This window comes from Sediminicola luteus (assembly GCF_002514735.1).
Taxonomy (GTDB): Bacteria; Bacteroidota; Bacteroidia; order Flavobacteriales; family Flavobacteriaceae; genus HQA918.
In genome coordinates, this window is sequence record NZ_NBWU01000004.1 from 461,372 (window position 1) to 519,042 (window position 57,671).

Here is a 57,671-nt window from a genome sequence, read left to right on the forward strand (position 1 = left end):
GAGCTTCTTTTCAACCGTTTCCAAATCTTTTAACTGTAGCTCCATATCAATGGTTTCCTTGTCACGGATTGGATCTACCGAACCATCTACATGTACTACATTATCATTATCAAAACAGCGAAGCACATGTAAAATAGCATCGGTCTCCCTGATATTTCCTAAAAACTGGTTCCCAAGACCCTCCCCTTTACTGGCCCCTTTTACCAATCCGGCGATATCGACGATTTCTACCGTGGCAGGCACTACACGCTCGGGGTCTACCAATTCTTCCAGTTTCTTTAAGCGGTTATCGGGTACGTTTACCACACCGATATTAGGCTCTATGGTACAAAACGGAAAATTGGCACTTTGGGCCTTGGCGTTGGACAAACAATTAAATAAGGTCGATTTACCAACATTGGGCAGTCCTACGATACCTGCTTTCATGAATTTACTTTTTTATATGACTGAGTCTGAACTAGAAATAACTACAAAAACCATTTCAATCATAACAAAGGGCCGTAACCCCATGCCTTAGTCCGTTTCCTAGCCACATTGCTTTACGGCGGCAAATATACACTTTAGCTACGACCTACACCATGCCCGTTTACGGCCAGGCCAAGCATCGTATTACCACCTATTTCCTACAAAATCGCTAGAGAAGATAAAATACGCATAGATTCCGTTAAAAAACCCTACCACTACCTACTACTTGAGCCCTCCCTTTTCATATATTTGAAAAGCCACAATCTTAGCGGGTTTCCGCATCAAGGAGAAGCACTATGAACGTAATCGATATCAAAGAAAATTCGGGTGTACCCAAGTACAAGCAAATCGTGGGTTCTATCGAAAAAAGCATTGAGAACGGTGCTGTAAAAAAGGGAGATCGTTTGCCCTCGATCAACAGCATACGTAATAAATTCGACCTTTCGCGCGATACCGTACTCCTAGCCTTTAACGAATTAAAAATCAAAGGCATCGTACAGTCGGTGGCCGGCAAAGGGTATTTTGTTAAAAACGATTCCGTAAGCGGACTCAAACGGGTTTTCTTACTTTTCGACGAGTTGAACAACTTTAAGGAAGACCTTTACAATGCTTTTTTAGCCCATTTAGGAAAAGACATACAAGTAGACATCTATTTCCATCATTTTAACCACGAACTTTTCGATAGATTGGTAGAAGCCAGTGTGGGCGAATACAGTGCCTATGTGATCATGCCCGCCAATTTGAGGAATATTGAACTCTCCCTTTCGAAGTTGCCGGCAGAACAGGTTTTTATTCTCGATCAAACCCATGCCGGATTGGCCAAATACCCTGCCATCTTCCAAAATTTCAAGAAAGATATATTTAATACGCTTTCATCTGCTTACGGGCAAATAAAGAAGTACGACAACATAAGCTTGGTATATGACCCTAACAAACAACCCCAAGGTATGGCCCTTGGTTTTGAAGCCTTTTGTAAGACACATAGGATGAAAAACGAAGTATTATTCACCATCCCAGAGCGAAAACTGGTCCCGGGGGAGTTGTTCTTAGTGCCGGGTGACCGCGATCTAATCGCCTTGATTAAAAAAATTCGGAACCAACATCTGCAAATCGGGAAGCATATCGGTATCATATCTTACAACGATACCCCACTAAAAGAAATCGTTGCCGAAGGCATTACCACCATTTCCACGGATTTTAAAGGTATGGGGATTAAATTAGCCCAGATGATTCTTGGCCAGGAAAAGAAACATATAGAAAACGATTGCTCCATAATTCTCCGTAACAGTCTATAAGCATGAACAAACTATTTTATTGGGCCTTGATTTCGGTGGTTTTAACGGCTTGCCAGTCACCCACCCCAAAACCTACATTTTCTTTAAGCACACCAAGTTTTCCGGCCAACATATTAGATTATACGGCCCAAGTAGACAGCACCCATTATCGCGATGCCCTGGTCTATTCCGATCAAGGGGCCTGGTTTGGTTATAGTTTCCATAAATCGCAAGGACAATTGGGGTTTAGCGGTCCTTTTCTAATGACCCAACAAAACGGGGTATGGCTCTCCAAAACCTTTGCCGAGTTCGAAGTTAGTATTAACGGTAACCCCATAGACCTATCCGACCTAAAACAGCACACCAAGGCCTATGCCAGCCATTTGCATCAAAGCTATTGCAACGAAAGTATTCAATTGGACGCCTATCTTTATTTTAGCTCACCCCATTCGGCCGTAATCCTGCTCAATGCCACCAATACGGATCAAGAGGCCTTTGATGTTTCGGTACAGGCCCAAGGAACACCCCTACCCGATTTTGCTGGACTTAAACCACAAGTAGCCCAAAACCGCTGGCAAGCCACTTTTGAAAAGAGTCCGGCCACGGCTTATGTAGGGCCTATAGGTAAGGAAAAAGCCACCCTAAGCACCCAAGGAAAAGGATATGCCATAAACTGGCCCACCCAAAAATTGGAGGCCGGGAGCAGCACTGATTTTACGTTATCCCAAAGTTTTATATTCCCGGAATACGATGCGGCTGCCGAATTGAAAAACAACCAAACCTTGGCCCCTTGGGAAGGTTTACAAGAACGCATCAACGAAAAAGAACAGACTTGGAAAAACCTTAAAAGACAACAAAACTTTCAAAATAGCAGCAAAAAGGAGGTAGTACTTGCCAAAAGCTTATTGACCCTACAGAACAACAGTCGTGTTGCGGCCGGGGAACTCAAACATGCCGGTATTTTCCCCAGCTATCATTACATCTGGTTCCACGGGTTTTGGGCGTGGGATAGCTGGAAACATGCCGTGGCCGTAACCCGTTACGACCCTGCCCTGGCCAAAGATCAGATCCGGGCCATGTACGACTATATGGATCCGAACGGTTTTATTGCCGACTGTGTGTATCGCGATACCACCATAGAGGCCCATAATTATCGGAATACAAAACCTCCACTTTCGGCTTGGGCCGTTTGGAAGGTCTTCGAATCGGATCGTGACAGCAGTTTTGTACGCGAAATGTACCCCAAGATAAAAACCCAACACCAATGGTGGTATACCTACAGGGACCACGATCAGGATGGGTTATGTGAATACGGTTCTACCGATGGTACCCTAAAAGCTGCCAAATGGGAAAGCGGTATGGACAATGCCGTTCGTTTTGACGACAGCCGTATTTTAACCAACCCCACTGGTGACTATTCCTTGGATCAGGAAAGTGTAGACCTGAACGCCTATCTCTATGCCGAGAAAGGTTATTTGGCCCAAATGGCAACAATTTCGGGAAAGCCGGAAGAAAAGGAAAAATGGCAACAAGAGCGGGAAACCTTATTACCAAAGTTCGATCAGTTTTACGATGCGGAATCGGGTTGGTATTACGATACCAATGTGCAAGGCAACACCTGGGTTAAAATCAAAGGCCCCGAAGGCTGGATTCCCCTTTGGGCCCATGCGACCGATGCCGATAAGGCGGCCCGGTTGATGGCGAATATGATGGATACCACCCTATTCAACACCCATGTACCTTTACCTACCTTGAATGCCGCCCATCCGAAGTTCAAACCCAACCGTGGCTATTGGCGTGGTCCCAACTGGGTAGATCAAGTCTATTTTGGCATTAAAGGCTTGCACAACTATGGTTTTGATAAGGAAGCTTCCCAACTCATCGAAAAACTCATACATAATGCCCAAGGCCTTACCGAAAAAGGCCCTAGCATACGCGAAAACTATCACCCATTAACGGGCCAAGGCATGGAGTCTGAAAGCTTTAGCTGGTCGGCCGCCCATCTCCTTTTACTCTTAACCGATGAATAACACCTATCAAAACCTTTACATTAGCGAATCCCAAGCGCAAAAAATAGCCCAGGATCTTTTTGGTATCACGGCAGAAGCCAAAAAAATGCCGGGGGAAATCGACTTCAATTTTAAGCTGGACTGCGATGATGCCGCGTACCTACTAAAAGTAAGCCGCCCCGAGGAAGACTTGGAATATCTCCATTTTCAACAGGCCCTCTTGGAACATGTTAATACACACGGAAACAACATTTTGGCCCCTAAGGTATTTATCGACACCCAGGGCGCCTCGGTAGCCGAATACACCGACGAATACGGGAAACTAAGATATGTCCGCCTACTAAGCTGGGTAGATGGCCGGGTGTGGTCTTCAGTAAACCCAATTACTAGCCCACTACTGGAAAGTTTAGGGGAAGAAGCAGGCAAACTTACCGCCACCCTAACGGATTTTGACCACCCCAAGGCACATAGGGACTTTGTTTGGGACATCTCGCAAATGGAATGGACCTTGGCCCAAATCGACCTATTTGAAGGGCCAAAACGGGAAATAATTGCCCATTTTCAACAAGAATTCCTAAAGAATAAGTCCGCCTTAAGCCAATTACGGCAAGCGGTTGTACATAACGATGCCAACGACAATAATGTAGTCGTATCCGATGACCTCGTAGCTCCGGTGGTTCGGGCCATAATCGATTATGGCGATGCCGTGTATACCGCCCAGATCAACGATTTGGCCGTAACCTTGGCCTATGCCCTAATGGACAAACCCGACCCTTTGGAGGCCGCCAGGGCGGTTATCAAAGGCTATCACAAAAGCTTCCCCTTAGAGCCTAAGGAACTAGAATTGTTACATGTATTGGTGGCTGCCCGCTTGGTAATCAGTGTTACCAAATCGGCATTGAACAAACAATTGGAGCCCGATAATAGCTACCACCAAATCAGTGAACGACCCGCTTGGGAGGTTTTGGAAAAATGGATCCAGATTCCTCAGGCCTTGGCCACGGCCCATTTTAGGGTCGCCTGTGGTTTGGAGGCACACCCCAACGCAGCCGCTTTCCGCAACTGGGCACAAGGCCAAAACTGGGATATTCACAGCCTTTTACCCGGTTTGAACAAGGTCGACATATACAACTTAGATCTTAGTGTCGGGAGTACTTGGTTGGGCGCCAAATCGAATTACGAAAGTAATGACAAGCTTACCCAAAAACTGAAGGAACTACAACATCAAAATCCGAAAAGCTTAATCTGTGGGGGCTATTCCGAAGCCCGTCCCTTTTACAGTACCGAAGCTTATAAAACGGAAAGTAATTCAGGCCCCAGCTATAGGACCATGCATTTGGGTATGGACTTTTGGGCGGCTGCCCAAAGCCCGGTACACAGTCCCATGACCGGAACGGTTTTTAGTCTACATAACAATGCCAACGACAAAGATTATGGCCCCACCCTGATCTTGGAACACCAAGCCGAAAACGGCCCCAAATTCTATACTTTGTACGGGCATTTAAGCCTGTCTTCCTTGACCTTAACCCGGGTCGGTCAGACCATAGACGCTGGTCAGCTGATAGGTTATATGGGCAACGAAACAGAGAACGGCAATTGGTCGCCCCACCTTCATTTTCAGTTGGTTTTGGACCTTTTGGGCAACCAAAACGATTTTCCAGGGGTAGCCCTCCCGCAAGAATTGGAGCTATGGAGTACCCTCTCACCGGACCCCAACCTACTCTTTAAGCAAGACGCCTTAAAAAATAAGGTGAGCGCAGATGTTTCTGAAATACTCTCGTATAGAAAGCAACATTTGGGCAAAAGTTTGAGTGTTTCATACAAAGAACCTTTGCATATCGTACGTGGTGACGGCCCCTACCTCATCGATGCCGCCGGACAAAAATATCTGGACACCGTAAATAATGTGGCCCATGTGGGGCATGAGCATCCGGCCGTGGTAAAGGCCGGTACCCAACAAATGGCCCTATTGAACACCAACACCCGCTATTTACATGGCCAAATAACCGAATTTGCCCAAGAATTATTGGCTACTTTTCCTCCGGAGCTATCCGTTGTCCACTTTGTGAATTCGGGCAGCGAAGCCAATGAACTGGCCCTACGAATGGCCTATACGGTTACCGGACAAAAAGATATCATCGCTTCCGAAATTGGCTATCATGGCAACACCAATGGCTGTATTGGTATCAGTTCCTATAAATTCGATGGTAAAGGAGGGGCCGGTGCCCCAGAACATACCCACATCGTACCCTTGGTAGATGCTTTCCGTGGAAAATATAGGGGTGATGATACCACCACAAAATACGCCCAACATGTACAGCATCAATTGAATCATATACAGGAACAGGGCCGAAATGTAGCCGCCTTTATTTACGAAAGCATTATTAGCTGTGGCGGACAAATAGAACTACCGGAAGGCTATTTGGAACAAGCTTACGCTATGGTCCGTAAGGCCGGTGGACTCTGTATTTCCGACGAGGTACAAGTGGGCTGTGGCCGTGTAGGTAAAGCCTTTTGGGGCTTTCAACTACATAACGTCATTCCAGATATCGTTACTATCGGTAAACCTTTGGGCAACGGACACCCGTTGGCCGCAGTGGTCTGTACCCAAAAAGTAGCCGAAGGTTTTGCCAATGGCATGGAGTATTTCAATACCTTTGGGGGTAACCCCGTCTCTTGCGCTATAGGAACGGCCGTTTTACGTACGGTTAAGGAAGAAGGATTGCAGCAACAGGCCCAAGCGGTGGGCGATTACCTAAAAGAAGGCCTAAAGACCTTACAAGCCGATTTTCCCATAATCGGCGATATTCGTGGGCAAGGACTTTTCTTAGGTTTTGAATTGAATGGGCCCGATTTGGCCCCCTTAGCGCCCCAAGCCAGCTATTTGGCCAACAGAATGAAAACGTTCGGCATTCTTATGAGCACCGACGGCCTGGACCATAACGTTCTGAAGATAAAACCGCCCCTGGTTTTTAACCAAGACCATGCGGATGAACTTTTACTACGGCTACGAACCGTATGCAGTGAAGATTTTATGCAACACCAACACTAATGCACAAATCAACCTACCTCTTAGCACTAATCCTGCTTGTCCTGGGCTGCCAACCCGATCGCGAACCCCATGAAGACCACACGGTATTCGAAATAAACAAACTACCCCCACGGGCCGATTTTTTCGCATTTGAATCGCCCGAAAAGGCATGGGATGGCACCAAAGAACGCTCGAATAACTTTATCGCACTTAATGGGGATTGGAAATTTCATTTTACCACCGACCCCAGCGAAAGAAGTAAAGACTTTTTTGAACCCAACCTAAACGATTCCGATTGGGGCAGCATACCCGTACCCGGGAATTGGGAGGTACACGGTTTTGACAAACCTATTTACCTAGACGAACGCTACCCCTTTACCACTTCGTGGCCCGATGTACCCGAAGATTACAACCCGGTTGGGTCGTATAGAACCACATTTGAGCTCTCTCAGTTTTGGAAAGACAAATCGGTTATCTTGCATTTTGCCGGGGCCAAATCGGCCATGTATATCTATGTAAACGGTCAGTTCGTGGGTTATTCCCAGGGCTCGAAAACCCCAGCTGAATTCGATATCAGCGAATATTTAATCGAGGGCGAAAACCTATTGGCCCTTCAAATGTACCGCTGGAGCGATGCCTCCTATCTCGAAAGCCAAGATATGCTGCGCATGAGCGGTATTGAGCGCGATGTATACCTCTATGCCCGACCTAAGGCTTTTGTATCTGACATCGGCTTGTCCACGGATTTAGATTTGGAAAACGGTAACGGAGTTTTCGATGCCGAGATTCAAATGGTCAACCAAGCCGATCAGGAAGTCACCCGTACGTTGGAGGTACTGGTTACCAAAGATAGTAAAACCCTGGCCCAGCAGCGGGAAACCGTGACCATAGGTGCCAAGGACACCCTGTTATGGCGCTTTGACAAAACCATAGCCGAGATTAAACCTTGGACGGCCGAAACCCCGGAATTATATCAGGCCAGCATCCGGTTTGAAGATGAAGCGAACAAAGAAAATGCCCAATTCATTAAAAAAGCCATTGGTTTCCGGAATGTAAAAATAGAAAACCAACAACTTTTGGTAAACGGTAAAGCCATCTATATCCGTGGTGTAGACCGACATGAAACCGATCCGCATACCGGGCATGTGGTAAGCCGTGAATCGATGGTAAAGGATATTAAATTGATGAAGCAAAACAACATCAATGCCGTCCGTAGCAGCCACTACCCCAACGACCCGCTTTGGTATGATCTCTGTGACGAATATGGCCTGTATGTGATTGACGAGGCCAATATTGAGAGCCATCCGTTGGCCATTTCGGCAGACACCCAGATCGGCGATACCGAAAGTTGGACCCCGGCCCATCTCGAACGTGTACAACGCATGTATTTTCGAGACCGTAACCATCCGTCGATCATCATTTGGTCTCTGGGTAACGAAGCCGGTACCGGTCGCGTATTCCAAACCTTGTACGATTGGTTAAAAAAGACCGATACCAGTAGGCCCGTGCAGTACGAACCGGCCGAAGATGAAGGCTATACCGATATTTTCTGCCCCATGTACCCTAAACCGGAAAAACTGGTGCACTATGCCGAAAACAACCCAAAAAAGCCCAGTATTATGATCGAATATGCCCATGCGATGGGGAATTCGGTCGGTAATTTGCAAGACTATTGGGATATTATCGAAAAATACCCCAGCCTTCAGGGTGGCTTTATCTGGGATTGGGTAGATCAAGCCTTGGAATATAAAGACGAGAACGGAAATCCCTATTTGGCCTATGGCCACGATTACCATCCCGACTTACCTACCGATGGCAACTTTTTGAACAATGGTTTGGTTGACCCTTACCGTAATCCGCATCCTCATTTGAACGAGGTAAAAAAAGTCTATCAGCCTGTAGGCTTCGCCTTTAACAGCACTCAAGATACCTTGGAACTGACCAATAAGAACTTTTTCAAGGCCCTGGATACCCATTATGTGGCCTGGCAATTTGTAAAGGATGGCCAAGTACAACAAACCGACAGCATCCATTTAAACCTGGGTCCACAGCATTGCTATACCCTACCCATTAAACAACCCGACACCAGTGAAGGCGAATGGCTTCTTCAGGCCAGCGTACGAGATATGGAAGGCAATATCGCCTATGCCCCGGAGCACGAAATCGCCTTTGCCGAATTCCCTTTGACCCCCTTCTCGAGTAAAGATATAACGATCTCTAAATCGGCCCCCATGCAGGTAACCAAAGAAGGGGAACATATTCGCATTACCGGCACAAACACCGATATGGTCATCCATGGAAAAACAGGGGAAATCTTAAACTGGGAAGCCTATGGCAAAACAGTGACCCTACACCCAATCCGCCCTAACTTTTGGCGTCCGCCCACCGATAATGATCTGGGTAACAGTATGCACGAATGGGCCGCTATTTGGAAAAAAGCCAGTGCGGGATACCAGGCCGAATTGGGCCATTTGCCCCAACCCGATTCCTTAAACCGTACCGCCTTTTCCATTAGCTATACCCTACCCCAAAACATAGCCGAGGCCCAAGCCCGCTTTGTACTGGATACCGATGGTACCTTGGAAGTAGCCTATCAATTTATACCGAAAAAAGACAGTTTACCCAACATACCGCGCCTAGGCATGAAAATGATGGTTCCCAATACCTTTAGCACAGCCCAATGGTATGGTAAAGGTTCGCATGAAACCTATGCCGATCGTAAGACAGGCGCCAAAACCGGCATTTGGAAAGGATCTATTGCGGAACAGTTCCATCGGTATTCCCGTCCGCAAGAGACCGGCAACAAGACCGATTTGCGTTGGTTCCGGCTTAACTCACCCGAGCTCAGCCTAACGGTCTCACCCACCGACGACCAATTTATGGAAGGCAGCATATGGCCCTTTTTGGAAAACGAACTCGATTTCGTTCCTGGAAAAGATGGCGGCCAGTCTGCTTCGGGGTTGGTACCCGTAACTGCCAAACACGGGGCCGATATCAAAATTGGGGACACCTTTCAATGGAATTTGGACCACAAACAAATGGGCGTTGGCGGCGACACCTCCTGGGGCCGCTTGGTACACCCGGAATATTGTATCCCGGCCAAGGCCTATTCCTATAGTTTTAAAATCATACCAAAGAAACTATAGCTAAATAACCAAAAAAGGCCGGAATCGAAATTCCGGCCTTTATATTTTTTTGGGTTCTAAAACCCTTAGTCAGGGTGCATAAAACGCTGTTTACCCAAAAGTTCCTCTTCGGTTTCCACCACGTCTTCATCAGGCACACAACAATCTACCGGGCAGACCGCGGCACATTGGGGTTCTTCATGAAAACCTTTACATTCGGTACATTTATCGGGAACGATATAATAAAATTCATCGCTGACAGGTTCTTGGGCCTCATCGGCATTTACCTGCTTGCCATCGGGCAATACCACGTCTCCCCCTAAAGAAGTACCATCGCTGTAACGCCAATCGTCGGCCCCTTCATAAATGGCCGTATTTGGGCATTCGGGCTCACAAGCCCCACAGTTGATACACTCATCCGTAATTATAATTGCCATAACAATCTTTTCTAATGCTTACTTTTGCGCAAAATTATGGCCTAAAGCCTTCTTGTACAAATATTATGTCGGAACTTATTGCCAAAATAAACAGCCTATCGGCCTTGGGGTCTCTTTTTAACGATTATGTAGCCCAGACCCCAAAAAATAACGAATCTGATGCCTGGTTGCCCCAATTAGCGGCTGCCGTTACCCTAAGCGAGCATCAAAACGGATGGTTTACCCCTGAAAATGTAAACTTTGCCTTGGCCAGTTGGGGCCAACTATTACAAAAAGAAAATTTGAGCCACTGGTTGGAAAAATATCCCGAACCTAAAGCTGAGGCCAAAACCGTGGCCATTATCATGGCCGGTAATATTCCATTAGTTGGTTTTCACGATCTGCTATGTGTTTTGCTGGCCGGACATAAAGCTCTGATAAAACGTTCGAGTTCCGATATGGCCTTATTGAACTTTTGTGTAGGTTTCCTAAAGGATAGCTCGGAGGCTTTTGCAGATAGCATCAACTTTGTTGACGGTAAACTGGAAGGCTACGATGCCGTTATCGCCACCGGAAGCGACAATACCTCGCGCTATTTTGAATATTATTTTGGTAAGAAACCCCATATTATCCGTAAAAACCGGAATTCGGTTGCGGTATTGACCGGAACGGAAACCCCCGAAGAACTGCAGGCCTTGGCCCACGATGTATTCCACTACTACGGACTAGGTTGCCGTTCGGTCTCTAAACTCTTTATTCCGGAAGGCTTTGATACCGACCGTCTGTTTCAAGCCTTTTTCGACTACCAACACGTGCTGAAACACGAAAAATACACCAACAACTACGATTATAACAAGGCGGTGTATTTGATGAGCGAATTCAAATTCCTGGAGAACGGATTTTTAATGCTGAAGGAAGACCCCGCCTATGCCTCCCCCATCGGCTCGTTGTTTTACGAAACCTATTCCGATTTAGATAGCCTAACTGAACGTTTGACCCTGGATGCCGAAAAACTACAATGCATCGTAGGCAAAGATTTGAAAATGGACACCGTGGCCTTTGGTCAAACCCAATGCCCCAGCCTTTCTGAATATGCCGACGGTGTGGATACTATGGCATTTTTGCACGAACTCTAAGGATTTTGTTTTAGAGAAAAGAGCATAGAAAATAGACTAAAGACCAAAAAAAACGAATTTTGGCCTGGTTTATTTACTCGTAGTAGAAACCGTTTCATTGACCTATTGGGTACCGTTTAGCTCACCATTTTCCAATCTCGAACTTTTTTCTTTGTTCCTTAATCCGATCAGGCCTAACTTTACCTGCTTAAATCTTTCGGTATGCAAAGACACAATTTTAGTGCAGGGCCCTGTATTCTGCCAAAATCGGTGATGGAACAAGCGGCAGCCGCCGTGCTAGATTTTAACGATTCTGGACTCTCCTTAATCGAAATTTCGCACCGTAGTCCCGATTTTGTCTCGGTTATTGAAGAAGCGCGAAGTTTGGCTTTGGAACTACTCGGCTTGGAAAATCAAGGCTATCAGGCCCTCTTTTTACAAGGCGGTGCCAGTACCGGCTTTTTGATGACGGCATTCAACCTTTTGCAGAATAAAGCGGGTTACCTCAACACCGGAACCTGGAGCAGTAAGGCCATAAAAGAAGCCAAATTGTTCGGGAAGGTCGAAGAATTGGCCTCATCAAAAAACGCGAACTTCAATTATATTCCAAAAGGCTATGCCGTTCCCAAAGGTTTGGATTTCGTTCACCTGACCTCCAATAATACCATTTTCGGCACCCAATTGTTTGAATTCCCGGAAACCGACTGTCCGTTGGTCTGCGATATGAGTTCCGATATCTTTTCCCGTGAATTGGATTTTTCCCAATTCGACCTCATCTATGCGGGTGCCCAAAAAAATATGGGGCCGGCCGGTACTACCTTGGTGGTGGTCAAAGAGGAGATTTTAGGTCAAGTAAGCCGCACCATTCCATCCATGATGGATTTTCAGGTACATATCGCCAAAGACAGTATGTTCAATACCCCATCGGTATTTGCGGTATATACCAGTATGCTCACCCTCCGCTGGTTAAAAGATCTGGGAGGGATAAAAGCCATAGCGCCCATCAACGATAAAAAAGCGGAGCTGTTGTATAACGAAATAGACAGAAACCCCCTATTCACCGGATTTGCCAAAACTGATGATCGTTCCAAAATGAATGCTACATTTAATTTGGTCGATGCTTCCGGAAAGGAGCGCTTCGATCAATTATGGCAAAAAGCCGGTATTAACGGATTGGCCGGTCATAGATCAGTAGGCGGCTATAGGGCCTCTATGTACAACGCCCTCCCTATAGACAGCGTCCAAGTATTGGTGGATGTTATACAAAGCTTCGAAAAAGACTACTAGAAAAATGAAAGTATTAGCCAACGACGGGCTTTCACAGCCAGCCATAGATAAATTGACCCAGGCAGGTTTTGAGGTACTTACTACCCGAGTGGCCCAAGAACAATTGTCCAATTTTATCATTACCAACCAAATCAAGGCCCTTTTGGTACGATCGGCCACCCAGGTCGATAAGAAGACCATAGACGCTGCACCTAGTCTTGAACTTATTGGTCGTGCCGGTGTAGGCATGGACAATATAGATGTCGCCTATGCCCGCCAAAAGGGTATTCAAGTCGTAAACACCCCGGCTGCCTCTTCTATTTCCGTGGCCGAGCTGGTTTTTGCCCATTTGTTGGGTGCCGCCCGCTTTTTACACGATGCGAACAGGAATATGCCCTTAGAAGGTGACCAACGTTTTAAACAGCTTAAAAAAGATTATGGTAAGGGATTGGAGCTAAAAGGAAAGACCTTGGGAATTATCGGCTTTGGGCGTATTGGTAAGGAAGTAGCAAAAATCGCCATGGGCATGGGCATGCAGGTGCTTTTTCATGACAAGGAAGTTGCTTCCGACACCCTTGATTTATCCTTTTTTGATGGTCAATCCGTTAGCTTCGAACTCGAAGGCAGCCCCCTGGAAGAGCTTTTGGGCAAATCCGATTTTATCAGTCTCAATGTTCCGGCCACCCAAAACTATGTATTGGGCCAGACCGAAATGGCCCAAATGAAAAAAGGCGTCGGTATCGTAAATTGTGCCCGGGGCGGGGTTTTAGATGAAGTCGCCCTGGTCGATGCCTTGGAAAACGGAATCGTAGCCTTCGCTGGTTTGGACGTTTTTGAATCGGAACCCCAGCCAGAGATCCGTATTCTAATGCATCCGAATATCTCTTTGAGTCCGCATATCGGCGGGGCTACCATCGAAGCCCAAGAACGTATCGGATTGGAGCTGGCCGAACGCCTAATCGATTTGTTGAAAACCCCTACCGTATAGGCGGCCGGAATTCGATTTATTATTCGTATTTTCCTGCGGATAATTAAAAACACTAACACATGTCAGGATTATTGGATTTATTGAACAGCCCTATGGGCAAACAACTAATAAGCGGTGTCGCCGGCCAAACCGGTCAGTCGGAAAGCGGAACCGCTAATGTATTGAGCATGGCCATGCCCTTGTTAATGGGCGCCATGAAAAAGAACGTAAGTCAGCCCGGAGGGGCCGAAAGCCTTATGAATGCTTTGAACTCCAAACATAGTGGGAGTATTTTAGACAATTTAGGCGGACTTTTCGAAGGCGGTGTAGACCAATCGGTCATGGACGATGGTGCCGGTATTTTGGGGCATCTTTTGGGCGGTAACCAATCTAACGTACAAAATGCCTTAAGTCAAAAATCAGGGATTGATGCGGGTGCTATTGGTAACATCCTTAAAATAGCCGCTCCTTTGATCATGGGCTATTTAGGCCGTCAGACCCAACAGAACAACGTTTCCGATGCCAGTGGCCTTAATGGGTTATTGGGCGGACTTTTAGGAGGACAGCCCCAACAAAACCAAAGCTTAATGACCAGCTTGTTAGATGCTGATGGCGACGGCAGTTTCTTGGACGACGTAGCCGGAATGATGCTCAACAGCGGCTCCAAAAAAGGAGGCTTAGGCGGCCTGCTAGGCGGACTTTTCGGAAAATAATATACGATTTACCTCCCTAAAGGGCGGGTTTAACAAAACCATCTGATTATTCGGGTGGTTTTTTTGTATTTTATGTACTCATTTAGACTTTTTGGATTTAAGCGAAAATTAGAAGTTTTTCGCTCTGATGAAGTTTTTTTTGAGTTGCATAGCAGGGCTACGGAAGGATAAAAAAACAAAGCAGGGACTAAAAACAGCAATTTTTTAGCAAATTGAAAAAGTCTAAATGAGTTCTATAAAAATAAAAGCTATGAAAACAAGAATATGGCCTCTATCTATATTAAGTCTGCTGTGTTTGGTCTTATACACCGCCTGCCATACCTCGAAACCCTCCTTAGATAACGACCCGGAAATTGCCAACGATATTTCGGCCGATGAAAAAAAACTCTTCGATGCCAAAGAAGGTGGTGAAGAAGTAAGAATTGCCAACGACAGCGTCGAGTACGAAATAATAATCATCGACCCCGGTTTTAACGTTTGGGTAAACAGTATCGCCAGACCCCGAGGCTACTATGATCAAACCTTTTTAGAAAACCGTAACCAATTATTCGTTACCGAGTATAACGCTAGGGTTATACAACCAAACCGCTTTAGTCCAGATCTATACGAATGGCAAATAAACTATGATCGTTTTACAGATTACGGTTATGAGGTAAACTATTTGCTTTACAATTACTTTATCTACTTTCAGCGTAAATACAACCAAAGGTTAAGCGGTTTTGTCCCCCGTATTTAAGCTAATTTGTGGGCACAAGGCTTTTGTTTATTTTTGCGGCTGAAAGTTTTCATCCATGGAGAAATTAATGCAACGTTGGGGACTAAACTCCAAATGGCAGGTAATTGTAGTTTTGATTGTGTTTTCTGTAACCGGTTACTCTTCTTTATTATTGGCCAAACCCCTAATGGACTTAATCGGCCTGCCCCAAGAAACTACCAATCCATGGATCTATAGACCTTTACGATTACTATTGGTTTTTCCCATCTACCAGGTACTGATTGTAGCCTACGGTTGGCTTTTCGGGCAGTTTGAGTTCTTTTGGAACTTTGAGAAAAAGATGCTGAAAAGACTGGGTTTAGGCTTTATTTTAAAGGACAAATAAGAAGTTTACACTTTTTTAACACTTTAGGTTTCCCCGAAATCCCTAGTTTTGCAGCTATGGGTTCCAATTTTAGGAAATGGGGATTGACACTGTTGTTCCTTACCTTGCTATCGTTCAAGGTAACGGCCCTGCATGCCTATACCCACGAACCCCAAGAGGAAGAGCATATAGAATGTACCCAATGTGTACTTTCGTTGGACCAACATCAATTCGGGTCCGATCTTGCCGAGCTTACCCAAGTAGAACCACCTCTTATCTTGGCTACATTCAAAAAGCCAATTGTATCGCCCACCCCACTTTATGTGGCCTCTCAAGACCATTATATCGGGTTTGGTCGCCCCCCTCCTGCTTTCTTTTCTTAAGCACTAACCTTTTGGGGAGGAACAGTTTCCTTTCCCACATCCTATTATCGTATTGAAATTCACTGAAATCGGCCTATTTGGGCATAACTCCTTTTGGTTTCTGATCGGAGAATCCTTAAAAGCTGGTTTTATTAGCCATTTAAGATGAAATTGCATCTAACATTATCCATATTGTTGGTTTTCAACCTTTGGGGTTGGTCGCAACAATGTACCCACGTATTAACCGGTGAGATTAATGATTTACACGACCACAGTCCTTTACAAGGGGCTCAAATTTGGGTAGTTGGCACCACTTTTAAGGCCACTTCAGACGCCCAAGGTAAGTTCTTGATCCAGGGTTTATGTACCACTACCTACGAATTGGAAGTATCGCATCCGGAATGTAGCACCCAGTTCAAAACCGTACGTATTTCAGGAGATCGCAGCGTACAGATAACCCTGGAACATCATATTGAAGAATTGGAAGAAGTACTGGTTACAGCAAAGGCCAGTAAAACCAATTCGGCCGCAGAATACAATCTGGGCCAAGAAAGTATTGAAAAACACGCAGGTGGAAGCCTAGGCGATGCCCTAAAGGAAATAAATGGGGTTTCATCTTTGAATACTGGTGGTACCATTGTAAAACCCATAATTAACGGACTAAGCGGTAGTCGAGTTTTGATCATGAACCAAGGGGTGCGCATGCAAGATATGGAATGGGGAGAGGAACATGCCCCGAATGTTGATTTGAACACGGCTGGTAATATCGCTTTGATCAAGGGAGCCGGTGCTTTGGAATACGGAGGCGATGCCATTGGTGGGGTAATCATTACCGAAGCAAAACGAGTAGTACCCAAAGATTCGCTTTTCGGTCATATCTTACTCAATGGGGCCACCAACGGCCGAGGGGGAAATACCTCCGGTGGGTTAACCAAATCGTTCTCCAATGGGATTTATGCCCATATTCAAGGATCTTATAAGTATATGGGAGATACCGAGGCACCCGATTATGTCTTATCAAATACTGGGGTCCGGGAAGGCGCCTTTTCTTTTCAATTGGGAAAACAAGGCTACAAACAAGGTTTTGAATTCTATTATTCGTATTTCAAGACTAAAATCGCCATCCTTAAATCGGCCCATATCGGCAATACCGACGACCTGATCGATGCCATAAACAATGCCGAACCGAATTATATAGCCCCATTTACGTACGATATTGGTAAACCTTATCAAGATGTAGCCCACCATTTAGTTAAAATAAACTACTATCGCAGGTTCGAAGGGCTGGGCAAATGGTTTATCCAATACGATTTTCAGCGTAACCATCGTCTGGAATTCGATACGCGTATAGGCGATAATAGAGATCGGCCTTCTATAGACCTTCAACTAGACACACATACTTGGCGTACCTATCTACAATGGAAGACTTCGGAAAATTTCGCCCTAAAAACCGGAGTAAACGCAGGATACCAGGACAATTTTGCCAATCCATCAACCGGGGTAAAACGATTGATCCCAGACTATAACAAATATGATTTTGGCTTCTTTGCGACCTCAGAGTATTACTGGAGGCCTAACACCACGGTAGATGCAGCTTTCCGATACGATTTTAACCGCATTGATGCTAAAAAGTTCTACAGCAAATCGCGCTGGGATGAACGTGGGTACCAAGAAGATTTTGGAGATGATATTATTGGGGAATTCGGCAACCGTTGGTTGGTAAACCCTGTACTCGATTTTCACAATTTTTCTTTTTCAACCGGGCTAAGCCATACTTGGGAAGATGGAAAATCGTTTCGTTTCAATTATACCTTGGCCCAAAGGGCGCCAAATCCGTCAGAATTATTTAGTGACGGACTGCACCACTCTGCCGCACGTATAGAATTGGGCGACTTGCGTATGCAACAAGAAACCTCCCATAAATTCGGACTCTCGTTCGCCAAAGAACAAGGCCCGTTTCAATATGAGCTATCGCCTTTTGTAAACCTTATCGATAATTTTATACTGTTAGAGCCTACAGGCACCCAACTAAGTTTGGCAGGGGCTTTTCCGGTTTGGACGTACCGACAAACCGCCGCCCGTCTTTTAGGTATAGACCTTAGTGCCAGTTACGATTGGACCGGGCAGTGGCAAAGCAAACATGCTTTTTCCTTGGTAAAAGGCACCGATACCGACAAAAATATTCCATTGATCAACATACCCCCTGTCCGCTTTAACAATGGCATCATCTACCAAATTCCGCAATGGCATGGTTTACAATTGGAATTAGACAGTGCTTTTGTTTTTGAACAGAATGAGACCCCTCCTAATATTTGGGTGTTTTCACCAGATCAGCAACAAGACGTAGAACTAAAGATAAACGATGCTCCTGGGGCCTACCATCTGTTAGGGTTTGGCGCCCGGGCTACTTTTCCCTTGGGGAAACGCAAGATAACCGCCCATTTACGGGTAGATAACCTTTTAAACAACTCGTATCGCGATTACCTTAACCGTTTGCGTTATTTCGCCGACGATATGGGTCGTAATACCAGTCTATTAATACGCTATAATTTTTAACACTCAAATTCAATATTTATGAAAACCTCGATTTTCAGAAAAGGGCTAACTATTGCAGCGGTTGCCCTATTGTTCCAAGCCTGTTCCAGTGACGATAATGCCCCTGGAGACGTACATGATGAGGAATTGATTACCACCATCACGGTTACCTTAACCAACGGCGGCAACACCATTACCTTGGTCTCTAGAGATCTAGACGGACCGGAAGGACCAAATGATCCAGAAATAGATATTTCAGGTCCTTTGGCTACCAACACCACATACAATGGTGCCATAACCTTACTCAATGAAGCAGAGAACCCAGCTGAAAACATTACCGAAGAGATTGAAGAGGAAGATGAAGCCCACCAATTCTTTTTCAGTACATCTGGCAGTGTAACCGGAACGGGCTATTCTGACCAAGACGGCAATGGTAACCCTGTTGGACTTAGTTTTACGTTAGAAACGGGAGCAGCTGGCAACGGTACCTTTGGTCTTGTACTAAGACACGAGCCAAAAAAACCAAACGATGGTACCCTGGCCGATGCCGGTGGGGCAACCGACATTGACCAAACCTTCAATGTAGCGGTTCAATAACAGCATACATTCAACTTATTAAAGGCCATTTCAATAGAGATGGCCTTTTTTTGTTAAAAAACTAAAAGAATTGTTAAATCGCTGATTTTCGCCTGTCTCAATAGGTATTTTTAACACAACTAATTACCAAGCACATGAGAACACTGAATTACCTTGGCCTACTATTGGCCATTTGCCTTTTTATACCTGTGGAAGGGATGGCACAACGCCGTAAAAAGAACACCACCACCCTTAATGCAAGTTTGGCCGACTCGGTCTTTTCCGGATTAAAACTTAGAAACATTGGTCCGGCCATAAAATCGGGACGAATTGCGGACATTGCCATTCACCCCGAAAATGACAACATCTGGTATGTCGCCGTTGGATCGGGTGGTGTTTGGAAGACCGAAAATTCCGGTACCACCTGGAAACCTATTTTTGATAAACAAAAAGTCTATTCGATTGGTTGTGTTACCATAGACCCGAACAACCCCAATACCATTTGGGTAGGTACCGGTGAAAATGTTGGGGGTAGACACGTTGCCTTTGGCGATGGGGTATACAAGAGTACCGATGGTGGTGCCAAATGGAGCCATATGGGGCTACCTACCTCTGAGCATATCTCCAAAATCCTCGTACACCCTGAAAATCCGGATATTGTGTGGGTGGCCTCCCAAGGTCCACTTTGGAAAAAAGGAGGCGAACGCGGGTTATACAAAACCGTTGATGGTGGAAAAAGCTGGAAACGTACCCTTGGCGATGATACTTGGGTTGGGGTTACCGAATTGGTTAGCGACCCAAGAAACCCAGATATACTTTATGCGGCTACTTGGCAACGACACCGAACCGTAGCCGCTTATATGGGTGGTGGACCCGGTAGCGGCTTACACAAATCTATTGACGGGGGCGAAACCTGGACCGCTTTAAAAAAAGGGCTACCCACCTCTTGGATGGGTAAGATTGGTTTGGCCATTTCTCCCCAAAATCCCGATGTACTTTATGCCGCCATTGAGTTGGACCGACGTAGTGGAGCGGTGTATCGTTCTACCGACCGCGGAGCCTCATGGGAAAAGCGCTCCAATGCCGTGTCGGGTGCAACTGGCCCACATTACTATCAAGAATTGTATGCCTCTCCCCATCAATTCGATAAAATCTATTTGGTAGATGTACGTATGCAGGTGTCCGAAGACGGAGGAAAGAGCTTTAGCCGTATGCGGGAAGAGTCGAAACATTCCGACAACCATGCTTTGGCCTTTAAAAAAGACGACCCCAACTACCTAATGATAGGTACCGATGGCGGTATCTATGAGACCTTTGACGATACCAAAAACTGGCGCTTTATCGAAAACCTGCCGGTTACCCAATTTTATAAGGTAGCCCTCGATGATAGCACCCCATTTTACAATATATATGGGGGCACACAAGACAACGGTACCCAAGGCGGACCATCACGTACCGCCAGTGTTAACGGTATTCAAAATTCCGATTGGAAAATCGTATTGAACTGGGACGGACACCAACCGGCAACGGAACCAGGGAACCCGAATATTATGTATGCCGAAAGACAGGAAGGTACCTTATCGCGTATCGATTTGGCTACAGGTGAGGTTATGGACATTCAACCCCAGCCGGGTAAAGATGAAACTTTTGAGCGCTTTAATTGGGATGCCCCGATTTTGGTCAGTCAAAATACGCCTTCAACCATCTATTTCGCCTCGCAACGCGTATGGAAATCAACCAATAGGGGTGATAGTTGGACGGCCCTGTCCGGCGACCTGACCCGCAATCAAAATCGTTTTGAGATGCCCATAATGGGCAAAAAACAATCTTGGGATGCCCCTTGGGATATGTTGGCCATGAGTAACTACAACAGTATTACCTCTTTGGCCGTTTCCCCATTAAACGAACAAATCATATATGCCGGTACCGACGATGGTCTAATCCAAGCCTCTACAGACGGTGGGGCCAATTGGCGAAGAATAGAAGTCGGTAGCATTAGCGGCATACCTGCCACGGCCTTTGTTAACGACATCAAAGCCGATTTATACGACGCCAACACCCTTTATGTAGCCCTAGACAACCATAAATATGGAGACTTTAAACCCTATTTGGTAAAAAGTAGCGATAATGGCCGTACCTGGACTAAAATCACCGGAAACCTCCCCAGAATAGGCATGGTTTGGCGTATGGTTCAAGATCATGTAAAAAAGGACCTCTTATTTACCGCCACCGAATTTGGCATGTATTTTAGTGTAAACGGCGGCCAACAATGGACTAAATTAGGAGGTGCCCCTACCATAGCCTTCCGCGACCTGGCCATACAGAAACGTGAAAACGATTTGGTTGGTGCTTCTTTCGGGCGAGGTTTCTTTGTTTTGGACGATTATTCGGCCTTACGTGATATCGATGCCCAGAGTTTGCAGCAAGAAGCTATGCTGTTCAAACCCAGGGATGCCTGGTGGTATATAGAAAAACCCAATCTAAGTTTTGAAGGTCTTAGGGGTGATATGGGCGCCAGCCATTACGTAGCACCAAATCCGACCTTTGGGGTGAATTTCACCTATTATTTAAAGGAAGGATTAAAAAGCAAGAAAGAAAACAGAAAAGCAGCCGAGAAAAAATTGGGTAATGGCAATATCGCATTTCCGGGCTGGGATGCTTTGGCAGAGGAAACTACTGCCAGCCCACCGCTCCTTTTATTAGCCATCAGTGATGCCCAAGGTAAAGTCGTACGTAAGATCAGTGCAAAACCAAAAGCCGGAATCAACAGAATCAATTGGGACTTGAGACACCCCTCTCCTGCCCTAATTCGACTTCAGGCTGCCCATGGGAATGACCATGATGGTCCTAGCGCTGGTTTCTTGGCAGCTCCCGGACAATATACCGCCCAATTGTATAGTGTTGTAGACGGTAAACCAACAAGCATTTCCGAGTCCGTTTCTTTTCAACTTAAACCCCTATTCGAAGGAAGTCTGCCCGGGGCGAATATTGAAGATGTAACAGCATTCTGGCGTAACTATGAGGCTACGGCCCAACGCAGCGAAAAACTGGAAAGCGCTATTAACAATCAATTGAACCGGGCCAAAGCCATGGAAAAATCGGCCCAGTCAGCACAGATAGGACCAGGTGAACTGGAAAACAAGTCGTACACCCTGGTACAGGCCGCAAAAAAACTACAAAGTGATTATAATGGTGACCCCAACAAAACCCAAGTAGGCGAAAAAACCAAGCCCACCGTAGGCGGGCGTTTGTTCAGTCTACTTATAGGATTGGAACGTTCTACTTATGGACCAACGGCCACCCATAAAAAGAGTATGGAAATCGTTCAATCGGAACTGGCTTCCTTTGAGGGCCGTTTACAACATCTAAAAAACCAAGCTAGTGCCTTGGAGTCGGAACTTCAAAATGCCGGTGCCCCGTTGATTGAAGAATAAATTAAAGATTGAATACATAAACTAAGGCCCTTTCGAGGGCCTTTTTTACAATTTTAATTATTAGATGCGCCATGGGGTGGATAGGTATTTACTTCTTATGCGACGCTGGCTTTTCTTTGCAGACTTGTGCCGCTTATTGCGGTAATCTAGGCTACGGAATATTTGACAAGGAAGCAAAATGACTTTTTGATATTCAAAGATTTACGCTTAGGATTTCTACGAATCACGCAATCAAATCAAAAAAGATAAATTTTTCCAATTCGGCTTAATTTGGGAACAACAAAACGAAATTGCCTGACATACAGCAGTCTTTTTTCTTTATTCTTTGCTCTTTTTGTCTGAAGCCTTCAAGTTTCGGATGGCTGTAAAGTTGGCATTATTATCGTACCAAGGCCATATGCCCTTTGTACTCCCCAAAGGTATTGTCCTCATCTAAATACACCAATCGAAACCAGTAATCGTCTGCTGGCAAGGGTCGGCCGTTAAAAGTACCGTCCCATTCCGGGTTACTCGAGTTCAACTGGGTCAATAATTTGCCATACCTATCAAAAATAAATATGGTGTAATTATTAAAGGTATCTGGGCCAATTAAACCCCAGCTATTGTTAGCCGTATCGTTGTTAGGGCTAAAAAACCTTGGAAAATCGACAACAGTATACCCTTGACTGTACACATGGCAACCCTGTACATCTTGAACATAAAATATATGTCGGCCCGGAGCTACGTTTTCAAATACATTGGACTCTTGAAAAGCCCCGTCGTCCATGGCATATTGATAGGTACTGTCCCCGGTTACATTGACTTCTATTTGGGCCTCTTGAGTAAAACGTTCCGAAGTTTGGCGAACATCAAAACTAGTCGGAGGTGATACCGCGATAACCTCAGTACTTCTTTCATAGGTACATCCGTATACAATATGGGTTACCGCTACGGTATAGGCACCTATTTCACTAGCTGCATAGGTTGGGTTACTTGCCCCCGGAATTGCAATACCCGAGGCCACATCTGTGCCCCTGAACCATTGAAAATAATAAGTTGCGGGATCCATATTTATATCGATGGGTATACTAGACAAGGTAATTCCGTTCTCATCGACACATAAATAATAGGTCTCTTCGAGTTCTTCCAAGGTTCCAAAATCATTCACTTCGAGTAAAAAGGAGGTGGTGTCAAAACAATCTATACTGGCGGCCAAACGGGCATATATACGCTGCTGGTCTGTCCCTTCGTAACTGGTAGGCCCTGCTATAGGGTTTTCCCCAGAATCGGCATCTTCTTGCGACAAATGGAAAGACAACCTATAGATGTCGGGATCAAGGCCTCCGATAATGTCGCTACTGTTTTCCGTTAAATCGAATAGCTCCATAGTATTGCCATCCAATTCACAACGGGCCAAATCTAGAGGTTGCAGCCCTATTAAAGAAGGGGGCACAAATTCAAGTAGCACCTCATCTTCCATAACACAGCCATTACCCAAATCTACATTTACCCTATAGGTGCCACTGGCAGTTGCTAAATAATCTGGCCCGGTTTCACCAACCAACAAATTGCCATCCCGAAACCACGAATAGGTAGGATTCCCAGGTACATTTGCTGTTAAGAGGTAATCACTACAGACTGGACCATTTTCGGCAATTGTCCGATCCAAACCAAGATCTACGCCAGTATCAAAACTACCTGCTTCCAAAAAAACGGCGCTATCTAGATACCCATCCCTGTTATCGGCGATAACCAATTTAATACCATAGGTTTCCCCTGGAACAACTTGTGCTCCAGCAGTAAAGGTTACGGTTTGTCCGTTAAAATCTATGGGCGCATTCGAGGGGTTATAACCATCAAAATATTCTTCATTGACCGCTGGGCATGATTGACCTTCAAAATCTATGGCCGGATGAATAGAAGTAACACGGATAGGTACATTGGAATTTGGCAACTGGGCTAAATTTTCGGTAGTCCCATCTGGTCTGGTTAAGATAAAAGCAAAAACATCGGAGAATTCACAAGGATAAAAACCGGTATACTCCTCCGAGGCAAAGATAAAATTAAAGCTAAAAGTGTCGGTCAGGGGAACGAAATCGAATTCTATAAACGAGGCATTGAACAGTTGACTGGTATTGGTAATAGCTGCCAAATCGGCATCGCCACCCCAAAGGTTATTTTCAGTTCCGTCGCTTAATTCGTTGGTATTTGGTCCTTCGGCACTACGGGCGTTGCCCGTACTAATAACGATTCCCTCCTCGAACGGAAAACTAGTCCCACGGGCATCAAAATACCCTACTCCATTAAAACCTCCGGATTCACCGGCACTTTTATTCCAATTGGAGGTACTGGCACAATTACTAAATACCAAAACATCTTCTACAAGTTGTTCTACGGTATAGCTAGTATCATCTACCCTGATTTGGGCCGTTAGAGCGAAAGGGAGTATCCCCAAAATGAGCCCTAAAGACCATTTTATTTTTCGTATTTCCATAGCAAAGGCAGCGATATTTAAAAAATATCGGCTTTTTCCTCAATTCGTTCTTGTACTTTTTTACCGGCAAACACATAGGTATAGAACCACATTAAGGTAAATGTGGGAACTATATCCATACCGGGTAGCAATTCTTCCAAAAAGGCAACCCCTCCCCCAATTTTCCCTTGGGTACCCGGATACATACGGGTCATTAACCAAGCGGCCACCGATGCCCATATGACATCGACAAATTCGCCTAGTCCCGGAAAGGCATAACTCAACATACCAATTCCGTCGAAGAGTAGACTTAAAAACAGGTATTTATATTTTTTGTCTTTCTTTTTTTCCGACATGCGATAAAAATAGCCAAATATGCCTAACCACCTAGAAAAATCAGCTTAAATCACTGCTGATCAGTTTAAGGAACTCATTTCGAGTTTCGATCTTTTCAAATTGCCCTCGAAATCCGGAGGTGGTAGTAACCGAATTCTGTTTCTGCACCCCTCGCATCATCATACACATATGGGATGCTTCGATAACTACTGCAACACCTTGGGGTTGTAAGGTATTGTTCAAACATTCTAAAATATCGTGGGTAAGGCGTTCCTGTACTTGTAACCTACGGGCGAACACATCGACGATACGCGGGATCTTGCTTAATCCTACAATTTGACCATTGGGTATATAAGCAACGTGGGCCTTACCGAAGAACGGTAACATATGGTGCTCACAAAGCGAATACAGTTCTATATCTTTAACTATGACCATATCGTCATAGTCTTCTTTGAACATGGCCCCACGTAAAATCTCTTCAGCGTTCTGATGATAGCCTTGCGTTAAGAACATCATGGCCTTCGCCGCCCTTTCTGGGGTTTTGACCAAGCCTTCACGAAAGGGGTCCTCTCCTAACTCATTAATAATACCAGCATAGCGCTCTTTTACCTCTTGGGTAAGTTCTATATTGTACTCTTCAAAATTCCTATAGGCCATTTCGGGTCTATTTTTTTAGATACGATTCAAATTCTTTTTGCAGTTTTCTCACCTTTGGGGATATAATCACCTGGCAATACGGTTGGCTCCCATGCAGCTCATAATAGTTTCGATGTTCATCTTCGGCCAAATAAAATGGGATGGCCTCAGATAAGGCCGTAACGATAGGGGCCGAAAACACTTTACTTTCGGTCAAAAACTTTATATAGGCTGCTGCAGTTTCCTTTTGACCCGGGTTCGTATAGAAAATTTCGGAACGGTACTGGGTGCCCACATCGTTCCCCTGCCGATTTAAAGTGGTAGGGTCATGGGTTGCGAAGAACACCTCCAACAATTTGGCATAACTAATCCGATGGGGATCAAAGTTTATCCGCACCGCCTCGGCATGTCCGGTACGACCCGTGCAAATTTCGCGATAACATGGGTTCTTTATGGTACCTCCGATATAACCCGATTCCACATGGTTTATCCCTTCCAACCTACTAAAAACCGCTTCGGTACACCAAAAACAACCTCCAGCGAAGATGGCGGTTTCACAAGTATCTTTTCCCGTGTTCATATTGATCTCCATGCGAACTGCTAAATTACGTTTTATAATCGTTCTATACCTTATGTCTTGTATTGGTCAATTTTAAAGGTCAACCTTACGTTCTTGCAAGATAAATCAGGGGGTTAAATTGTAGGTCTAGGGTAAAACCTGTAGTTTAGAGCCCAAAGCAGGGGACCTCTAGATTTTTAAAAGGTCTTTACAATCGATTATAGGCATGATCCAAGCTACCAATATCCAAAAATTCTACGGGGATTTACAGGTTTTGAAAAAAGTAGACCTTACTATTAAAAAAGGTGAAATCGTTTCTATTGTTGGGGCCTCTGGAGCCGGAAAAACCACCCTTTTACAGATTTTAGGCACTTTGGACAATATGACGAACCCCAAAGAAGGGAAGTTAGTGGTCAATGGTATCGATATTAATGGTTTGAACGAAAAAAAACTAGCCAAATTCAGGAACCAGCATATTGGTTTTATTTTCCAGTTCCACCAATTGCTACCCGAATTCACGGCCTTGGAAAATGTCTGTATTCCAGCCTTTATTGCCGGAACCCCAAAAGCGGAAGCAGAAAAAAGGGCCCAAGAATTATTGGCATTTTTGGGTGTAGACCATAGAATGGACCATAAACCCAATGCCCTATCGGGTGGGGAGCAACAACGGGTAGCCGTGGCACGGGCCTTGATTAACAATCCCTCCGTAATTTTTGCCGATGAACCAAGTGGCAACCTAGACTCGAACAGTGCCGAAAATCTACATCAACTCTTTTTCGAATTACGCGAGAAGTATGGGCAAACTTTTGTAATCGTGACCCACAACAAAGAACTGGCCGATATGGCCGACCGCAAACTTACCATTGTCGACGGTTGTTTGAGCGCCTAATAGCCCTATGATGCTAAACCGGGGTGTTGCGCAACACACTTCGGTCAATTTCCCGCAAACCACATCATCCAATTCGGTATAATACCATTTCAATTTTGAGATTCAACCAATGAAAAAGCAGGAAGTTTTTCTTTGGGCGAAAAAGAAATCGAAGATTCACGAATTCCTAGGAAAACAGACAAGATTGTGAGCTAAAAGCTAAGCATAGCCAAAGCTACGGTTCTATTTTATTTTGATGACCAAAGGTAAAAAGAACCATTTTTTAGGTGGTATTTCAATGTTGAAATGGTATAACAGGGCGTCCCAAGACAAAAAGTCGTGGCACGCTGACCGCGGATTATCAAATACAGTCGTCGTTTCTTTTTTTAAGATATCCTTCGTACACATAAATGACCTTTGTCATATTAAATCGGGGGTACCCCCTTTATCTTTATAGTATGCTTGAAATCAATCAGGCAATAAGGAATCAAAACCCCAAAAAAGCTATAACCATGGCACGGATAGATCAAAACCTCTACCTTAAGAACAGTGTGGTTCTTTTGCGGTTATTCATCGGTTGGCACTTTTTATATGAAGCTGTCATCAAATTGTATAATCCGGATTGGACCGCCTTTGGATATCTGGCAACGGCCCAAGGACCTTTGCGCGGATTTTATGTCGCCCTAACCAACGAGTCGCTTATTGGCACCGTTGATATGCTTAATACCTTTACTTTATTGTTCGTTGGACTTACCCTAACCCTGGGGATATTCGAAAAATGGGGTGCTTTCGCGGGTATTGGCATTTTGGCCCTCTATTATTTGGCCCATCCTCCTTTTCCAGGGGCCATACAAATGAATGTGGAGGGAAACTACTGGTTCGTCAATAAAATCTTGATTGAACTTATAGCCTGTGCCATTATTCTCCTCTACCCTACCGGACGCTACTTTGGTCTTGGCCATTTATTTCAACCCGAACAGAAAACCTTAAAAACAGAGAACCCATGAAATGGAGCAGAAGAGATGTAATCAAAGGATTGGGCGGACTGCCTATCGTTGGTGCCGTTTGGTGGGCCGGAGCTGTTGCCGGCAGTGAAAAAGGCCGTAAACGTTCCGAAATACTGGAACAGCTGAATATAACCCCTTCATTACCGAGTCCGGTACCCGCTGTTACAGGTGACCCCATTAAAATCGGGATTATCGGATTTGGTATCCGGGGGCAACAGTTATGCCGCGCCTTGGGCTATGCGACAAAAGCTTGGTTGGCCGACATGGCCCAATTGGCCCAAGAAAACCCGAAGCATACCGCTTTGGCCGATTTTAAGGCCCAAGAAAAACTCAACGTACGAATGGCCGGGGTTTGCGATGTTTTCGATGTCAGGGCACAAATGGCCTTGGACTCCTTCGAATCGGACGACAACCCTATAAAACGCTATCGCACTTATACCGAAATGATCCGTAGCGGTGAGATCGACGCCGTGGTCATCGCCACCCCAGATCATTGGCATGCCCCTATGGCCATCGAGGCCTTGAACCACAATGTACATGCCTATGTAGAAAAACCCATGACCCATACCATTTCGGAAACCTATGCCCTACGCGATGCCGCCCGTAAGTCAAAGGCCCTATTAATGGTCGGACACCAACACCGCCAGACCTTGAGCTTTAAAACCGCCCAAGACATTGTTCAAAAAGGAACCCTGGGTCATGTTTCATTGATCCAGACCAACACCAACCGAAACGACGACAATGGCGCCTGGAACTACGATATACACGAACAAGCCAATGAAGGCACTATAGATTGGGAGCAATTTTTAGGTAACGCCCCAGAAGTTCCTTTTAATAAAAACCATTTCTTCCGATGGCGTAAATGGTGGGCCTACGGATCTGGGCTATCCGGAGACCTTATGACCCACGATTACGACCGACTGAACTGCGTATTGAATATGGGTATACCCAATGCGGTTTTCGCCTCTGGCGGAATATACACCCATAACGATGGCAGAAACGTACCCGATGTTTTGAACGTAAATATGGAGTTCCCCGATTTTAGCACCGGAAGCAGCCAGAAAAAGGGTAAGGAGAAAGGTATGACCTTCGTTTATAGCGCCACTTTAGGCAACGGTTTCGGCCGCCCAACCATACTTATGGGGCACGACGCCACTATGGAACTGGGTAACCGACTTACCGTATGGCCCGATGGCCGTTCTACCCGCTATGCAGACATGTTGGAAGCCGAGAAAATGCATCCGCGTACGCCCATATATCAATACGACCCGGCAGCGAATATGCCCGACGCCATATCTTCGGCCACCTCTCAATATTTTGCCGATAAAGGTTTAATGTGGACCTATATCAACGGTAAAAAGGTAGACTCTACCTTCTTGCATATGCGCGAATGGCTAAGTGCCACGCGAAATGGGGGTACCCTTAGCTGTGGAATAGATGAAGGCTTCGATGAGGCCATAGCTGCCCATATGGCAGGTGTTTCCTTTAAATTGGGCCGAAGGATCGAATGGGACCCCAAAACGGAAACTATTATCCCCATAGAAGGTGTCGATTTTGATGAAGTGCTTTTAAACCGTTGACCAAACCAACCAACTATAACTCTCCCGGAGGCGGTTTTCCATCGCCTCTGGGTCTTTTTTTGGCCTAAATGGAACCACCATGCTATCTTTACCCCTATGGAGCAACAAGAGTTAGCAGCGTTTTTAAACTATAAGGCCGACCAATACGAAAGTTTGGAATTTATAGATACCGACCCCATTCAAATTCCACATCGTTTCAGCAAAAAAGAAGATATTGAAATCGCTGGTTTTCTAACTGCTACCATAGCTTGGGGCAACCGAAAAAGCATCATCAACAATGCGACTAAATTGATGCGATACATGGACGATGCTCCCCATGAATTTGTCTTGAACCATACCCAAAAGGAACTGGAACCCTTGGCCTCTTTTGTACACCGTACCTTCAACGGTATCGATACCACATACTTTATAAAAGCTTTAAGGTTTTTGTATACAGAGCAAAACGGACTCGAAAGCCTTTTTCAAACCCCAAAACAAGGTAACTTACAAGAAAGCATTAGTGCTGCCAAAAAAGTCTTTTTTAGTTTGGATTATCCTGAGAGAAGCACCAAACATTTCCCAGACCCCTTGAAAGGCTCCGCTGCCAAACGGATTAATATGTATTTACGTTGGATGGTGCGCCCCGCCGACAAAGGTGTTGACTTTGGACTATGGCAATCGGTTGAACCAGCTCAATTGTCCTGCCCACTCGATGTACATTCGGGCAATGTGGCCCGAAAATTAGGATTGCTCAAAAGAAAACAAAACGATGCCAAAGCCTTGGCCGAACTCGATAGTGCCTTACGCCGATTAGACCCCAAAGATCCGGTTAAATACGATTTTGCCCTTTTTGGTTTGGGTGTTTTCGAAAAGTTCTAAAAAAATGGGGGCCGGGAGCTAGACCCGGCCTTTCCACTTTTTTGAGAACAAAACTGTTTGCACCTTCTTAAGGTACAAAAAATTACATTCGCAACTGTGCTTTAGGATTATTCTTGCCAACTTTCCAATACCTGCTTATTTTTGGTAAAAAAAACTTAACGTAATCACAAAATATTGCCAAATCAGCAATATAAATATGTATCTTAGAACGCAATTTTGAAGATACATTATGAATAAATATTACCTTCCCCTATTCTTTCTTTTTGGAATGATCATATCGGGTACTGCCCAAGAAAGGCATATCCCAATAGACACTACCGTAACCACCCAGCATTCGGTTACTACCAATGGCGTTTCGTTAACCTACACGGCAACCACAGGCACCCAACCCGTTTGGGACGAAATGGGTAAACCTATTGCCAGCCTACACTATACCTACTATACCCGAAACAATGTAAAGAACAGGCAAGACCGCCCCTTATTGATTTCCTTTAACGGTGGCCCGGGTTCTGGATCGGTTTGGATGCATTTGGCCTATACCGGGCCACGTATTTTAAATATAGATGATGAAGGCTATCCGGTACAACCTTATGGAGTACGCCATAACCCTTATTCTATATTGGATATCGCAGATATTGTATATGTAAACCCTGCCAATACTGGATACTCGCGCACCATTCCGGAAAGTGGAAAAGAGGTAGACCGCGATAAATTCTTTGGCATCAATGCCGATATCACCTATTTAGCCGAATGGCTGAACACTTTTGTAACCCGTAACAACCGCTGGCGCTCACCCAAGTACATCATTGGGGAGAGCTATGGAGGTACACGTGTGGCCGGACTTTCCTTAGAACTGCAAAACAGACAATGGATGTACCTCAATGGGGTCATCATGGTCTCTCCGGCCGATTATAAACTTTACGATAATGTAGGAGCGGTACACGATGCCATTAGCCTACCCTATTACACGGCTACGGCCTGGCACCATAAGGTATTGGATCCCGCCCTCCAGCAAAAAGACTTATTGGATATTTTACCTGAATCGGAAGATTTTACGGTAAATACCTTATTACCAACCTTGGCCAAAGGTGGCTTTGTCTCTAACCAAGAGCGGGAACAAGTGGCCGAAAAAATGGCCTATTATTCGGGCTTGAGCAAAAAAGAGATTCTTGAGCATAATTTGGCCGTACCTACCGCTTACTTTTGGAAGGCTTTGTTGCGTGATAAGACCGGACAGACCATTGGCCGTTTAGATTCCCGTTATTTGGGCATCGATCGCCAGTTAACGGGCTCACGCCCCGATTATTCTGCCGAGCTTACCTCTTGGCTACACAGTTTTACCCCGGCCATAAACTACTATCTACAAGAAGAATTGAAGTTTAAAACCGATATTAAATACAACATGTTCGGCCCGGTACGCCCATGGGATCGTGATAATGACGAAACCCGTGAGAACCTAAGACAAGCCATGGCCCAAAACCCCTATTTACATGTAATGTACCAATCGGGGTATTACGATGGGGCCACTACCTATTTCCACGCCAAATACTCCATGTGGCATGTAGACCCTAGCGGTAAAATGAAAGATCGTTTTAGTTTTAAGGGATATCGCAGCGGACATATGATGTATTTACGAAGGGAAGACCTAAAAAAGGCCAATGAAGACCTTCGTGAGTTTATCTTGAATACCATGGCCAAAGGAAAATCGGCCAAATACTAACCTTTTACCCAAAATCAATAATGAAAAATTTAACTGACATTGGTCTGGCTATCTTACGTATAGCCCCATCTAGCCTTATGCTTACCCACGGAATACCCAAACTACAGAAAATGCTGGGTGGCGATTTTGCTTTTGCCAACCCTTTGGGTATTGGCGAGGCCCCTTCGCTTTTTCTGACCGTAATCGGTGAGGTAATTTGTCCTATTTTGATCATCTTAGGCTATAAAACCCGCTGGGCCGCCGTTCCAGCAGCCATTACCATGTTCGTAGCCGCCTTTGTGGTACATGCCAGCGATCCCATAGATGTTAAAGAAAAAGCTTTTTTATACCTTTTCGCCTTCGTAGCCGTAATATTCACAGGTCCGGGAAGTTTCAGTTTCGATCGTAAGTAAAGGATTCGTCAGAATACCGAAACCAATAACTCTTTTAGCAAATCGGCTTGGGGTACGTTTTGTGCCCCTACCCCTTTGCCTTTAAGATCCAATTGTCGCAAAGACGAAATAATGTGGCTTACCCTTTTCATGGGGTAATTACGTGCCGCTACCTTAAACTCGCCCACAAAATAGGGGTTCACCCCCAACTGTTTGGACACTTGTTGTGGGTTGTGGTCCAACATACCATGGTACTGCAACAATTGGGTGAAAAAGGTGTTCAACAAGGTAATGGTAACCACCAAGGGGTGGTCCTTTGGGTTTTGGCCAAAATAGGTGATTATACGCGCGGCCCGGGCCAAATCGCGCTCGCCAATGGCTTTTTTCAACTCAAAGTTGTTGTAATCCTTACTGATACCGATATGGGTCTCTATGACTTCCGGGCTAATTTCGGTACCCTTTTCCAATATCAAGGTCAGTTTATCGAGTTGGTTACTGATTATACTTAAATCGGTGCCTAAATACTCAACCAATAAGGCGGCAGATTTGGGCGAGATCCCATAACCTTTCCCCTTGAGTACCCTACGGATCCAGTCGGCCACTTGGTTGTCGTACAACTTTTTGCTTTCGTACAACAATCCGTTTTTGTTAACTGCCTTATATAACTTTTTGCGTTTGTCTAGCTTACCATACTTATAACAGATTACCAAAACGGTAGAGGGTTGGGGTTGCTCTACATAAGCTGTAAGCTGTTCTATAGTCCGCGAAAGATGTTGGGCCTCCTTCACGATTACCACTTGCCTTTCGGCCATCATGGGAAAACGTTTGGCATTGGCCACGATATCGTCTACCGAGACATCTTTACCATACATTACCATTTGGTTAAACCCTTTTTCAGACTCATCGAGTACATTATCTTCAATAAATCCGGCGATTTTATCTATATAATAAGCCTCCTCCCCCATTAAAAAATAAATGGGTTTCAAATTTCCGGCCTTTATATCGCCTACGATTTTTTTGATATCGTCCATGGGTCGTTTTTTCTTGGGGTCCATTTCCCTTTCCTTCAGGAAAAAATCGCCAACTTTGCAAAATGCAACAATTGAATTTCAGGAAGTATCCGTTGCGGCTCAAAAATAGCGAAAATCGATGGTGGATCTTTGACATCATCCGCAAAAAATTCATGGTCTTGCAACCCGAGGAATGGGTACGCCAGCATTGGTTGCATTATTTGATCACAGATAAGGGTTATCCGGCCAGCTTAATCAATGTAGAAAAGGAATTACGTGTAAACGGACTAAAAAGACGCTACGATATCGTGGTTTTCAATTCAGATGGGTCTATGGCCGTTTTAGTGGAATGCAAAGCCCCTGAAATAACCATTGACCAAAAAACCTTTGACCAGATTGCCCGTTATAACCGTAGTTTGGGCGCAACATATCTTATCGTAAGCAACGGATTGCAACACTACTACTGCCAAATGGACCAACAGGCAGAAAAGTATGTCTTTTTGCGTGATATTCCTGATTTTAGCCGTTAATTTGCCACTTTCTAACTAGGGCATGCAAAAGATAGCCGTCGTCATATTAAACTGGAATGGGGAAAAACTGTTGGAAGCCTATCTTCCTTCGGTAGTTGCCCATTCGCCCCATGCTGATGTTTACGTGGCCGACAATGCCTCTACCGATGGGTCGATAGCCTATGTAAAAAACCATTTCCCGCAGGTGAAAATCGTACAAAACTCTGAAAATGGTGGGTTTGCCAAAGGGTATAACGATGCCTTACAGCATATTGAGGCCGAGGTGTTCTGCCTACTCAATTCAGATGTAGATGTGCCTAAAGGCTGGTTAGATCCCATACAAAAAATGTTTAATCAGGCCGATGCACCAGACATTGTGCAACCCAAAATATTGGACTTAAAAAAGCCTACCCATTTTGAATATGCCGGGGCCGCCGGAGGCTATATAGACCAACTGGGGTATCCCTTTTGCAGAGGTCGGGTATTTCAGTCCTTAGAGGCAGACAAAGGTCAATATAACGATATAAAGGAAGTGTTTTGGGCCACAGGTGCCTGTATGTTCATTAAAAGCCGTGTATTTCATAACCTTGGCGGTTTCGACGAGGATTATTTTGCACATCAAGAAGAAATCGACCTCTGTTGGCGGGCCAAAAACCATGGCCATACCGTATACTATAATGGTAATAGCCATGTCTTTCATTTAGGGGGTTCTACCCTTAGCAATATGAATCCCAGAAAAACCTTCTTGAACTTTAGGAACTCTTTATATTCGATAACCAAAAACCTGCCTTGGCATAAAGGTTTTCCTATAATTGTGCAACGGTTGTTGTTAGATGGTATTGCTGGACTAAGATTTTTGATCCGCTTACAGCCTTTACATTGCCTAGCCATTATAAAGGCCCATTTTAGCTATTATAGAAACTACAAAAAAATCTCCCGAAAAAGAGAAAAAAAGCAATTTTACGGGCCCTATTTTGCCACTCGGTCAATTGTCTGGTCGCATTTTGTACAAGGGGTGAAGAATTTTTCCTTTTTAGTAAAAGATTAACTAATTTGCGGGGAATTAGCCAAGCTTAATCCATAATTTTGATAATAAATACTTTTTTAAATCTTATCCATACCACTATGAAAAAAACGATCCTAGGTCTTTTGGGAATGGCCGTATTACTTTCTAGCTGTGTATCACAGAAGAAGTTCGCCGACTTGGAAGCCAAGCACAAGGAAGCCCAAGATCTATTAAACTCAGCTACCCTTAAATTGAACACTTGTCTTGATGAAAAGACAGCTGCCGAATCAAGGGCTCAAACTTTGGCCGATCAGAACAAATACTTGAAAGAGAACAATCAAGTATTGATGAACAATATGGGTAACCTTACCGAATTAACGGCCAAAGGTGCCGCCAACTTGGAAAAATCTTTGGAAAGTATCCAAGAAAAAGACCTTACCATTCGTAAGTTGAACGATGCCATTACCCGCAGGGACAGTGTAAACTTGGCCTTGGTACAAAGCCTAAAAGGTGTTTTGGGTAACTTGGACGACGAAGACATTGAAATCAGCGTTGAAAAAGGTGTGGTATTCGTTTCCATCTCCGATAAATTGTTGTTCCGTTCCGGAAGCTATAACCTAACGGCCCGTGCCAAAGAAGTATTGGGCAAGGTGGCCAAGGTAGTAAACAACAAACCTGATTTCGAATTCATGGTAGAAGGTCACACCGACGATGTACCTTACCGTAAAGCCCCACTACAAGACAACTGGGACTTATCTGTAAAGCGTGCTACCAGTGTGGTTAGGACACTTCAAAACGATTATGGCGTAGATCCTAAGCGTATGACAGCTGCCGGACGTTCTTCTTATGTACCGGTTTCTGCTACAGAGAAATCCAAAAACAGAAGAACGCGTATCGTTGTTCTTCCAAAAATCGATCAGTTCTACGATATGATTGAAAAAGGGATGAAAGACCCTAAAATCAACTAAGTAAACTTTTTATAAAGTATATAGGAACGGCCCCGCATTGGGGCCGTTTTTTTTGCACTAACCCTATGGTATAAACCATGATGGGTATTCCCTCTTATTGAGTGATTAACTTTCTTATCTTTCCATAACGACCCTTTTTACCTTTATCTTCGGTTAAAAACGAACCTCTCATGATCCTTTCCATTACTTACATCCGATTAAAATCGCTTTGGCATTTTTTTGAATTGTCGCGTTACGCCTTGCATAGCGTACGCCAATTAAAAAAAGGTCCGTGTAAAAAGTATAAATCCACCGGTTTTGGCCTGCACCATTACACCATGAGTTTATGGGAATCGGAAGAAGACCTAAAGGAGTTTGCTACCTCTGGTGCACATAAAAAAGCCATGCAGAAGTCGGCCAAGATCGCCAAGGAAATACATGTTTTAAGCACCCCCCATTCCTTAGATAAGCTGCCCACTTGGACAGAAGCTAAAACAGCCCTAAAAAACGATGGGCGAATTTCTAGATGGTAAGGCAAAGGGCTTTTCCTTATTTTTGCCCGATAAAATTCCGTTATGCAAGAAGGCACCCGTATCAATAAATTTTTAAGTGAGATAGGTTATTGCTCTAGAAGGGCTGCAGACGGACTTATAGAACAAGGTCGGGTACGGATAAACGGCAAGGTTCCTGAAAAAGGCACTAAAGTAAGCCCACAAGATACCGTTTCGGTTGATGATGAGGTAGTTTCGCGCCCCAAAAAACAAAAACACGTATATCTCGCCTTCAACAAACCTATCGGCATAGTTTGCACCACCGATACCCGGGTAGAAAAAGATAATATCATCGATTTTATCAATTACCCCAAACGTATTTTCCCTATTGGTCGGCTCGACAAACCCAGCGAAGGACTCATTTTTTTGACCAGTGATGGCGATATCGTCAATAAAATACTCCGGGCCCGGAATGGCCATGAAAAAGAGTACATCGTTACCGTAAACAAAACCATCACCCCTGAATTTATAAAACGTATGGGCAACGGTATCCCAATTTTGGGGACCAAAACCCGTAAATGCCATGTAGAGGCACTGGGTAAAAACCGTTTTAAAATCGTACTCACCCAAGGCCTAAATAGACAAATTCGCCGTATGTGTGAATATTTGGGCTATAAGGTGACCAAACTAAAACGGGTACGCATTATGAACGTTTCGCTAGATGTACCTGTTGGCAAATGGAGACATCTTACAGAAGAAGAGCTCGCCACCATAAACCAATCAGTTGCCCACTCTAAAAAGACCACTGACAACAAACCCCTCTAATACAATACAATAAGAAAGGTTTTGCTTGCGTTTTTTGGTAACGAACCATTAGCACCCAAGGGTAAAACCTTTGTCCTATGTTACAATCAAAAACCCTCTCTCGAATGGGAATAGTATCCCTATTCGTTCTTTTTGTGGGCATTTTTGCGGTCCATGCACAAATTAGCATCACTGCCGCAGCGGTACCTGGGGTATCGAATGCCGGTCAAGGCGATGTGTACCTTACCTCAGATACCGATGTACTTTACATTGGTCTGGAAGATGGCACCCTTCGAAAATTAGGTGGCGTTTCCAATCTAAGTCAAAATGTGGCTACGGGCACTTTAAATTTTGTAGATGAAAACGGTACGGCCCAAACGGCTGAAGTTATCAGTGGCGATGCCCAAAACCGCCTCACTGCGGGCTCAGATGGTGGTGCCTACTTAGCCGAAAGGGAGATGCAATTATTTACCGATCAAAGTTCGGCTACCCAAAACTGGAACGGCAGCAGTGAACAAACCGTGGTCACCCGAACCATTACCCTAACCCAAGAAAGCATCGTTGACATAAGCTATGTATTCTCTTATATACGAACCAGTAATGGTGGCGGCCGCTACAGAAGGGTAAACATAGATATCAGTGGTAGTACTACCTTGAACAACCAAATGAGTACCATGTCGAACACCTATAGTACTTCGGAAAATTGGGGACATTGTTCGGCCAACAGAAAGTATCAATTTAATCCGGGCACCTACACCTTTAGTATGCGAACCAGGGGCAATGCCAATTGCACAACCCGGACCCAAACCGATGATGATTACGGTTGGAGCATGGACATAACCGTTTTCCCGGCAGATTAAGAGACTGTTTGAAATTTGTCAATTGTTTTTTTATACTTCTTCCCGCCTGCCGGCCGGCAGGTTTGCACCTTACTTCGTTAAAATTTTGAACCGTAGCCCAGCTATGCTTAAAAATTTTGCCTAATAAGGCATCCCTGCCTGCGGCAGGCAGGAAAAACAACCTGTAACCCCGAATTACTCGGGGCCAATCACACATTTCAAAACAGTCTCTAAAGGATATCCAAACTGCCCTTACCTTCCCGAACCACTTCAGGGTAACCGTCAGAAACATCGATTACGGTAGAGGCTACATTACCCCCATAGCCTCCATCAACAACCACATCGACCAGGTTTTGCCATTTCTCATAGATCAACTCCGGATCGGTGGTATATTCGACCACCTCATCTTCATCTCGAATAGAGGTAGAAACAATGGGATGGCCCAAACCTTCGACCAAGGCGTGAACAATATTATGTTCAGGTACCCGAATACCCACGGTTTTTTTCTTCTTAAAATCTTTAGGCAGGTTATTGCTCCCTGGAAGAATAAACGTATACGGCCCAGGCAGAGCTCTTTTGAGCAATTTAAAAGTAGCCGAATCTATTTGCTTGGCATAGTCGGAAAGATTGCTAAGGTCTTTACAGATAAACGACCAATTGGCTTTGGCCAGTTTTACCCCTTTTATCCGGGCAATCTTTTCCAATGCTTTAGTATTGGTAATATCGCAACCTAACCCATATATGGTATCGGTAGGGTAAATAACCAATCCGCCTTTGCGTAGTACCTCTACCACCCTTTGGATCTGTTTCGGGTTCGGATTGTCTTCGTATATCTTAATAAACTCTGCCATCTTCGCTTCCTTTACAATACTTCTAATTTCGCAAAACGCAGCAGCAACTTTTTTACCTGCCCATTTTGGAATTTGATCTCTGCTTTTTTATCGTTTCCTACCCCTTCAATCTTTAGCACTTCTCCTTTACCGAAACGACCGTGCTCCACTTGGGCGCCTACGGCCAAATTTGGGTCGGGCGCCGCTTTATTGCCAATAGGGGTACCCAAGGCGGGTTTCAACTTTCGCAATTTACGCATGGTACCCTCGTTAGGGCGTTTATGGCTTGGCGGTGTGGTATTGGTAGGCTTCTGCTGTCGTAACCTACTCTTATCTACTTCCCCAAAAATATCACCACTCAATAGGGGCTTGAATTTATAATTGGCCGCCGGGGTCAGGTTTTCAATGTATTTATCGTCTATTTCCTCTAAAAAACGGCTGGGCTCGGCATCTACCAGTTTTCCCCAGCGGTAACGGCTTACCGTATAGGTCAGGTAGGCCTGTTTTTCGGCCCGGGTAAGGGCCACGTAGAACAAACGGCGTTCTTCTTCCAGTTCCGAACGCGTATTCATACTCATGGCCGAAGGAAAAAGATCTTCTTCCATACCTACGATAAACACATGCGGAAACTCCAATCCCTTGGCCAAGTGAATGGTCATCAGAGCTACACGGTCTTCATCTCCCGTGGCATTATCTTGGTCGGTAAGTAAGGCCACATCTTCCATGAACTCGTCGAGACTCCCCCTAGAATCGGCTACTTCTTTCTGGCCTTCCACAAAATCTTGGATACCATTGAGCAACTCCTCAATGTTCTGCATACGGGTAATACCCTCGGGCGTGCCGTCTTTTTTAAACTCGAGTAACAACCCGGTTTTTTTGGTCACATGTTCGGCCAGGGCAAAAGCATCCATTTCTTCGTTCATGATCTGGAAACTTTTGATCATGGTGACAAAATCTTCCAACTTACGGCGGGTACCCGAATTGATCTTTAGATCGATACGGGCAATGTTTTCCATAACCTCAAAAATAGATCGGCCATAATGGTTGGCGGCTACCACCAATTTATCTACCGTGGTATTCCCAATTCCCCTGGCCGGATAGTTGATCACCCGTTTTAGGGCCTCTTCATCCTTGGGATTTAAAATCAGCCGCAAATACCCCAAAACATCCTTGATTTCCTTACGCTGGTAAAACGAGAGTCCGCCATAGATAAAATACGGAATATCGCGTTTACGCAAGGCATCTTCAATCGCCCTCGATTGGGAGTTGGTACGATACAAGACCGCAAAATCGCGGTTCATAAGCTGATGCTGCATCTGCTCCTCGAAAATAGTACTGGCCACAAACCTACCCTCTTCGGCATCGGTAATACTTCGATGTATCTTAATGGCCCCACCCGGATCGTTCTGCGTCCAGACGTTTTTCTCGAGCTGGTTTTTGTTGTTGGCAATAACCGAATTCGCCGCCTCAACGATATTACGGGTAGAACGATAGTTTTGTTCCAGACGGTACATGGCCGCCCCTTTATAGTCCTTTTGAAAGTTGAGGATATTGCTAATGTTGGCCCCGCGGAACGAATAGATACTCTGGGCATCGTCGCCCACTACACAAATATTCTGGAAACGATCGGCCAAGGCCTTTACAATCAAATATTGTGAATGGTTGGTATCTTGGTACTCATCTACCAAAATATAGCGGAAACGATCTTGGTATTTGGCCAATACCTCCGGAAAGCGGTTCAACAATTCATTGGTACGCAGTAAAAGATCATCGAAATCCATGGCACCCGCCTTAAAACAACGATCGACATATTTTTCATAGATTTCCCCTATCCTGGGGCGTTTGGCCATAGCATCGGCCTCTACCAATTCCGGGTTATTGTAATAGGCCTTAACGGTTATCAGGTTGTTTTTATAGGAAGAAATCCGGTTCTGAACCTGTTTGTATTTATATACATCTTTATCGAGCCCCATTTCTTTGATTATGGAAGCGATCAAACGTTGCGAATCTTGGGTATCGTATATGGTAAAATTGCTCGGATAACCCAGTTTATCGGATTCGAAACGCAGTAATTTGGCAAAAACGGAGTGAAAGGTACCCATCCAAAGGTTTTTGGCCTCCGATGCCCCTACGATTTGGGCGATCCTATGCTTCATTTCGCGGGCCGCCTTATTGGTAAAGGTCAACGAAAGGATATTGAAGGAATCCACACCCAACGACATCAAATAGGCTATCCTATAGGTAAGTACCCGGGTTTTCCCCGAACCCGCACCTGCAATCACCATTAAAGGCCCTTCCTTGTGTAATACAGGGGCTTTCTGGGCCTCGTTCAATTCATTGATATACTGTTCCAAACTGTTCTTTTTAAGCACAAAAATAAGGAGGGTGAAGTTAGCCATATTTGAGCGCCCGCTAAAACGCCCTTGGTATTACTTATGAACAATACTTTCACCATTCTGTTCAATTTAAATATATTTAGGCCTATTATTGTTATAAATGAAAGTTACGTTCCCTACCCGCTGTTTGATCCTTATGTTGATTTCCGTAAATACCCTATTGGCCCAAGAGGCCAAAGATGGCCCAGTTATCAAAGGTTTCGGTGCCGTTTACGATATCCCTGAAGCCGATTTTGCCACCGACACCGATAAGGTATTCAAAGTGGTTTTTGATGTTAAGGGTACCGCAAAAAAGGAAGGCGATATCAATAAAGAACTAAATACCGCGGCTCGCTTTTTGAATATGCATGCCCGTGCCGGGGTACCGGTAGAAAACCTACATGTGGCTTTGGTGGTTCATAACAAAGCGGCCAAGGACCTCCTGACCTCTAAGGAATATAAGAGTCGTTATGGTGTTGCCAACGTAAACGAACCCCTATTGGAAGCCCTATTACAGGCCGGGGTCGATATTATATTCTGCGGACAGTCGTCCCATGCCCGCAACCTACCCAAAGCCGAATTGGTACCTGGAGTACAGGTATCCCTTTCGGCCATGACCGCCTTGATCCAATTACAGGATGAGGGCTATCGATTAATAAAATTCTAAAAACCGACTATAATGAGGCGATTGATCCCCTTTTTGGCCCTATGCTGTACATTTTCAGCCATGGCCCAATCGAAATTGAGTAAAGATGTTGAAGCCGTAGCGGACAAAGTCGTGGAATGGCGGCGCTATTTTCACCAGCATCCCGAATTATCCAACCGTGAATTCAAAACGGCCGAAAAAATCGCCGAGCATTTGAAGTCCTTGGGCATGGAGGTACAGACCGGAATCGCAAAGACCGGTGTGGTGGGTATTCTAAAAGGCAACAAACCCGGAAAGGTGGTAGCCCTACGTGCCGATATCGACGGCCTTCCTGTGGTAGAACGCAACGACCTACCCTTTAAATCTGAGGCCAAAGGTACCTTTAGGGGCAAGGAAGTCGGGGTAATGCATGCCTGCGGACACGATACCCATATCGCCATTTTAATGGGTACGGCCGAGGTATTGTCCAAGAACAAAGACAAGATCCGCGGTACCGTTAAATTCATCTTCCAACCCGCCGAAGAGGGCGCACCTCCCGGAGAAGAAGGTGGTGCCAAGGTAATGGTGGAAGAGGGCGTTCTGGAAAACCCCAAGGTAGATGCCATTTTCGGCCTGCACATCAACTCGGCCACCCCAGTGGGTACCATTGGTTATAAGCCCGGTGGCGCCATGGCCGCCGTAAATAGTTTTGAGATCCATGTAAAAGGGAAGCAATCGCACGGATCCCAGCCTTGGTCGGGTGTAGATCCCATTTTGATCAGTGCCAAGATCATCGATGGTTTACAGACCATTATCAGTAGAGAGGCCAATTTGACCAATGAGGCCGCGGTAATTACCATTGGAAAGATCACCGCCGGTGTACGCTCCAACATTATACCCGAATCAGCCGAAATGATCGGAACTTTACGCACCTTGGATAACGATATGCGTAGCATGATCCAAAGACGTATGAAGGAAATGGTAGAAGGTTTGGCCAAAACCTATGGCGGATCGGCAGAAATCGTTTTCGATCCCGGTTACCCAATAACCTATAACGACCCAGATTTGGTAAGTCAAATGTTACCCTCTTTGCAAAAAGTGGCCGGAAACGATAATGTTTTCCTACGAAAAGCGACAACAGGCGCCGAGGATTTCTCCTTTTTCCAAGAGAAAGTGCCAGGTTTCTATTTCTTTTTGGGCGGAATGACACCGGGCAACACTACCCCATTCCCACACCACACCCCCGATTTCTTTATTGATGACAGTGGTCTTACCCTTGGGGTACATGCCTTTACCGAAATGACCTTGGATTACCTCAACAAAAAATAAGATTAATGGCGGAAGCACTTCAAAGTATCCCTTGGTGGGCCTGGATATTGATCGTATTGGTCTTGGTTGCTCTACGCGATATTTTTATCCAAAAAGCCCATACCATTTCCCATAATTTCCCGATTGTGGGGCATTTACGCTACCTATTGGAAAGTATAGGTCCGGAAATGCGGCAATACTTTGTAGCCAACAATCGTGAAGAACTGCCTTTTAACCGAATTGAACGAGGCTGGATCTACGCTTCCGCTAAAAAAGAGAACAATTACGAAGGTTTTGGTACCGATCGCGACATTTACGCCCACCAGCACCTCTTCGTAAAAAACCAAATGATGGCCTATCAGGTGCCCCCGGGGCATCCGAATGCCAAAGACCCCTATTTTTTACCCTGTGCCAAGGTGATGGGGGCGCATAGTAAACGGCGTAGACCTTACCGGCCCGGTTCGGTAATCAACGTTTCGGCCATGAGTTTTGGTTCGCTTTCGGCAGCAGCCGTATCTGCCTTAAACCAAGGCGTGGCCAAGGCGGGGGCCTATCACAATACAGGCGAAGGCGGCCTCTCCCCCTACCACAAACAAGGGGGCGAGGTAGTTTTCCATTTTGGTACCGGATATTTTGGGGTACGCTCGGCCGATGGTGATTTTTCCATGGAAAAGATGAAGGCCTTGGTGGCTGACAATCCGCATATCAGGGCCATTGAAATCAAATTATCGCAAGGTGCCAAACCCGGTAAGGGCGGTGTTTTGCCCGGGGCCAAAATAACCCCTGAAATTGCGGGCATCCGAGGAGTGGAAGTAGGTAAGGACGTGCTCTCCCCCGCCACCCATAAAGCCTTTTCGACCATACCCGAACTGGTCGATTTTATTGAAACCATAGCCCAAGAAACCGGTTTGCCCGTAGGCATTAAAGGAGCCATAGGTAAATTGGACCAATGGGAACAACTGGCCGATTTGATGGTGACGACCGGAAAAGGGCCCGATTTTATTACCGTAGACGGTGGTGAGGGCGGTACCGGCGCCGCGCCCCCGAGTTTTGCCGATCATGTATCGTTACCCTGGACCTATGGTTTTTCTGCCCTGTACAAGATTTTCCAAAAAAGGGAACTCACCGAACGTGTCGTATTTATTGGTAGCGGTAAACTTGGTTTTCCTGCCAAGGCGGCCATGGCTTTTGCCATGGGGGCCGATTGTATCAACGTAGCCCGCGAGGCCATGATGAGCATAGGCTGTATACAAGCCCAGATTTGCCACACCAACCGTTGTCCGGCCGGGGTGGCTACCCAAAGCAAGTGGTTACAGAAAGGCATAAACGTCCCTTTAAAATCAGAGCGTTTGGCCCAGTATTTTAAAACCTTTAGAAAAGAACTGGTCGAGATAACCCATGCGGCAGGCTACGAGCATCCGGCCCAATTTAAAATGAGCGACATACAGATCAATGTAGACGACCAGAACATAAGCAAAGGCTTACAGAACGTACATGGCTATGTGAAAGATCCCGTTGTGTTTACCGAAATGCAGGAATTGTATGACTGTGCGCATTTAGGAGGAAGGCCATAAAAGGTTTCTTCACATTATCTAAACATCATATCAACCTATTACCCAAGTAACCTAAATTCTGCATCATTGGGCTATCACCTGGCAATACCATCTCTTTTCACTACCATTAAAACTAGGGGTAATTTATTGATTCCTGCCTAATTAACCCAGTATTTTCCGATTCCTTCAACAGAACTTCATTTACCAACTATGATTTTTATCAATTTTTAAGATTTTAGCCTGTCTTAGCTTTGTTCCATCAAATAAATCAAACAACTATGAGAACAAGGATTATAGGAACGTTTATCGCACTTTTTGCTGTTGTAGCTACGCTAAAGGCCCAGGATGCCGAAAAAAGCACCGACGATTTCAACCGTTGGCAGGCCCGTTTTAGGTTAATTTCCGTTATACCCAATGAAAGTGCCGATATCGGAGTCATCGGTGGGGATGTAGAAATCAGTACCGCATTTGTACCTGAATTGGATTTCACCTATTTCTTTACACCCAACATTGCAGCCGAATTGATTTTAGGAACTACCAAGCATGATGTAAATACTACAAATTCTTCTTTGGTAGCCATCGGAGGTGCTCCAAGTGCCAATGTAGACTTAGGAAGTGTATGGTTACTGCCCCCTACCCTAACCCTGCAATACCATTTCGCAACAGAAGGTTTAAGGCCTTATGTAGGTGCCGGTGTTAACTATACCATTTTCTATGGGGTCGATGAAGGAGATACCGTAGCCGATGTAGATTACGACAACTCTTTAGGTTTCGCGCTACAAGGAGGTATCGACTACGATCTTAACGACAAGTGGTTTTTGAACCTAGATGTTAAATACCTTTGGTTAAACACAGATGTTACCGTAGATGCCAGCAATCTTAGCCCTTTACCTGAGTTACAACAAGTTCTTGGTGCTATCCCTGCCGAGGTAGACATCAACCCACTTATCGTTGGTTTAGGTGTAGGTATGAAATTCTAAGAAATTCGGATGTAAGACTCTAGTTTTGAGTTCCGCCATAACTTTACCGAATTAGCCTGTCGGCCTTTGTTTTAACAGGGGCCGATTTTTTTTGCAAAAAGGGTAGGCACTACCATACTTTTTCAATAAATACAGCGTTTAATCGATGAACGACCAAATTAAATACAGATGTCCGGAGAACAGATCCTTCAACTTTTTGCCTACCTATTCCCTGCCGTGGTAACCGGTATAGTGGCCTATTATTTTTTTAAAGGTCATATTAAAAACGAAGATGGCCGCCGTAGGTACCTTTTACATAAAGATTCGCAAAAGAATACCTTACCCATCCGATTGCAGGCCTATGAGCGTTTGGCCTTGTTTTTAGAGCGCATTACCCTGTCGAATTTAGTGGTGCGGGTGGCCCCCACCAGTGGCAACCGTTTGGATTATGAAAACCTGTTGATCAAAAACATAGAGAACGAGTTCGAGCACAATCTGTCGCAACAAATCTATATGAGTGACGAATGCTGGAACGTGGTCAAAGCTTCTAAGAATGCGACCATTCAAGAGATCCGTAAAGTGGGGATGCAACACCAAGCCGATTCGGCCGACAAGTTCCGTGAATCGATTTTAAACGAGACCATGGACAAAGGTTCTCCTTCTGCCACAGGACTATCCTACATTAAAAAAGAAGTGGGCGAACTCTGGTAACAGGGGTTTAGTTTGGAATCTTTTATCGTTTAATCGTTAATGGCTGAGACGATTTTTTGATTAGTTAGCTGTAATCTATTGTTTAATACTGGCCAAAAATTCAAATCTCTTGCAAACCTCACCCTCCCGCCATTCCGTGAGACAGCCATATGGAAAAAAGAGTTAAAAAACCATCTCATAGCTATTAATGCGAATCAAGGGTTAATGTAATCTGTTGAAAACCAGAGGAAATTTCTCAGTGTAACTCTGCGTATTCTCGGCGTGCCTCTGTGGTACTTGAGCCTTATGTGTTATTACACAGAGTTTCACGGAGTAGCACAGAGAACCACAGAGAGTTCAACTCTTGATTCATGTTATTAACCTTACAGATTCATCATCCGTAACCCTTTTGAATATAGCACCCATGGTCTAGCATCTCATATCTATATTCTCAAGTCTAACTTATTAGGATACCTCCTCGGTTATGGCGCTGGTATCGGTATCCTTCTTTTGGGCAAAGCGATAGCCACGTTGCCACCAATCGGTCATTTTTTTACTATCGAAAATGAGGGAATTGGTCGTAAGTACCGTTGGGGTGTAGTAAAAATCGATAGTCGAACCCACATGTGAGGCGGCAAACTTACCGATTCGGATATTCTGTTTTTCGATCCGATCCAACATAAAGGCAAACATAGAGGTGAGTAACGAAAACGGGTTTCGCGAGGGCATCCTATTTAATTGGGTAACCTCAGTCTGCAAAACTATGGCATCAATATGGGTGGCCCCGCGTTTCACGGCTTCTTCTATGGGTACCATGGTACCCAATCCGCCATCGGCATATTCACAGCCTTCCTTGCGCACCAAACTCATAAATGGGGTATAGTTACAGGAAATCCATACCCATTCCATAAAGGTTTCATAATCGAAATCGGCCAAGCGTTTGTATTCAATACGGTTACGGGATAGGTTGCTTACCGTAACTACCAATTCTTTTTGGGAGTGCTTCAAAGTTTCGAATTCTGTCGGTGTGATGGTATTTTTGATCAGATCCAATAACCGATGGCTTTCCCCAAAAGTTTTACTGCCCCGCATAAAATTCCGTAATACCTGCAAATGATCTATCGAAATATCTTGATGTCCGTGCCGCTCTTTGATCTTAAACGGACAAACACTAAAGATATCGGCCTCACTAACATGGGTATAGACCTGTTTTATCTTTTCTACTTTTCCCAAAGCCAAATGGGAAATGAGCAAGCTGCCCGTTGAAGTACCGATGAACATATCATAGGGTGCCTTGTTCTCCAGCAGATATTCGGCCACACCCCCTGCGAAAGCCCCTTTACTACCACCACCCGATATTACCAATGCCCTCATTCTTTTTTTAGATAAGGTTCTACAATCTTTCTTTCTTTTTCAGTCAAACGGCTGCTCAATATTTGTAAACGGGGCGCCATTTCAGGTTGTTGGGCCAAGGCTTTCAATAGCTCCCTACTCTGCTCCCTAAACCGCCATACCGGATGGGTACAGGCCTGTAGCAAGTCGAACAGATTGCGGTCTTGCCAGCCTTTTAGGTTATGCAGATAATAAAAAGTCTGCAACCGTATTTCAAAGGGGTAGGCACTACCTGTATATTGGGTCAGTTCTAAATAGTATTCGCGCTGTTTATCTGGGGAAATGCCCTCGGTCATCAGCGCCAATACCAGCCAACCCAAACGTAATGACCCACTTTCAAATACAGTCCCGGTGGTTACTTTCTTCAAATAGTCCAATCTATTTTCAGGAAAATGCGACCACAGGGCGAAAAGGGCCATTTCGCGAATAGCGTAGCTTTTTTCCGTAAGCATGTTTTCTACAATGGGGTTAAATTCCAGTTGAAATTCCTTGAGATGGGATAGCGCCGTTTTTCTTACTTGAAGATCATCGTCTTGCAAGGCTAGCGTTTGTAAATCAACTTCCATTTGCGGGAAATAAGCTTGGGTCAATTCCTTTTTAAGAGGAGTCGTTGCCTTTTTCCATACTTTCGGAAGGGAAGCTATCCCTGAAACGGTATCCTTGGACTTATTTTGATTCCAGTTTAGCAAGCTTTGTATTTCAGAATTCCGCTTTGCGAGTAATTCCATGGCCACTTGATAGGGAAAAGACTCATTTTTTAACCAAATCGATTTAAAATCCGTCAGGGATTGGCCAGTCACGGTTTCCATCACTGTCATGAATTGGGCTACCGTAACATTGGTATAGGCGTATTCGGTCAAGAATTTTTTAATTCCCCTTTTAAAATGCACATCTCCTAAAGATTCGCGTAGGGCAAACAAGGCCCAGGCCCCTTTTTCATAAAAGGTAAGACTACTCGCTTTGGGATCTAGCAAGGCTTGACCTTTGCCCTCTCGTAATTGTCGTGCGGTTTCATAGAGTTTCCATGTCAAAAACCGCTTTCCCAAAATAGCGTCTTGGGCCAAATAGGCATAATAGGTGGCAAACCCCTCATGCAACCAATGGTCTTTGGCCCCAACCTCGGTCACCAAGTTGCCGAACCATTGGTGTGCCATTTCATGGGCATTGACATTGACATAATTCTCATCGTTAAAGGCAACGGAATCGACCATATAACGGTCGGAGAACAAAGTGGCTCCTGTATTTTCCATTCCGGCATATAAAAAATCGTGCACCGGAAGCTGTTTGTAATTTTGCCACGGATAGGGTACGCCTATCTCCGTTTCCAAAAAATCGAAAATAGCTTGGGTATGTCGGTATGTCGGTTCCACCTTAAGCGAATCGACCTTGGTAAAATAGTTCCGGATAGGGATACCGGATTTCGATGTCAGCTCTTGAACCCCATAATCGCCAATGGCAAAGGCCAACAAATAGCTGCTCATGGGCTTTTGCATATCGAAATGCCAAATCTTATAGCTATCCTTTTCCTCTACTTGCTTCAATTTTCCGTTGGCTACCACGGTGTATTTGGCATCAAAAGCTATCGACAGATCAAAAACCACCTTTTCCGACATCCTATCGAAACTAGGCACCCAATGGCTGGTATATTTACCCTGGCCCTGGGTCCATATTTGAGGGAGTCTGGGATTCCGTGTCTGTGCTTCTTCTTCCCAACCTACAAAATAGACCGTCTGCTTAGGTTGGACGCGATACGAAATCGACAGTTCAAGCGTATCCCCAACTGCTCCCATGGGCGGAATACGTAAAAAACGTGTATCATAGGCATAGGCCGTTTTTTTCCCATTGACGTGCACTTTAGAGAAAATCATGTTATGGGCATCCAGTCGCAGACTATCGTTTCCAGTGATATAGGTATAGGTAACTTCCCCTACGATAGTTTTGTCCTGCACCTCTGGCCTAACATAAATGTCACCCGATAACACATCTTGTTGGGCCCAAGATGCAACACATAGGCAAAGGGCAATACAAAAGGTGATGGTTTGTTTTTGAAGCAAGGCTTTGGTTTTATGGTACAATTTACCAAAATATCGCACTTGCAAGGCTATTCGGTAAAGGCTAATTTAGTCTTGTGAATCCGATTAACCTGCAAAGCCCGATCGCATACCTCAAAGGTGTGGGCCCCAACCGGGCCGATGCCCTGAAATCGGAATTGGGCGTGCATACCTATCAAGACCTTCTGAACCTATTCCCAAATCGCTATCTCGATAAGACCCAGTACTATAAAATCAATCAAATACAGCGTAGTAGTGCGGAGATACAGGTAGTCGGTAAGATAACCGATATACGTTCGGTAGGCCAAAAACGGGGCAAACGTTTAGAGGCCACTTTTATAGACGATACCGGAAGTATGCAATTGGTTTGGTTCCGCGGTCAAAAATGGATCAAAGAAAACCTACGTATCAATGTGCCTTATGTGGTTTTTGGGAAACCGAACTACTTTAATGGTAGTTTCTCTATGCCACATCCGGAAATGGAACTGCTCACCGAGCACCAAAAAGGGCTTAAAATACATATGCAGCCCATTTATCCGTCTACAGAAAAACTGAGCAACAAAGGGGTAACCAATAAAGTGATCAGTAGGGCGGTACAGCAATTATTCCTCGATACCAAAGCCCGGTTTACTGAAACCCTACCCCAATCCATTCGGGATCATTATAAATTGCTACCTAAGGATGAAAGCCTTTTGAACATCCATTTCCCGAAAAGTCAGGAACTGTTGTCAAAAGCCCAGTTCCGGCTCAAATTCGAGGAGTTGTTCTACATCCAACTACAACTCATCACCAAAAAAATACTGAGAAAGCAAAAGATCAAGGGCTTTACCTTTGATCAAGTGGGCACCCATTTCAACACCTTTTTTAAGGAACACCTACCCTTTGAACTTACCAATGCCCAAAAGAAAGTATTGCGCGAAATACGGGCCGATATGGGTAGTAATGCCCAAATGAACCGGCTGCTGCAGGGCGATGTGGGTTCGGGCAAGACGATTGTGGCGCTTATGAGTATGTTGCTGGCTTTGGACAATGGTTTCCAAGCCTGTTTAATGGCGCCTACCGAAATATTGGCCACCCAACATTATCACGGATTATTGGAGCTGTTGCAACCCTTGGACATTCCTATCGCCCTGTTGACGGGCTCCACCAAGAAAAAACAGCGCACCCATATTCACGAACATTTGGAGTCGGGCGAATTACCTATTCTTATCGGTACGCATGCCCTGTTGGAAGATAAGGTAAAGTTCAACAACCTCGGATTGGCCATTATAGACGAGCAACACCGTTTTGGGGTGGCGCAACGGGCCAAATTATGGAAGAAGAACCATACGCCACCCCATGTTTTGGTAATGACGGCCACGCCAATACCACGTACCTTGGCCATGAGTCTGTACGGCGATCTCGATATTTCGGTCATAGACGAACTGCCCCCTGGCCGGAAACCCATTAAAACCGTACATCGTTTTGATGCGAACCGATTAAAAGTTTTTGGTTTTATAAAAGACGAGATCAAAAAAGGGAGACAGGTGTATATCGTTTATCCCTTGATCCAAGAGTCGGAAGCCTTGGATTATAAAGATTTGATGGATGGCTATGAGTCCATTGCCCGCGATTTTCCACAACCCGACTATCAGATATCCATTGTTCATGGTAAAATGAAGGCGGAGGACAAGGAGTATGAGATGGATCGTTTTGTACGGGGCGAGACCCAGATTATGGTGGCGACCACCGTGATTGAGGTTGGGGTAAACGTACCCAATGCCTCGTTAATGATCATCGAAAGCGCGGAGCGCTTCGGACTTTCGCAGCTGCATCAGCTGCGAGGGCGGGTTGGGCGGGGCGCTGACCAGAGCTACTGCATACTTATGACCGGTTTTAAGCTCTCCAATGAGGCCAAGACCCGACTCGATACCATGGTGGCTACCAACGACGGCTTTAAGATCGCCCAGGTCGATCTCGAACTACGTGGCCCTGGGAACTTAATGGGCACCCAACAAAGTGGGGTGCTCAACCTTCGCATCGCTGATATCGTAAAAGATCGCGATATTTTGGCCACCGCCCGAAATTTCGCTTCCAAACTATTAGCAGACGACCCCAGTTTGGAAAAACCCGAAAACCAAATGGTACGCCATACCTATATGGCCCTGGCCAAACACGGCAATATCTGGACGTATATTGGGTAAGCCGATTTCTACTTTGTAAAACACTCTTGTTTACAACCTTTAAAAACCTACAAGTCAGATATTTGCACAATATTCAGATTTGCTTTATATTCCATCGATTATTTCCTAACCACAGCACTATGAAAAAAATCCCACTAGTTATCGCGGCCATTGTTTGTATGGGTTACATTATCCATAGCTTATTCGATATTGATCGTACTGTTGAATTTTTAGCATTTGAAATGAATATTTGGCTGTATCGATTGTTTTGGTTTTTTCTATTGATCCTCACTTTACCTGGATTGTTAAAAAATGTAAGACGAAATCCGTATTAAGTATCGCAAACCTTGGCCTATTTGGCAATGGATGTTGCCCCATTTTAAAAATGGGGCAGAGCTTACTTGCATGACCTAAAAAGGGCCAATATTCCCTAGTTAAATTACCCAACCTTACTGCACCAAGCCAGCCAAACTTCTTTCTGGCTTACCTATTTGGTTCTCCATCTTTTATATTGCCAGAGGATTACGACCGCGTAAACGCAGTTCTATTTTCTTCTTTTTGGCCGTAAGGCGCTTCATAACATCCATTAAATGGCTGTCTTTCGTTTTCTTGTAGATTTCGTTAATGGCCAAAATCAGGCGTTTGGCCTCTCGTGAAGCCACTACCCTATCGCTAGTGGACATATGGCTCATTTTAGCTTTTTCAAAAACGGCTGCTTCTTCAAGTATATCCATGACTTTTAATTTTTGTCTAACTATATTTAAATTTAATTAGACAAAACTGATATTCCAAATTGTAGTGGCTAATTGTGAAAATTTTAAGAGCTACAATAGCCTCTTTTCCAAGCCCGTATACTATTTGTAACTCTTGCTGATAAAAGGTGTCTCCTCAAAACCGGTTACCTTATTGATTACCAACGTGGCTACGAAAAAATAGTTGCAAAGTAGGTTGGCGAATTTGGGAAGTATTTCAGGTACTTCTAAACCTTCGTCATTATGTAGTCGCACCATTAACCGAATCGCTTTTTTGGCCAATGACGAACATTGGTTCAATTGACCTACCGGTGCCGGTCCGCCGGGCAGTACAAAACCCGAAATCCGGTCTTTAACGACTATTTTCATCTCACGATAATACCCCAATAACTTCCCATGATCTGCTTCGGTCAGGGCCAATTTTCCCCGTAATGAGCCATTAAGATGATAACAACAGGGCTGAATCCAGTTCAAATGCTCCTCTAGGCCTTCCAATAATTCCGTATTCGGATATTGGCCTTGAAGTTTTCTTAAATCACTCAATACCCACCCTAATAACCGGGTCAGTTGGTCGGTCTGTATTTCGTAATCACATAATAACGAGTCTTCATAAATAAACGGATAGCATAACTCATCGATATGGGCCTTGGGGCGAAGCCGATTTTTCTTGGGTTCCATAACTAGGGCTTAGACATCAAAAGTACAAAGCCCTTGACCAAAATGGCATTTTTTCGTATCTTTAAAACAGACCCTTTTTATTATGGATTCCAATTTCTTTTTTAAGGCCGGTATTATCCTTTTGGTAGCCATCCATCTCCTGAGCTTGGCCCATGTGTATAGACGTAAAGAATCGCTACGGTATAAATTGAAATGGACCATAATCATCTTAATGTTATTCCCCATAGGATCTTTCTTGTATTTTTTATTACCCAACCCGGAAGGCATGCGGGTGGATGCGGTGTAAACCCACTTCAAATCGGCTTTGGACTTTAGGTTACTTCACAAAAAGCCCTCACCCCGACCCTCTCCCAGCGGGAGAGGGAGTAATTGAGATTGATTCGTCACAATGGACTTTCGACTTTCGCCTTAAAGTATATAATCCGTACTGATAAAGTTCGAGGCTTTGGTCTCCAACAGGCTTTCCAGTATGCTATTGTTCAGTTCATTATCCTTGGAGGCTACGAAAGTCCGGATAGAGAATGACCGTAAGGCATCGTGCACACTTAAGGTGGACTGGGCCGAGTCTTTTCGCCCGGTAAAGGGGTATACATCGGGGCCGCGCTGGCAACTGCTGTTCAAGTTTACGCGACACACCAAGTTGGCCAAAGTATCAATCAAAGGCGCCAGGGTATACACATCTTTACCAAACAGACTCACTTGTTGGCCGTAGTTACTGGCCGCCATATCGTCTAGCGGTTCATCGATTTCCGTAAAGGGTACGATTGGTATAACGGGCCCGAATTGCTCCTCTTCATACACCCGCATGGCTTTGGTGGCCGGAAAAAGTACCGCAGGCCAAATAAAATTCTCCGTCCGCTCCCCTCCTTTGGCATTCAGGTTTTTGGCGCCTTTGGCATGGGCATCGTCAATCAGTTCTTGAATATAATCGGGTTTCCCTGGTTCGGGTAATGGGGTGAGTTTTACCCCGGCATCCCACGGATTACCGAACTTTAACGCATCGACCTTGGCGGCAAACTTTTGATTGAATTCTTCTACGATATCGGTATGCACATAAAGTACTTTTAATGCCGTACATCGCTGGCCGTTGAACGAAAGGGTACCCGCCAAACATTCGTCAATCGTCAAATCGAGATCGGCATCGGGCAACACAATAGCCGGATTCTTCGCCTCCAAGCCCAATACCAAGCGTAAGCGGTTACTTTTCGGATGCTGGGCCTGCAAGGCATTGGCCGATTTACTATTACCGATTAAAGCCAGGGCATCTATTCTTCCGCTGGCCATAATGGGAGCCGCCACGGCCCTTCCCCTACCGAACAAAATATTGATTACTCCCTTCGGAAAACTCTTTTGAAAGGCTTCCAGTAAGGGTGTCATTAACAACACCCCATGCTTGGCCGGTTTAAAAATGGCCGTATTCCCCATAATAATGGCAGGGATCAATAAGGCGAAAGTTTCGTTCAGCGGATAATTATAAGGCCCCAAGCAAAGTACCACGCCCAAAGGGCCCCTACGGATATGGGCATACACCCCATCGTGTTTTTCAAATTTGGCCGCATCGCGATCCAATTGTTTGTAATCTTCAATGGTATCGTAGATATAGTCTACCGTACGATCGAACTCCTTTTCCGAATCCAGTAACGATTTACCGATTTCCCACATCAGCAATTTTACGACTTCATCCCTCTTTTCGATCATTAATGCCACAAAACGTTCCATACAGGCAATACGGTCTTGTACCTTCATGGTTGGCCAAGCCCCTTTTCCTTTGTTATAGGCCTTACAGGCGGCATCCAAGGCATCCAAGGCTTCGGCCTCCCCCATGGTTGGGATACTTCCCAAAAGGGTGGGCGCATAGGTTTCGGTACTTGAAATAGTACTATACACCTCACTACAAGGTCCGTCCCATTCCAGCAGTTCGCCATGTACCAAATAGGAACGTGCATGAATAGGTTCGGTAATTCTATATACTTCCGGAATAGCGTTAACAAGAGCTTTCATAGAGCAATTTTTTGGGGTTCGCATTTACTTTTAGACCGTCTAAAATAATGAATCAAAGATCAAAAACACCCAACAAAATCGGTTCAATATGAAGCTGTTAGCACTATAACGTTTGCGGTTTTCGTATTGTAATAAAAAGCCGTGCTTTTGTGAATTCGTATCAGCATAGAATCTTCTCCCATCGCTAGAAAACCATAAATGAATACAACCTCTTTGCCGTTTTTTTGGTACATTCACCCCATGTTACCACCCGGTAAGAACCAAACTGGATTATGAAGAAAATACTCTGGGGGCTTTTGGCCCTAATTTTGATCGTAGTGGCTATTCTGGCCTTTAAAACCCTAAGCTTTACTTCGAAACAATTGGCCGTTGAAAAAGTAGCCCAAGTGCAACCCAATGCCGGTTATGAGTCACGTTTGGCCGAGGCGGTGCGGCATAAGACCATTTCCATGGGATCGGGTATTACCGATTCGGTGGCCTATAGGGGCTTTGTACGATTTATGGCCGAGAGTTTTCCGTTGGCCGATAGCCTACTGGAAAAAACCGCTATTGGGGAATTTTCATTAGTATATAAATGGCCCGGAAAAAACAAAGATTTGAAACCCGTTCTATTAATGGCGCATAGCGATGTGGTTCCCGTGGAGGAGGCTACCCTACCCGCTTGGGAAATGGACCCTTTTGGCGGGGAAATAAAAGACGGCTATATCTGGGGCCGTGGCACCATGGACGATAAAGGGAACGGTTTGGCCATTATGGAAGCCCTGACCCTACACTTACAAAACGGATTTAGTCCGGAGCGTACCCTTTACTTTAGTTTTGGGCACGATGAAGAGGTAGGCGGGGCCTATGGGGCCCGAAAAGTAGCCGAATACTTTAAAAACCAAGATATTGAATTCGAATACGTACTCGATGAAGGTGGTGTACTATTGGATCCCGGATTTTTCCCAGGCTTGGATAAACCTGTGGCCCTTATCGGAATTGCCGAAAAAGGTTATGCCAGTATCAAATTCACTGCTAAATTAGACGAAGCCGGTCACTCCAGTATGCCCCCCAATGAAACGGCGATCGGACTACTTTCCGAAACCCTAGAGACCTTAAAGGAAAACCCCTTTCCGGCCGAACTTACAGCGGCAAGTGCGGCTATGTTCGATTTTTTGGGTCCGGAAATGAGTTTTCCGAACAAGACCATTTTTGCGAACCGCTGGTTATTGAATTCGGTGATCATAGGTATTCTCGAGGCAGCGCCGACATCTAATGCCATGGTGCGTACCACCATTGCCCCAACCATTATCTCTGGTGGGGTAAAAGACAATGTACTGCCTACACAGGCCTCGCTAACCGCCAATTTTAGGATCCTACCAGGCTCCACGGAACAAGATGTATTGGAGCGATTACGCAAGATTATCCCCGACGAGCGCATTCATATAGATCTGGCTTCACGCGGATTCGAGGGGAATCCCAGTCCTATCTCCCCTATTGACTCCCCCGGTTTTGAAAACATACAGAAAACCATTGGACAAGTATATCCAGACCGTATCGTGGCCCCTATGATGTTGATTGCCGGTACCGATACCAAACATTTTGCCGAGTTATCGAAAAATGTGTATCGTATTAACCCCATTGCCATGAAAAAGGCCGATATACCCCGTATACACGGTATTAATGAACGTGTTGGGGTAGAGGAATACAAAACCGCCATCGCCTTTTTCCATCAATTGATCGGGAATAGTAATGGGTTGTAATCGGTTCGATTATGATGTTTGAATTTTTCTGCGAATCTCTATAATTCGGACCATATATTATTTTGAAAATGCCAGTATAAAAAATGACCCTTAGCGAACTTCATAAAGAATTAAATAGAAGAGGTATAACTAAGGACCAATACTATTTACATGGACTTTATGGTGCAACGGACGACGATAACAAAATCGCCCT

General features: G+C 45.0%; 48 protein-coding genes (1 of these 48 cut by a window edge). 34 read left to right on the top strand and 14 right to left on the bottom strand.

The features are described from left to right. Positions 1-426, bottom strand: the 5' portion of a protein-coding gene (ychF, locus tag B7P33_RS14345) for a redox-regulated ATPase YchF (protein ID WP_097442700.1). Its footprint begins 669 nt before the window's first position; the window shows 426 of its 1,095 coding nt (coding positions 1-426); its start codon is at positions 424-426; its stop codon lies beyond the left edge, outside the window. A gap of 335 nt (positions 427-761) precedes the next feature. Here ychF and B7P33_RS14350 point away from each other — a divergent pair, with 335 nt between their 5' ends. From B7P33_RS14350 to B7P33_RS14365, 4 genes are read left to right on the top strand one after another with little or no spacing between them, the layout of a single operon-like run. Continuing rightward, positions 762-1,760, top strand: coding sequence for a GntR family transcriptional regulator (locus tag B7P33_RS14350; RefSeq protein ID WP_097442701.1), 999 nt, complete (start codon positions 762-764; stop codon positions 1,758-1,760). A 2-nt stretch (positions 1,761-1,762) separates the two neighbouring features. Next, complete coding sequence (locus tag B7P33_RS14355) at positions 1,763-3,769, top strand: MGH1-like glycoside hydrolase domain-containing protein (RefSeq protein WP_097442702.1); 2,007 nt, start codon at positions 1,763-1,765, stop codon at positions 3,767-3,769. Next, positions 3,762-6,800 carry an aminotransferase class III-fold pyridoxal phosphate-dependent enzyme gene (locus B7P33_RS14360; protein ID WP_097442703.1) on the top strand — a complete coding sequence of 1,013 codons (3,039 nt, stop codon included), beginning with the start codon at positions 3,762-3,764 and terminating at the stop codon, positions 6,798-6,800. Before B7P33_RS14355 ends, B7P33_RS14360 begins: the two co-directional genes overlap by 8 nt. Beyond that, the gene (locus B7P33_RS14365; protein WP_097442704.1) at positions 6,800-9,925 is read left to right on the top strand and encodes a beta-galactosidase, LacZ type; all 3,126 of its coding nucleotides are present in this window, start codon (positions 6,800-6,802) and stop codon (positions 9,923-9,925) included. The genes B7P33_RS14360 and B7P33_RS14365 overlap by 1 nt, the downstream gene beginning before the upstream one ends. Before the next feature lie 65 nt (positions 9,926-9,990). Here the strand turns inward: B7P33_RS14365 and B7P33_RS14370 are convergent, their stop codons facing one another. Beyond that, a complete protein-coding gene (locus tag B7P33_RS14370) occupies positions 9,991-10,341 on the bottom strand; it encodes a 4Fe-4S dicluster domain-containing protein (protein WP_097442705.1) in 351 nt (116 codons plus the stop codon). 65 nt (positions 10,342-10,406) lie between these two features. On the opposite strand from B7P33_RS14370, the gene B7P33_RS14375 reads away from it, so the two are divergent. The 10 genes from B7P33_RS14375 (at position 10,407) to B7P33_RS14420 (ending at position 22,367) form a co-directional block, all read left to right on the top strand. After that, a complete protein-coding gene (locus B7P33_RS14375) occupies positions 10,407-11,456 on the top strand; it encodes an acyl-CoA reductase (protein ID WP_097443015.1) in 1,050 nt (349 codons plus the stop codon). A 201-nt stretch (positions 11,457-11,657) separates the two neighbouring features. After that, positions 11,658-12,722: a 3-phosphoserine/phosphohydroxythreonine transaminase gene (serC, locus tag B7P33_RS14380; RefSeq protein ID WP_097442706.1), complete on the top strand. Its 1,065-nt coding sequence runs from the start codon at positions 11,658-11,660 to the stop codon at positions 12,720-12,722. A 4-nt stretch (positions 12,723-12,726) separates the two neighbouring features. Continuing rightward, positions 12,727-13,689, top strand: a complete 963-nt coding sequence (locus B7P33_RS14385) for a D-2-hydroxyacid dehydrogenase (RefSeq protein ID WP_097443017.1) — start codon at positions 12,727-12,729, stop codon at positions 13,687-13,689. A gap of 59 nt (positions 13,690-13,748) precedes the next feature. Next, on the top strand, positions 13,749-14,381 hold the full coding sequence (locus B7P33_RS14390; protein ID WP_097442707.1) for a DUF937 domain-containing protein: 633 nt from the start codon (positions 13,749-13,751) through the stop codon (positions 14,379-14,381). Positions 14,382-14,631: 250 nt separating this feature from the next. Beyond that, positions 14,632-15,117 carry a DUF6146 family protein gene (locus B7P33_RS14395; RefSeq protein WP_097443018.1) on the top strand — a complete coding sequence of 162 codons (486 nt, stop codon included), beginning with the start codon at positions 14,632-14,634 and terminating at the stop codon, positions 15,115-15,117. 55 nt (positions 15,118-15,172) lie between these two features. Further along, positions 15,173-15,481: a DUF6787 family protein gene (locus tag B7P33_RS14400; protein ID WP_097442708.1), complete on the top strand. Its 309-nt coding sequence runs from the start codon at positions 15,173-15,175 to the stop codon at positions 15,479-15,481. Positions 15,482-15,537: 56 nt separating this feature from the next. After that, the gene (locus B7P33_RS14405) at positions 15,538-15,843 is read left to right on the top strand and encodes a hypothetical protein (protein WP_097442709.1); all 306 of its coding nucleotides are present in this window, start codon (positions 15,538-15,540) and stop codon (positions 15,841-15,843) included. Positions 15,844-15,987: 144 nt separating this feature from the next. Beyond that, positions 15,988-18,378 carry a TonB-dependent receptor gene (locus B7P33_RS14410; protein ID WP_097442710.1) on the top strand — a complete coding sequence of 797 codons (2,391 nt, stop codon included), beginning with the start codon at positions 15,988-15,990 and terminating at the stop codon, positions 18,376-18,378. 18 nt (positions 18,379-18,396) lie between these two features. Beyond that, on the top strand, positions 18,397-18,954 hold the full coding sequence (locus tag B7P33_RS14415) for a type 1 periplasmic binding fold superfamily protein (RefSeq protein ID WP_097442711.1): 558 nt from the start codon (positions 18,397-18,399) through the stop codon (positions 18,952-18,954). Positions 18,955-19,088: 134 nt separating this feature from the next. After that, positions 19,089-22,367: a glycosyl hydrolase gene (locus tag B7P33_RS14420; RefSeq protein ID WP_097442712.1), complete on the top strand. Its 3,279-nt coding sequence runs from the start codon at positions 19,089-19,091 to the stop codon at positions 22,365-22,367. Between the two features lie 379 nt (positions 22,368-22,746). On the opposite strand, the gene B7P33_RS14425 is transcribed toward B7P33_RS14420, so the two are convergent. Genes B7P33_RS14425 through msrA form a run of 4 tightly spaced genes read right to left on the bottom strand, consistent with a single transcriptional unit; the run spans position 22,747 to position 26,383 of the window. Further along, positions 22,747-24,840, bottom strand: coding sequence for a T9SS type B sorting domain-containing protein (locus B7P33_RS14425; RefSeq protein ID WP_097442713.1), 2,094 nt, complete (start codon positions 24,838-24,840; stop codon positions 22,747-22,749). A 17-nt stretch (positions 24,841-24,857) separates the two neighbouring features. After that, on the bottom strand, positions 24,858-25,175 hold the full coding sequence (locus tag B7P33_RS14430; RefSeq protein ID WP_097442714.1) for a hypothetical protein: 318 nt from the start codon (positions 25,173-25,175) through the stop codon (positions 24,858-24,860). A 40-nt stretch (positions 25,176-25,215) separates the two neighbouring features. Then, positions 25,216-25,812, bottom strand: a complete 597-nt coding sequence (folE, locus tag B7P33_RS14435) for a GTP cyclohydrolase I FolE (RefSeq protein WP_097442715.1) — start codon at positions 25,810-25,812, stop codon at positions 25,216-25,218. A 7-nt stretch (positions 25,813-25,819) separates the two neighbouring features. Then, positions 25,820-26,383 carry a peptide-methionine (S)-S-oxide reductase MsrA gene (msrA, locus tag B7P33_RS14440; protein WP_245871802.1) on the bottom strand — a complete coding sequence of 188 codons (564 nt, stop codon included), beginning with the start codon at positions 26,381-26,383 and terminating at the stop codon, positions 25,820-25,822. 193 nt (positions 26,384-26,576) lie between these two features. On the opposite strand from msrA, the gene B7P33_RS14445 reads away from it, so the two are divergent. The 6 genes from B7P33_RS14445 to B7P33_RS14470 all read left to right on the top strand — a co-directional run bounded on the left by B7P33_RS14445 (position 26,577) and on the right by B7P33_RS14470 (position 32,775). Then, the gene (locus tag B7P33_RS14445) at positions 26,577-27,239 is read left to right on the top strand and encodes an ABC transporter ATP-binding protein (RefSeq protein ID WP_097442716.1); all 663 of its coding nucleotides are present in this window, start codon (positions 26,577-26,579) and stop codon (positions 27,237-27,239) included. Between the two features lie 491 nt (positions 27,240-27,730). Beyond that, the gene (locus tag B7P33_RS14450) at positions 27,731-28,225 is read left to right on the top strand and encodes a DoxX subfamily (RefSeq protein WP_097443022.1); all 495 of its coding nucleotides are present in this window, start codon (positions 27,731-27,733) and stop codon (positions 28,223-28,225) included. Beyond that, positions 28,222-29,805, top strand: a complete 1,584-nt coding sequence (locus B7P33_RS14455; protein WP_097442717.1) for a Gfo/Idh/MocA family protein — start codon at positions 28,222-28,224, stop codon at positions 29,803-29,805. The genes B7P33_RS14450 and B7P33_RS14455 overlap by 4 nt, the downstream gene beginning before the upstream one ends. Positions 29,806-29,901: 96 nt before the next feature. Continuing rightward, a complete protein-coding gene (locus tag B7P33_RS14460) occupies positions 29,902-30,663 on the top strand; it encodes a TIGR02757 family protein (RefSeq protein ID WP_097442718.1) in 762 nt (253 codons plus the stop codon). Positions 30,664-30,892: 229 nt separating this feature from the next. Further along, the gene (locus B7P33_RS14465; RefSeq protein WP_097442719.1) at positions 30,893-32,383 is read left to right on the top strand and encodes a S10 family peptidase; all 1,491 of its coding nucleotides are present in this window, start codon (positions 30,893-30,895) and stop codon (positions 32,381-32,383) included. Positions 32,384-32,403: 20 nt separating this feature from the next. After that, positions 32,404-32,775, top strand: a complete 372-nt coding sequence (locus tag B7P33_RS14470; protein ID WP_097442720.1) for a DoxX family protein — start codon at positions 32,404-32,406, stop codon at positions 32,773-32,775. Positions 32,776-32,783: 8 nt separating this feature from the next. Here the strand turns inward: B7P33_RS14470 and holA are convergent, their stop codons facing one another. After that, positions 32,784-33,785 carry a DNA polymerase III subunit delta gene (gene holA / locus B7P33_RS14475; protein WP_097443023.1) on the bottom strand — a complete coding sequence of 334 codons (1,002 nt, stop codon included), beginning with the start codon at positions 33,783-33,785 and terminating at the stop codon, positions 32,784-32,786. Positions 33,786-33,847: 62 nt separating this feature from the next. Between holA and B7P33_RS14480 the strand changes: the two genes are divergently transcribed. The 6 genes from B7P33_RS14480 to B7P33_RS14505 all read left to right on the top strand — a co-directional run bounded on the left by B7P33_RS14480 (position 33,848) and on the right by B7P33_RS14505 (position 38,381). Then, complete coding sequence (locus B7P33_RS14480; RefSeq protein ID WP_097442721.1) at positions 33,848-34,294, top strand: type I restriction enzyme HsdR N-terminal domain-containing protein; 447 nt, start codon at positions 33,848-33,850, stop codon at positions 34,292-34,294. 22 nt (positions 34,295-34,316) lie between these two features. Beyond that, positions 34,317-35,321: a glycosyltransferase family 2 protein gene (locus B7P33_RS14485; RefSeq protein ID WP_097442722.1), complete on the top strand. Its 1,005-nt coding sequence runs from the start codon at positions 34,317-34,319 to the stop codon at positions 35,319-35,321. Between the two features lie 77 nt (positions 35,322-35,398). Then, positions 35,399-36,247 carry an OmpA family protein gene (locus tag B7P33_RS14490; RefSeq protein WP_097442723.1) on the top strand — a complete coding sequence of 283 codons (849 nt, stop codon included), beginning with the start codon at positions 35,399-35,401 and terminating at the stop codon, positions 36,245-36,247. A 170-nt stretch (positions 36,248-36,417) separates the two neighbouring features. Beyond that, a complete protein-coding gene (locus tag B7P33_RS14495; RefSeq protein WP_097442724.1) occupies positions 36,418-36,759 on the top strand; it encodes a DUF3291 domain-containing protein in 342 nt (113 codons plus the stop codon). Positions 36,760-36,801: 42 nt separating this feature from the next. Then, on the top strand, positions 36,802-37,542 hold the full coding sequence (gene rluF, locus B7P33_RS14500) for a 23S rRNA pseudouridine(2604) synthase RluF (protein WP_097442725.1): 741 nt from the start codon (positions 36,802-36,804) through the stop codon (positions 37,540-37,542). A 77-nt stretch (positions 37,543-37,619) separates the two neighbouring features. Continuing rightward, entirely contained in the window at positions 37,620-38,381 is a 762-nt protein-coding gene (locus tag B7P33_RS14505) for a hypothetical protein (protein ID WP_141402493.1), read from the top strand. A 209-nt stretch (positions 38,382-38,590) separates the two neighbouring features. Here B7P33_RS14505 and B7P33_RS14510 read toward each other — a convergent pair whose 3' ends face one another. Then, positions 38,591-39,211, bottom strand: a complete 621-nt coding sequence (locus B7P33_RS14510) for an L-threonylcarbamoyladenylate synthase (RefSeq protein WP_097442727.1) — start codon at positions 39,209-39,211, stop codon at positions 38,591-38,593. 11 nt (positions 39,212-39,222) lie between these two features. Then, positions 39,223-41,589, bottom strand: coding sequence for an ATP-dependent helicase (locus tag B7P33_RS14515; protein WP_097442728.1), 2,367 nt, complete (start codon positions 41,587-41,589; stop codon positions 39,223-39,225). Positions 41,590-41,686: 97 nt separating this feature from the next. On the opposite strand from B7P33_RS14515, the gene B7P33_RS14520 reads away from it, so the two are divergent. From B7P33_RS14520 to B7P33_RS14540, 5 genes are all read left to right on the top strand, one after another. Then, positions 41,687-42,232, top strand: a complete 546-nt coding sequence (locus B7P33_RS14520) for a DsrE family protein (protein ID WP_097442729.1) — start codon at positions 41,687-41,689, stop codon at positions 42,230-42,232. Between the two features lie 12 nt (positions 42,233-42,244). Next, positions 42,245-43,519 carry a M20 family metallopeptidase gene (locus B7P33_RS14525; RefSeq protein ID WP_097442730.1) on the top strand — a complete coding sequence of 425 codons (1,275 nt, stop codon included), beginning with the start codon at positions 42,245-42,247 and terminating at the stop codon, positions 43,517-43,519. 5 nt (positions 43,520-43,524) lie between these two features. Continuing rightward, positions 43,525-45,072 carry an FMN-binding glutamate synthase family protein gene (locus B7P33_RS14530; RefSeq protein ID WP_097442731.1) on the top strand — a complete coding sequence of 516 codons (1,548 nt, stop codon included), beginning with the start codon at positions 43,525-43,527 and terminating at the stop codon, positions 45,070-45,072. A 257-nt stretch (positions 45,073-45,329) separates the two neighbouring features. After that, a complete protein-coding gene (locus B7P33_RS14535; protein ID WP_097442732.1) occupies positions 45,330-46,031 on the top strand; it encodes an OmpW/AlkL family protein in 702 nt (233 codons plus the stop codon). Between the two features lie 168 nt (positions 46,032-46,199). Further along, on the top strand, positions 46,200-46,721 hold the full coding sequence (locus tag B7P33_RS14540) for a DUF7935 family protein (RefSeq protein ID WP_097442733.1): 522 nt from the start codon (positions 46,200-46,202) through the stop codon (positions 46,719-46,721). A 444-nt stretch (positions 46,722-47,165) separates the two neighbouring features. Here B7P33_RS14540 and B7P33_RS14545 read toward each other — a convergent pair whose 3' ends face one another. Further along, positions 47,166-48,074 (bottom strand): patatin-like phospholipase family protein, encoded by a 909-nt coding sequence (locus B7P33_RS14545; RefSeq protein ID WP_097442734.1) that lies wholly within the window; start codon positions 48,072-48,074, stop codon positions 47,166-47,168. Continuing rightward, the gene (locus B7P33_RS14550; protein ID WP_172435960.1) at positions 48,071-50,146 is read right to left on the bottom strand and encodes a M1 family metallopeptidase; all 2,076 of its coding nucleotides are present in this window, start codon (positions 50,144-50,146) and stop codon (positions 48,071-48,073) included. Before B7P33_RS14550 ends, B7P33_RS14545 begins: the two co-directional genes overlap by 4 nt. A gap of 74 nt (positions 50,147-50,220) precedes the next feature. Here B7P33_RS14550 and recG point away from each other — a divergent pair, with 74 nt between their 5' ends. Next, the gene (gene recG / locus B7P33_RS14555; RefSeq protein WP_097442736.1) at positions 50,221-52,326 is read left to right on the top strand and encodes an ATP-dependent DNA helicase RecG; all 2,106 of its coding nucleotides are present in this window, start codon (positions 50,221-50,223) and stop codon (positions 52,324-52,326) included. Positions 52,327-52,811: 485 nt separating this feature from the next. On the opposite strand, the gene B7P33_RS14560 is transcribed toward recG, so the two are convergent. Continuing rightward, the gene (locus B7P33_RS14560; protein WP_097442737.1) at positions 52,812-53,039 is read right to left on the bottom strand and encodes a hypothetical protein; all 228 of its coding nucleotides are present in this window, start codon (positions 53,037-53,039) and stop codon (positions 52,812-52,814) included. Positions 53,040-53,159: 120 nt separating this feature from the next. Next, a complete protein-coding gene (locus B7P33_RS14565; protein ID WP_097442738.1) occupies positions 53,160-53,735 on the bottom strand; it encodes an ATP:cob(I)alamin adenosyltransferase in 576 nt (191 codons plus the stop codon). Positions 53,736-53,817: 82 nt separating this feature from the next. Here B7P33_RS14565 and B7P33_RS14570 point away from each other — a divergent pair, with 82 nt between their 5' ends. Next, positions 53,818-54,021, top strand: a complete 204-nt coding sequence (locus tag B7P33_RS14570) for a PLDc N-terminal domain-containing protein (protein WP_097442739.1) — start codon at positions 53,818-53,820, stop codon at positions 54,019-54,021. Positions 54,022-54,143: 122 nt separating this feature from the next. Here the strand turns inward: B7P33_RS14570 and B7P33_RS14575 are convergent, their stop codons facing one another. Next, a complete protein-coding gene (locus B7P33_RS14575; RefSeq protein WP_097443025.1) occupies positions 54,144-55,736 on the bottom strand; it encodes an NADP-dependent glyceraldehyde-3-phosphate dehydrogenase in 1,593 nt (530 codons plus the stop codon). 272 nt (positions 55,737-56,008) lie between these two features. Here B7P33_RS14575 and B7P33_RS14580 point away from each other — a divergent pair, with 272 nt between their 5' ends. Further along, positions 56,009-57,478: a M20 family peptidase gene (locus B7P33_RS14580; RefSeq protein WP_097442740.1), complete on the top strand. Its 1,470-nt coding sequence runs from the start codon at positions 56,009-56,011 to the stop codon at positions 57,476-57,478. Positions 57,479-57,671: the final 193 nt, after the last annotated feature.

Coding starts and splice junctions, on each gene's coding strand:
- B7P33_RS14390 (WP_097442707.1), top strand. CDS start 13,749: ATGTCAGGATTATTGGATTTATTGAACAGCCCTATGGGCAAACAACTA.
- B7P33_RS14470 (WP_097442720.1), top strand. CDS start 32,404: ATGAAAAATTTAACTGACATTGGTCTGGCTATCTTACGTATAGCCCCA.
- B7P33_RS14505 (WP_141402493.1), top strand. CDS start 37,620: ATGTTACAATCAAAAACCCTCTCTCGAATGGGAATAGTATCCCTATTC.
- B7P33_RS14395 (WP_097443018.1), top strand. CDS start 14,632: ATGAAAACAAGAATATGGCCTCTATCTATATTAAGTCTGCTGTGTTTG.
- B7P33_RS14375 (WP_097443015.1), top strand. CDS start 10,407: ATGTCGGAACTTATTGCCAAAATAAACAGCCTATCGGCCTTGGGGTCT.
- B7P33_RS14410 (WP_097442710.1), top strand. CDS start 15,988: ATGAAATTGCATCTAACATTATCCATATTGTTGGTTTTCAACCTTTGG.
- folE (WP_097442715.1), bottom strand. CDS start 25,812: ATGGCCTATAGGAATTTTGAAGAGTACAATATAGAACTTACCCAAGAG.
- B7P33_RS14490 (WP_097442723.1), top strand. CDS start 35,399: ATGAAAAAAACGATCCTAGGTCTTTTGGGAATGGCCGTATTACTTTCT.
- B7P33_RS14495 (WP_097442724.1), top strand. CDS start 36,418: ATGATCCTTTCCATTACTTACATCCGATTAAAATCGCTTTGGCATTTT.
- B7P33_RS14560 (WP_097442737.1), bottom strand. CDS start 53,039: ATGGATATACTTGAAGAAGCAGCCGTTTTTGAAAAAGCTAAAATGAGC.
- B7P33_RS14365 (WP_097442704.1), top strand. CDS start 6,800: ATGCACAAATCAACCTACCTCTTAGCACTAATCCTGCTTGTCCTGGGC.
- B7P33_RS14400 (WP_097442708.1), top strand. CDS start 15,173: ATGGAGAAATTAATGCAACGTTGGGGACTAAACTCCAAATGGCAGGTA.
- rluF (WP_097442725.1), top strand. CDS start 36,802: ATGCAAGAAGGCACCCGTATCAATAAATTTTTAAGTGAGATAGGTTAT.
- B7P33_RS14455 (WP_097442717.1), top strand. CDS start 28,222: ATGAAATGGAGCAGAAGAGATGTAATCAAAGGATTGGGCGGACTGCCT.
- B7P33_RS14460 (WP_097442718.1), top strand. CDS start 29,902: ATGGAGCAACAAGAGTTAGCAGCGTTTTTAAACTATAAGGCCGACCAA.
- B7P33_RS14370 (WP_097442705.1), bottom strand. CDS start 10,341: ATGGCAATTATAATTACGGATGAGTGTATCAACTGTGGGGCTTGTGAG.
- B7P33_RS14415 (WP_097442711.1), top strand. CDS start 18,397: ATGAAAACCTCGATTTTCAGAAAAGGGCTAACTATTGCAGCGGTTGCC.
- B7P33_RS14445 (WP_097442716.1), top strand. CDS start 26,577: ATGATCCAAGCTACCAATATCCAAAAATTCTACGGGGATTTACAGGTT.
- B7P33_RS14465 (WP_097442719.1), top strand. CDS start 30,893: ATGAATAAATATTACCTTCCCCTATTCTTTCTTTTTGGAATGATCATA.
- B7P33_RS14520 (WP_097442729.1), top strand. CDS start 41,687: ATGAAAGTTACGTTCCCTACCCGCTGTTTGATCCTTATGTTGATTTCC.
- B7P33_RS14360 (WP_097442703.1), top strand. CDS start 3,762: ATGAATAACACCTATCAAAACCTTTACATTAGCGAATCCCAAGCGCAA.
- msrA (WP_245871802.1), bottom strand. CDS start 26,383: ATGGAGATCAATATGAACACGGGAAAAGATACTTGTGAAACCGCCATC.
- B7P33_RS14575 (WP_097443025.1), bottom strand. CDS start 55,736: ATGAAAGCTCTTGTTAACGCTATTCCGGAAGTATATAGAATTACCGAA.
- holA (WP_097443023.1), bottom strand. CDS start 33,785: ATGGACGATATCAAAAAAATCGTAGGCGATATAAAGGCCGGAAATTTG.
- B7P33_RS14430 (WP_097442714.1), bottom strand. CDS start 25,175: ATGTCGGAAAAAAAGAAAGACAAAAAATATAAATACCTGTTTTTAAGT.
- B7P33_RS14515 (WP_097442728.1), bottom strand. CDS start 41,589: ATGGCTAACTTCACCCTCCTTATTTTTGTGCTTAAAAAGAACAGTTTG.
- B7P33_RS14405 (WP_097442709.1), top strand. CDS start 15,538: ATGGGTTCCAATTTTAGGAAATGGGGATTGACACTGTTGTTCCTTACC.
- B7P33_RS14485 (WP_097442722.1), top strand. CDS start 34,317: ATGCAAAAGATAGCCGTCGTCATATTAAACTGGAATGGGGAAAAACTG.
- B7P33_RS14425 (WP_097442713.1), bottom strand. CDS start 24,840: ATGGAAATACGAAAAATAAAATGGTCTTTAGGGCTCATTTTGGGGATA.
- B7P33_RS14450 (WP_097443022.1), top strand. CDS start 27,731: ATGGCACGGATAGATCAAAACCTCTACCTTAAGAACAGTGTGGTTCTT.
- B7P33_RS14355 (WP_097442702.1), top strand. CDS start 1,763: ATGAACAAACTATTTTATTGGGCCTTGATTTCGGTGGTTTTAACGGCT.
- B7P33_RS14350 (WP_097442701.1), top strand. CDS start 762: ATGAACGTAATCGATATCAAAGAAAATTCGGGTGTACCCAAGTACAAG.
- B7P33_RS14545 (WP_097442734.1), bottom strand. CDS start 48,074: ATGAGGGCATTGGTAATATCGGGTGGTGGTAGTAAAGGGGCTTTCGCA.
- B7P33_RS14530 (WP_097442731.1), top strand. CDS start 43,525: ATGGCGGAAGCACTTCAAAGTATCCCTTGGTGGGCCTGGATATTGATC.
- B7P33_RS14420 (WP_097442712.1), top strand. CDS start 19,089: ATGAGAACACTGAATTACCTTGGCCTACTATTGGCCATTTGCCTTTTT.
- B7P33_RS14480 (WP_097442721.1), top strand. CDS start 33,848: ATGCAACAATTGAATTTCAGGAAGTATCCGTTGCGGCTCAAAAATAGC.
- B7P33_RS14565 (WP_097442738.1), bottom strand. CDS start 53,735: ATGGAACCCAAGAAAAATCGGCTTCGCCCCAAGGCCCATATCGATGAG.
- serC (WP_097442706.1), top strand. CDS start 11,658: ATGCAAAGACACAATTTTAGTGCAGGGCCCTGTATTCTGCCAAAATCG.
- B7P33_RS14510 (WP_097442727.1), bottom strand. CDS start 39,211: ATGGCAGAGTTTATTAAGATATACGAAGACAATCCGAACCCGAAACAG.
- B7P33_RS14525 (WP_097442730.1), top strand. CDS start 42,245: ATGAGGCGATTGATCCCCTTTTTGGCCCTATGCTGTACATTTTCAGCC.
- B7P33_RS14580 (WP_097442740.1), top strand. CDS start 56,009: ATGAAGAAAATACTCTGGGGGCTTTTGGCCCTAATTTTGATCGTAGTG.
- B7P33_RS14570 (WP_097442739.1), top strand. CDS start 53,818: ATGGATTCCAATTTCTTTTTTAAGGCCGGTATTATCCTTTTGGTAGCC.
- B7P33_RS14385 (WP_097443017.1), top strand. CDS start 12,727: ATGAAAGTATTAGCCAACGACGGGCTTTCACAGCCAGCCATAGATAAA.
- B7P33_RS14535 (WP_097442732.1), top strand. CDS start 45,330: ATGAGAACAAGGATTATAGGAACGTTTATCGCACTTTTTGCTGTTGTA.
- B7P33_RS14540 (WP_097442733.1), top strand. CDS start 46,200: ATGTCCGGAGAACAGATCCTTCAACTTTTTGCCTACCTATTCCCTGCC.